This is a genomic window from Nonomuraea sp. NPDC003727 (assembly GCF_053586935.1).
This window is the reverse complement of record NZ_JBSFNE010000023.1, coordinates 57231-107364: the sequence shown is the minus strand read 5'-3', so window position 1 is coordinate 107364 and position 50134 is coordinate 57231. Positions and strand designations below refer to the sequence as shown.

At 70.3% G+C, this 50134-nt stretch carries 49 protein-coding genes (1 of these 49 running past the window's edge); 37 read left to right on the top strand and 12 right to left on the bottom strand.

From position 1 onward, the window contains the following. The 4 genes from ACWDLG_RS38660 to ACWDLG_RS38645 all read left to right on the top strand — a co-directional run. Positions 1 to 359 (top strand): GTP-binding protein (locus tag ACWDLG_RS38660; protein ID WP_449929580.1); only part of this gene is annotated, 359 nt, incomplete at its 5' end. A 68-nt stretch (positions 360 to 427) separates the two neighbouring features. Continuing rightward, positions 428 to 1780, top strand: coding sequence for an aldehyde dehydrogenase family protein (locus ACWDLG_RS38655; protein ID WP_449929578.1), 1353 nt, complete (start codon positions 428 to 430; stop codon positions 1778 to 1780). 2 nt (positions 1781 to 1782) lie between these two features. After that, entirely contained in the window at positions 1783 to 2226 is a 444-nt protein-coding gene (locus ACWDLG_RS38650) for a DUF3598 family protein (protein WP_449929576.1), read from the top strand. After that, a complete protein-coding gene (locus ACWDLG_RS38645; RefSeq protein ID WP_449929574.1) occupies positions 2223 to 3236 on the top strand; it encodes a nitrilase-related carbon-nitrogen hydrolase in 1014 nt (337 codons plus the stop codon). The genes ACWDLG_RS38650 and ACWDLG_RS38645 overlap by 4 nt, the downstream gene beginning before the upstream one ends. Here the strand turns inward: ACWDLG_RS38645 and ACWDLG_RS38640 are convergent. From ACWDLG_RS38640 to ACWDLG_RS38605, 8 genes are all read right to left on the bottom strand, one after another. Continuing rightward, positions 3205 to 3972 carry an ABC transporter permease gene (locus ACWDLG_RS38640; RefSeq protein ID WP_449929572.1) on the bottom strand — a complete coding sequence of 256 codons (768 nt, stop codon included), beginning with the start codon at positions 3970 to 3972 and terminating at the stop codon, positions 3205 to 3207. The two genes, ACWDLG_RS38645 and ACWDLG_RS38640, sit on opposite strands and share 32 nt — an antisense overlap. After that, entirely contained in the window at positions 3969 to 4727 is a 759-nt protein-coding gene (locus tag ACWDLG_RS38635) for an ABC transporter permease (protein WP_449929570.1), read from the bottom strand. The genes ACWDLG_RS38640 and ACWDLG_RS38635 overlap by 4 nt, the downstream gene beginning before the upstream one ends. After that, entirely contained in the window at positions 4724 to 5680 is a 957-nt protein-coding gene (locus tag ACWDLG_RS38630) for an ABC transporter substrate-binding protein (protein ID WP_449929568.1), read from the bottom strand. The genes ACWDLG_RS38635 and ACWDLG_RS38630 overlap by 4 nt, the downstream gene beginning before the upstream one ends. After that, positions 5677 to 6450, bottom strand: a complete 774-nt coding sequence (locus ACWDLG_RS38625) for an ABC transporter ATP-binding protein (RefSeq protein WP_449929566.1) — start codon at positions 6448 to 6450, stop codon at positions 5677 to 5679. Before ACWDLG_RS38625 ends, ACWDLG_RS38630 begins: the two co-directional genes overlap by 4 nt. Positions 6451 to 6573: 123 nt before the next feature. Next, positions 6574 to 7578 carry a methyltransferase gene (locus ACWDLG_RS38620; RefSeq protein ID WP_354923124.1) on the bottom strand — a complete coding sequence of 335 codons (1005 nt, stop codon included), beginning with the start codon at positions 7576 to 7578 and terminating at the stop codon, positions 6574 to 6576. A 20-nt stretch (positions 7579 to 7598) separates the two neighbouring features. Next, the gene (locus tag ACWDLG_RS38615; protein ID WP_449929565.1) at positions 7599 to 8378 is read right to left on the bottom strand and encodes an ABC transporter permease; all 780 of its coding nucleotides are present in this window, start codon (positions 8376 to 8378) and stop codon (positions 7599 to 7601) included. Then, positions 8375 to 9148 carry an ABC transporter permease gene (locus ACWDLG_RS38610; protein ID WP_449929563.1) on the bottom strand — a complete coding sequence of 258 codons (774 nt, stop codon included), beginning with the start codon at positions 9146 to 9148 and terminating at the stop codon, positions 8375 to 8377. Before ACWDLG_RS38610 ends, ACWDLG_RS38615 begins: the two co-directional genes overlap by 4 nt. Next, positions 9145 to 10125 (bottom strand): ABC transporter substrate-binding protein, encoded by a 981-nt coding sequence (locus tag ACWDLG_RS38605; RefSeq protein WP_354923133.1) that lies wholly within the window; start codon positions 10123 to 10125, stop codon positions 9145 to 9147. The genes ACWDLG_RS38610 and ACWDLG_RS38605 overlap by 4 nt, the downstream gene beginning before the upstream one ends. A 456-nt stretch (positions 10126 to 10581) precedes the next feature. Here ACWDLG_RS38605 and ACWDLG_RS38600 point away from each other — a divergent pair, with 456 nt between their 5' ends. The 18 genes from ACWDLG_RS38600 (at position 10582) to ACWDLG_RS38515 (ending at position 29019) form a co-directional block, all read left to right on the top strand. After that, entirely contained in the window at positions 10582 to 13434 is a 2853-nt protein-coding gene (locus ACWDLG_RS38600) for a nitrate- and nitrite sensing domain-containing protein (RefSeq protein ID WP_449929561.1), read from the top strand. Next, positions 13431 to 13853, top strand: a complete 423-nt coding sequence (locus tag ACWDLG_RS38595) for a roadblock/LC7 domain-containing protein (RefSeq protein ID WP_354923139.1) — start codon at positions 13431 to 13433, stop codon at positions 13851 to 13853. The genes ACWDLG_RS38600 and ACWDLG_RS38595 overlap by 4 nt, the downstream gene beginning before the upstream one ends. A gap of 4 nt (positions 13854 to 13857) precedes the next feature. Next, entirely contained in the window at positions 13858 to 14253 is a 396-nt protein-coding gene (locus tag ACWDLG_RS38590) for a DUF742 domain-containing protein (RefSeq protein ID WP_449929559.1), read from the top strand. 54 nt (positions 14254 to 14307) lie between these two features. Beyond that, positions 14308 to 14892 (top strand): GTP-binding protein, encoded by a 585-nt coding sequence (locus ACWDLG_RS38585; RefSeq protein WP_449929558.1) that lies wholly within the window; start codon positions 14308 to 14310, stop codon positions 14890 to 14892. Positions 14893 to 14947: 55 nt separating this feature from the next. After that, a complete protein-coding gene (gene ffh / locus ACWDLG_RS38580) occupies positions 14948 to 16501 on the top strand; it encodes a signal recognition particle protein (protein WP_354920075.1) in 1554 nt (517 codons plus the stop codon). 276 nt (positions 16502 to 16777) lie between these two features. Further along, positions 16778 to 17227: a 30S ribosomal protein S16 gene (gene rpsP / locus ACWDLG_RS38575; RefSeq protein WP_354920078.1), complete on the top strand. Its 450-nt coding sequence runs from the start codon at positions 16778 to 16780 to the stop codon at positions 17225 to 17227. A 1-nt stretch (position 17228) separates the two neighbouring features. Beyond that, a complete protein-coding gene (locus tag ACWDLG_RS38570; protein ID WP_354920081.1) occupies positions 17229 to 17474 on the top strand; it encodes an RNA-binding protein in 246 nt (81 codons plus the stop codon). A gap of 65 nt (positions 17475 to 17539) precedes the next feature. Then, positions 17540 to 18043 (top strand): ribosome maturation factor RimM, encoded by a 504-nt coding sequence (rimM, locus tag ACWDLG_RS38565; RefSeq protein ID WP_449929555.1) that lies wholly within the window; start codon positions 17540 to 17542, stop codon positions 18041 to 18043. Next, positions 18040 to 18813 (top strand): tRNA (guanosine(37)-N1)-methyltransferase TrmD, encoded by a 774-nt coding sequence (trmD, locus tag ACWDLG_RS38560; protein ID WP_449929553.1) that lies wholly within the window; start codon positions 18040 to 18042, stop codon positions 18811 to 18813. The genes rimM and trmD overlap by 4 nt, the downstream gene beginning before the upstream one ends. A gap of 126 nt (positions 18814 to 18939) precedes the next feature. After that, complete coding sequence (gene rplS, locus ACWDLG_RS38555; protein ID WP_354920090.1) at positions 18940 to 19305, top strand: 50S ribosomal protein L19; 366 nt, start codon at positions 18940 to 18942, stop codon at positions 19303 to 19305. Positions 19306 to 19439: 134 nt separating this feature from the next. Then, the gene (lepB, locus tag ACWDLG_RS38550; protein ID WP_449929551.1) at positions 19440 to 20228 is read left to right on the top strand and encodes a signal peptidase I; all 789 of its coding nucleotides are present in this window, start codon (positions 19440 to 19442) and stop codon (positions 20226 to 20228) included. Between the two features lie 10 nt (positions 20229 to 20238). Further along, the gene (gene lepB / locus ACWDLG_RS38545; protein ID WP_449929549.1) at positions 20239 to 20808 is read left to right on the top strand and encodes a signal peptidase I; all 570 of its coding nucleotides are present in this window, start codon (positions 20239 to 20241) and stop codon (positions 20806 to 20808) included. A 30-nt stretch (positions 20809 to 20838) separates the two neighbouring features. Beyond that, complete coding sequence (locus tag ACWDLG_RS38540; protein WP_449929547.1) at positions 20839 to 21501, top strand: ribonuclease HII; 663 nt, start codon at positions 20839 to 20841, stop codon at positions 21499 to 21501. An 18-nt stretch (positions 21502 to 21519) separates the two neighbouring features. Next, the gene (locus ACWDLG_RS38535) at positions 21520 to 21843 is read left to right on the top strand and encodes a DUF2469 domain-containing protein (RefSeq protein WP_068895098.1); all 324 of its coding nucleotides are present in this window, start codon (positions 21520 to 21522) and stop codon (positions 21841 to 21843) included. A 1186-nt stretch (positions 21844 to 23029) separates the two neighbouring features. Beyond that, positions 23030 to 23383 carry a YraN family protein gene (locus ACWDLG_RS38530; protein WP_449929544.1) on the top strand — a complete coding sequence of 118 codons (354 nt, stop codon included), beginning with the start codon at positions 23030 to 23032 and terminating at the stop codon, positions 23381 to 23383. After that, entirely contained in the window at positions 23384 to 25099 is a 1716-nt protein-coding gene (locus ACWDLG_RS38525; RefSeq protein WP_449929542.1) for a YifB family Mg chelatase-like AAA ATPase, read from the top strand. A gap of 1549 nt (positions 25100 to 26648) precedes the next feature. Next, on the top strand, positions 26649 to 27779 hold the full coding sequence (dprA, locus tag ACWDLG_RS38520) for a DNA-processing protein DprA (protein ID WP_449929540.1): 1131 nt from the start codon (positions 26649 to 26651) through the stop codon (positions 27777 to 27779). 352 nt (positions 27780 to 28131) lie between these two features. After that, positions 28132 to 29019, top strand: a complete 888-nt coding sequence (locus ACWDLG_RS38515) for a tyrosine recombinase XerC (RefSeq protein WP_449929538.1) — start codon at positions 28132 to 28134, stop codon at positions 29017 to 29019. A 285-nt stretch (positions 29020 to 29304) separates the two neighbouring features. On the opposite strand, the gene ACWDLG_RS38510 is transcribed toward ACWDLG_RS38515, so the two are convergent. Beyond that, the gene (locus ACWDLG_RS38510; RefSeq protein ID WP_449929536.1) at positions 29305 to 30633 is read right to left on the bottom strand and encodes a peptidoglycan DD-metalloendopeptidase family protein; all 1329 of its coding nucleotides are present in this window, start codon (positions 30631 to 30633) and stop codon (positions 29305 to 29307) included. Between the two features lie 492 nt (positions 30634 to 31125). Between ACWDLG_RS38510 and ACWDLG_RS38505 the strand changes: the two genes are divergently transcribed. The 3 genes from ACWDLG_RS38505 to ACWDLG_RS38495 all read left to right on the top strand — a co-directional run bounded on the left by ACWDLG_RS38505 (position 31126) and on the right by ACWDLG_RS38495 (position 34077). Continuing rightward, positions 31126 to 31770 carry a DNA alkylation repair protein gene (locus tag ACWDLG_RS38505; protein ID WP_449929586.1) on the top strand — a complete coding sequence of 215 codons (645 nt, stop codon included), beginning with the start codon at positions 31126 to 31128 and terminating at the stop codon, positions 31768 to 31770. Positions 31771 to 32287: 517 nt separating this feature from the next. Beyond that, entirely contained in the window at positions 32288 to 32761 is a 474-nt protein-coding gene (locus ACWDLG_RS38500; RefSeq protein ID WP_449929584.1) for a GNAT family N-acetyltransferase, read from the top strand. After that, a complete protein-coding gene (locus ACWDLG_RS38495) occupies positions 32758 to 34077 on the top strand; it encodes a CoA transferase (protein ID WP_449929534.1) in 1320 nt (439 codons plus the stop codon). The genes ACWDLG_RS38500 and ACWDLG_RS38495 overlap by 4 nt, the downstream gene beginning before the upstream one ends. On the opposite strand, the gene ACWDLG_RS38490 is transcribed toward ACWDLG_RS38495, so the two are convergent. Continuing rightward, a complete protein-coding gene (locus ACWDLG_RS38490) occupies positions 34061 to 35389 on the bottom strand; it encodes an MFS transporter (RefSeq protein WP_449929532.1) in 1329 nt (442 codons plus the stop codon). The genes ACWDLG_RS38495 and ACWDLG_RS38490 overlap by 17 nt on opposite strands. Before the next feature lie 57 nt (positions 35390 to 35446). Here ACWDLG_RS38490 and ACWDLG_RS38485 point away from each other — a divergent pair, with 57 nt between their 5' ends. The 6 genes from ACWDLG_RS38485 to ACWDLG_RS38460 all read left to right on the top strand — a co-directional run bounded on the left by ACWDLG_RS38485 (position 35447) and on the right by ACWDLG_RS38460 (position 40636). Then, a complete protein-coding gene (locus ACWDLG_RS38485) occupies positions 35447 to 36055 on the top strand; it encodes an ArsR/SmtB family transcription factor (protein WP_449929530.1) in 609 nt (202 codons plus the stop codon). 297 nt (positions 36056 to 36352) lie between these two features. Next, a complete protein-coding gene (gene rpsB / locus ACWDLG_RS38480; protein WP_449929528.1) occupies positions 36353 to 37267 on the top strand; it encodes a 30S ribosomal protein S2 in 915 nt (304 codons plus the stop codon). A 122-nt stretch (positions 37268 to 37389) separates the two neighbouring features. Next, positions 37390 to 38223: a translation elongation factor Ts gene (tsf, locus tag ACWDLG_RS38475; RefSeq protein WP_449929526.1), complete on the top strand. Its 834-nt coding sequence runs from the start codon at positions 37390 to 37392 to the stop codon at positions 38221 to 38223. Positions 38224 to 38347: 124 nt separating this feature from the next. Continuing rightward, complete coding sequence (pyrH, locus tag ACWDLG_RS38470) at positions 38348 to 39046, top strand: UMP kinase (RefSeq protein WP_449929524.1); 699 nt, start codon at positions 38348 to 38350, stop codon at positions 39044 to 39046. A 100-nt stretch (positions 39047 to 39146) separates the two neighbouring features. Further along, a complete protein-coding gene (gene frr, locus ACWDLG_RS38465) occupies positions 39147 to 39704 on the top strand; it encodes a ribosome recycling factor (RefSeq protein WP_354920145.1) in 558 nt (185 codons plus the stop codon). 107 nt (positions 39705 to 39811) lie between these two features. Next, entirely contained in the window at positions 39812 to 40636 is an 825-nt protein-coding gene (locus ACWDLG_RS38460) for a phosphatidate cytidylyltransferase (protein WP_354920148.1), read from the top strand. A gap of 155 nt (positions 40637 to 40791) precedes the next feature. On the opposite strand, the gene ACWDLG_RS38455 is transcribed toward ACWDLG_RS38460, so the two are convergent. After that, a complete protein-coding gene (locus ACWDLG_RS38455) occupies positions 40792 to 41712 on the bottom strand; it encodes a suppressor of fused domain protein (RefSeq protein ID WP_449929521.1) in 921 nt (306 codons plus the stop codon). Positions 41713 to 41824: 112 nt separating this feature from the next. On the opposite strand from ACWDLG_RS38455, the gene rlmN reads away from it, so the two are divergent. Then, positions 41825 to 42934 carry a 23S rRNA (adenine(2503)-C(2))-methyltransferase RlmN gene (gene rlmN, locus ACWDLG_RS38450; protein WP_449929519.1) on the top strand — a complete coding sequence of 370 codons (1110 nt, stop codon included), beginning with the start codon at positions 41825 to 41827 and terminating at the stop codon, positions 42932 to 42934. A 561-nt stretch (positions 42935 to 43495) separates the two neighbouring features. Here rlmN and ACWDLG_RS38445 read toward each other — a convergent pair. Next, on the bottom strand, positions 43496 to 44944 hold the full coding sequence (locus ACWDLG_RS38445; protein ID WP_449929517.1) for a PucR family transcriptional regulator: 1449 nt from the start codon (positions 44942 to 44944) through the stop codon (positions 43496 to 43498). Positions 44945 to 45079: 135 nt separating this feature from the next. On the opposite strand from ACWDLG_RS38445, the gene speB reads away from it, so the two are divergent. From speB to ACWDLG_RS38420, 5 genes are all read left to right on the top strand, one after another. Beyond that, positions 45080 to 46012, top strand: a complete 933-nt coding sequence (gene speB / locus ACWDLG_RS38440; RefSeq protein WP_449929515.1) for an agmatinase — start codon at positions 45080 to 45082, stop codon at positions 46010 to 46012. After that, positions 46009 to 47550, top strand: coding sequence for a purine-cytosine permease family protein (locus ACWDLG_RS38435; RefSeq protein WP_449929513.1), 1542 nt, complete (start codon positions 46009 to 46011; stop codon positions 47548 to 47550). Before speB ends, ACWDLG_RS38435 begins: the two co-directional genes overlap by 4 nt. Before the next feature lie 10 nt (positions 47551 to 47560). Further along, positions 47561 to 48037 (top strand): GNAT family N-acetyltransferase, encoded by a 477-nt coding sequence (locus ACWDLG_RS38430; protein ID WP_449929511.1) that lies wholly within the window; start codon positions 47561 to 47563, stop codon positions 48035 to 48037. A 381-nt stretch (positions 48038 to 48418) separates the two neighbouring features. Continuing rightward, positions 48419 to 49795: an extracellular solute-binding protein gene (locus ACWDLG_RS38425; protein ID WP_449929509.1), complete on the top strand. Its 1377-nt coding sequence runs from the start codon at positions 48419 to 48421 to the stop codon at positions 49793 to 49795. Further along, positions 49770 to 50134: the 5' end (the start) of a carbohydrate ABC transporter permease gene (locus tag ACWDLG_RS38420; RefSeq protein WP_449929507.1), read on the top strand. The gene runs 544 nt beyond the window's last position; the window shows 365 of its 909 coding nt (coding positions 1-365); its start codon is at positions 49770 to 49772; the stop codon falls past the right edge of the window. Before ACWDLG_RS38425 ends, ACWDLG_RS38420 begins: the two co-directional genes overlap by 26 nt.

The following is a 50134-nucleotide window of genomic DNA, read 5'->3' as shown; positions in this document are numbered from 1 at the left end:
TGGACAGGGACCTGATCCTGTACCTGTTCGGCACGCCCGGTCAGCACCGGTTCTGGTTCATGTGGGACGACCTGGTGCGCGGCGCCATCGGCGCGGTCGTGCTGGTCGACACCCGCAGGCTCGCCGACAGCTTCCCCGCGATCGACTACTTCGAAGAGGCGAAGCTCCCCTTCGTGGTCGGGATCAACGGGTGGGACGGCCAGTACCTCCACGCGGAGGAGGAGGTGCGGGAGGCGCTCACGCTCTCCCCGCACATCCCGCTGGTCCGTCTCGACGCCAGGTCGCGCGACTCGGTGAAGAGCACCCTCATCACCCTCGTGGAGCACGCGCTCACCAGCCACGTGGGCCCCCGCGGCTGACAACCGCGGGGCCCCGTGGCCCGGAGCTGGAGTTCGGCCGGGGTTTACGGCTATTGTCGGCTCTGATCATGGTGGTGAACCCCCTCACCGGCGAGCCCGAGCGGCCGCTGTCGCCGGTCTCGCCCGAGGAGCTGGCCGCGACGGCGGACGCCCTGCGCGCGCGGTCGGCGGCCTGGCGCGTGGCCGACAGGGCGGCGGCGCTGTCCGCCTTCGGCGCGGCGCTCGCCCGCGACGACGATCTGCTGGCCGCGCTGGTCGCCGACACCGGCCGCCGCGCCGAGTCGGAGATCGAGCGGCGCGCGGTGGCCGCGATCGTCGACCGGTGGGTACGGCAGGCGCCCGCCCTCCTGGCCGACCGGCCCGACGAGCCCGCCGCGATCCCCGGCGTCGTCGTGGGCGGCGAGGCGGTGCCGTACGAGCTGGTCGGCGTAATCAGCCCGTGGAACTTCCCTCTCCTGCTCGGCCTGATCGACGCGGTGCCCGCCCTCGCCGCCGGGTGCGCGGTGCTGGTCAAGCCCAGCGAGCTGGCACCCCGATTCATCGAACCGCTCATGCGGCTGGTGCCGTCCGAGCTGCCGCTGCGCGTCGTCGAAGGCGACGCGGAGACGGGGCGGGCGCTGGTGGGGCTGGTGGACGCGCTGGTGTTCACCGGGAGCGTCGCCACCGGCAGGAAGGTCGCCGAGGCCGCCGCCCGCGCCTTCATCCCCGCCTTCCTCGAACTGGGCGGCAAGGACCCCGCCGTCGTGCTGGCCGGCGCCGACCTCGACCGGGCGGCCACCGCCGTCCTGCGCGGCGGCACCGCCAACGCCGGGCAGGCCTGCCAGTCGATCGAGCGCGTCTACGTCGCCCGCGAGGTCTTCGCCGACTTCCTCGCCCGCCTGGTGGCCAAGGCCGAGCGGACGGCGCTGACCTGCGAGGGGGGCACCGTGGGGCCCCTGGTGAGGACCGGCGTCATCCCCGCGCACATCGACGACGCGGTCGCGCGGGGCGCCGTCGTGCACACCGGCGGATCGATCGAACGGCACGGCGGCGGCCACTGGATGCGGCCCACCGTGCTGTCGAACGTCGACCACTCCATGCGGGTCATGACCGAGGAGACCTTCGGCCCCGTCCTGCCCGTGATGCCCTTCGACGGCGTCGACGAGGCGGTCACGCTGGCCAACGACTCCGCCTACGGCCTGTCGGCCGCCGTGTTCGCGGCCACCGAGGAGGGGGCCAGGCGGGTGGCGGCCCGCCTGCGGGTGGGCGCGGTGAGCGTCAACGACGCGGCGCTGACCGCCTTCGTCCACGAGGGCGAGAAGCACTCCTTCAACCTGTCCGGGCTCGGCGGCTCCCGCATGGGCCCGGCCGCCGTCACCCGTTTCGTCAGGCGCAGGGCCCACCTGGTGAACCGGTCGTCCCGATCCGTCTGGAGCGTGTAGCCATGGGACTTCGCGCGGAGATGCCGCTGCTGGCCAGGCACGAGGGCGAGTGGGAGGGAACCTACCGCCACCTCGACAGCCTGGGCCAGGTCGTGGACCTGCACCGCTCCCGCCTGACCTGCTCGATCGTCGACGACCGCGCCTACCACCAGGTCAACGAGTACGTCTGGGACGACGGCAGGACCGAGCGCCACGAGTTCCCCGGCACCTACCTGGGCGGCGGGCGCTGCGCCTTCGACACCGAGCGGATCAGGGGCGAGTTCTGGGAAGTCGACGCCACCACCATCTATCTGACCTGGGTCTTCAAGGCGGAGGACGCGGACCTGCGGCTGTTCGAGCTGATCGTCCTGAGCGATGACGGCACGACGCGCAGCAGGGTGTGGCAGTGGATCGAGGCAGGGGTGTGCGTGCGCCGCACGCTGATCGACGAGAAGCGCGTCGGGTGAGCGCCTACCGGGCACTCGCCCTGCAGGTCAGGACCACCGCGGTGAACGGCTCGGCGGACCCGCGCGCGCTCGTCGCCTCCGCGATCGGCCGGATCGCCGCCCAGGCCGCGGCGGCCAAGGCGTGGATCGGCCCCGACCTGCGGCTCGTGGTGCTTCCCGAGTACGTGCTCACCGGTTTCCCCTTCGGCGAGAGCGCCGCCGAGTGGCGGGACAGGGCGGCCCTGGCCCCCGACGGCCCCGAGTACCGGGAGCTGGGCGAGATCGCCCGTGGCAACGACCTGTTCCTGTGCGTCAACGCCTACGAGAGCGACCCGCACTTCCCCGAGCTGTTCTTCCAGGCCACCGTCATCCTCGACCCGGCGGGCGAGGCCGTCCTGCGCTACCGGCGGCTGCACTCGATGTTCTCGCCGACGCCGTACGACGTGTGGGAACGCTACCTCGACGTCTACGGCCTGGACGCCGTCCTGCCCGTCGCCCGTACCGAGCTCGGCAACCTGGCCGTGCTGGCCTCCGAGGAGATCCTCGTCCCTGAACTGGCCAGGGCGCTGGCGTTGCGCGGCGCCGAGGTCTTCTGCAACCCCACCTCCGAGGCCTCCTCGCCCGCGCTCACCCCCAAGGCGATCGCCCGGCGGGCCAGGGCCGTCGAGAACCTCGCCTACGTCGTCTCCGCCAACAGCGGGGGACTGGAGGGGCTGCCGATCCCCGGCGACTCCACCAGCGGCGGCTCCGAGATCCTCGACTTCGAGGGCCGCCCGCTGGCCCAGGCGGCACAGGGGGAGTCGCTGGTGGCCGCCGCCGAGCTCGACCTGGCCGCGCTGCGCCGCTTCCGCCGCCGCCCCGGCATGGGCAACCTGCTGGCCAGGGTGAAGCCCGCGCTGTGGGCCGAGGAGTACGGCTGGCACGACGTCGAGCGCCCCGACGGCCTCGCCGCGGGGCCGCCCACCAGGCGGTGGTTCGTCGAGCGCCAGCAGGCGGCGATCAGGCGGCTGTACGGCCCCGATGCCACCTGAGCGCCCGCCGCTCCACCGCGAGGAAGACCCCGTTGAGCACCACGCCGAGCACGCCGAGCAGCACGATGCCCGCCCACATCGCGGGGATGTCGAAGCTGCCCTCGGCCTCGCGCATGCGGTGCCCGATGCCCTCGCTGCTCGCGTAGAGTTCCGAGATCACCATCATGATCAGGGCGAGTGCCACGCTCAGCCGCAGCCCGGCGAAGATCTTGGGCCCGGCCGCCGCCAGCACGATCGGCCAGCGGCGCAGGCGGAACACCTGGGCGGTGTCGAGGTACTGCCGGTCGGCGTAGCGGGCGCCGTCCATCGAGTTGATGAGCACCGGCCACAGCACGCCGTAGACGATCGCGGCCAGCTGGATCGGCGTGCCGACCCTGAAGAACACCAGGAACACCGGCAGCAGCGCGGCGGGCGGCACCGACCTGCCGAAGTGGATCAGCGGCTCCACCAGTGCCGCCAGCCACCGGGAGCGGCCCAGGACCAGGCCCAGCGCGACACCCGCCGCCGCGGCCACCGCCCATCCGGCGGCGAGCCTGGCCAGGCTCGGCAGCAGGTCGCCGCCGGCCTCCTCGGTGAGGAACAGGCGCGCGGGCGGTCCCGCGAACCACATCTCGCGCATCCTGGCCAGGATCGTGGAAGGGGGCGGGAAGTAGACCGCGCCGATCGCCCTGGTGGCCGTCTCCCAGGCGACGGCCGCGACGGGCAGCAGCCAGTACCACGCCAGCCGCCTGATCACGCCGCCTCCCCCGCTCTGGCCCGGTGCCAGCCGAACAGCCGCCGCTCGGCGGCGGTGAACAGCGCGTTGGCGCCCAGCCCCAGCGCACCTGCCCAGATGGTGGCCGCCAGCATCCTGTCGATCCGGTTGGCGCTGCCGGCCTGCACCAGGAAGGTGCCGATGCCGCCGGCGCCACCGGCGATCAGCTCGACGCTGACCGCGACGATCAGCGTGACCGAGACCGCGATGCGCACGCCGGTGGCGATGAACGGGGCGGTGCTCGGCAGGGAGACGCGCCACAGGACGGCGAGCGGGCCGAAGCCGAAGCCGCGCAGGGTGTCCTTGGCGAGGGGGTCGACGTCGGCCAGGCCGTACATGGTGTTGATCAGCAGGGGCCAGGAGCAGGTGTAGACGACCAGCGCGGTCTTGGCGTCCTGGCTGTCGGTCCAGACGAACATCGCCAGCGGGATCAGCGACAGCGACGGGATCGGGCGCAGGAACTCCACCAGCGGCCGGACCGACCGTTCGACCGCGGGCACCGAGCCGAGCAGCAGCCCCGCGGGCACCGCCGTGACCACCGCGATCAGCAGCCCGGTCACGCACGCGGCGAGGGTGACGCCGACGTCGGCGAGGAACGCGCCGTCGGCCGCCAGCCCGGCCGCGGTCACGAGCACGACGGACACGGGCGGCAGGACCGCGATCAGCCCGGTGCGTCCCGCGGCCTCCAGCAGGAGCAGGAAGCCGAGGACGCCCACGACGCCCAGCGCCTTGGTCATCCGATCCCGGCGGGGATCAGCGTGGTGACGTCGGGCTTGGCCTTGAGGTAGCCGTAGCCGTGCAGCAGGTCGGCCAGCTTCTGGAAGCCGGCCTTGTCGACCTCGGTGGAGAACTGGCCGAGCTTCATCGCCGACGCCACCTCGGCCGGGATCTGCGTGTAGGTCGGGACGACGGCGTCGACGGCCGCGCGGTCGGTCGCGGCGATCTGCTGCGCCTTGGCCAGCGCGCGGTGGAAGGCGGCGGCCGTCTTCGGGTTCTTGGCCAGCCAGTCCTCCGACACGCCCCACGCGTCGAGCGGCAGGCCCGCCGTCGGCCCGGAGGTGGTGTCGATGATCTCCACCGCGCCGTTCTTCCTGGCCGCGCTCAGGAACGGCTCGACCAGCCAGGCGGCGTCGATCTTCTTCGTGGACAGCGCCGTGAGCTGGTCGGCGAACGGCACGGCGACGAACTTGACCTCCTCCGGCTTGACGCCCGCCTGCTGCAGATGCGCGTTGGTGAGGGTCTGGCCGAGCGCCTTGAGCACGTTGACGCCGACCGTCCTGCCCTTGAGGTCGGCCGCGGACTTGATGGGGGAGTCCTTGGGAACCACGACGCCGGCGATGCCGGGGGCGGTCGTCTGCACGTGCTGGAACAGCTTCAGCTTGGCCGCGCCGGAGTCGTTGATGGCCAGCAGCGAGACGTAGCTGGTCAGGAAGGCGTCCATGCTGCCGTTGAGGATCTTCGGCATGACCGCCTGTGGCGCCTGGATGATCTCGGTCTTGACCGTCAGGCCCTCGGCCTTGAACAGGCCGTTCTTCTCGGCGATGAACAGCGCCGCCGACGACGGCACCGGCACCACGCCGACGGTCAGCGTCGTCTTCTCCTGGCCCGCCTCACCGCCAGTGCCGCCGCCCCCGCCGCCGCATGCGGCCAGGGCCGTCACCAGAACGATCGTCAGTGCGGCTCGCTTCACGCGTTGGTCCTCTCGACGCCGCGCACGAGGCGTCCGACCTCGGCGCGCAGGTGGACGAAGTCGGGGTGCTCGCGAGTGGAGATCTGGTCGCGCGGAGAGGGCAGCTCCACCTTCAGGTCGCCCACGACGTGGGCCGGTGCCTTGGACAGCACCACGACCCTGTCGCCGACGTAGACGCTCTCGTCGATGTCGTGGGTGATGAGGACGATGGTCATCTGGTGGTGCCCGCGCACCTGCAGGACGAGGTCCTCCAGGTCCTCCCTGGTCTGCGCGTCGACCGAGCCGAACGGCTCGTCCATCAGCATCAGCTTGGGCCGGTAGGCCAGCGCCCTGGCGATGGCGACCCGCTGCTGCATGCCGCCCGACAGCTGGAAGGGGTACTTCTTGCCGGCTCCCTCGAGGCCGACCGACTCCAGCGCCTCCTGGGCGGCCGCCCTGCGCTGCTGCTTGTCCATGCCCTTGCGGCGCAGCGGCAGCGCCACGTTGTCGGCGACGCTCATCCAGGGGAACAGCGAGCGGCTGTAGTCCTGGAAGACGACGGCCAGGTTGTCGGGCGTCTGCTTGACCAGCTCGCCGGCGATGCGGACCTCTCCTCCCGTCGGCTGGATGAGCCCGGCGATGGAGCGCAGGAGCGTCGACTTGCCCGCCCCCGACGGCCCGACGATGCACAGCAGCTCGCCCTCGGAGACGCTGAGGTTCAGCCCTTCGATGGCGTGGTGGGCACTGGGGCCGCTGCCGTAGACGTGGGAGAGGTCCGATATCTCAAGCACGCTGAATCCTCAGGGCCGCTGGGGGGTGGAATTGTGATCCGGACTCTAGCGGAGCAGGTGATCCGACAGCCATTGTCATGTCCGGTTTGCGAGTATTCGCGATGAAAGTGAGCTGGGATTTCGTCAGACCGGCACGGCCTCGACGAGGCTCGCCCCCGCCGACAGGTCGAACACCTCGCGCAGCTGGAAACCCGCCTTCTCGAGGAGTACGGCGTACTCCTGGCGGGTCCGCTCCGTGCCGCCGTCGAACAGGGCCAGCATCCGCATGTCCATGTCCTTGCCGACGTGCGGCACGTCCTCGTCGGGAAGCACCATCTCCAGGATGAGCAGCCGCCCGTCCTGCCTGATCGCCTCCCGTACCCTGCGCAGGATGCGCTCGGCGTCGTGGTCGTCCCAGTTGTGCAGGATGCTGGCCAGCAGGTAGGCGTCGGCGCCCTCGGGGACCTTCACGAAGAAGTCGCCGGCCAGCACCTCGCACCGATCCGTCAGCCCCTGAGCGTCGAGCGCCTGCGCCGCGCCGGGGACGACGTGCTCCAGGTCGACCAGGACACCCCGCAGGCCCGGGTAGGCGCGCAGCACCGAGGCGAGGATGTGGCCCTTGCCGCCCGCCACGTCGACGAGCGTCTCCACCTGGGAGAAGTCGTAGCGCTCTGCCACCTGGCGGGCGAACGGCACGGCCCTGGAGGTCATGTAGTCGTCGAAGACGGCGCCCACCTCGGGGAGCCGGCCCAGGCGCTCGTAGAGCGGGCCGTACCGCTCGACGAACGCCGAGCGGCCCTGCCGCACGGTCGCGGGCAGGTTGCCGAGGGCGTACCAGAACCCCTCCTCGGCGATCATCCGTACGGCGGGCAGCGTCGAGTCCGGCGCGTCGGAGCGCAGGGAGGAACCCTCCTCGGTCAGCTCGTAGCGGCCCTGCTCGACCGAGCGCACGATCCCCATGCCGGCCAGCTCACGCAGCACCCGCCGCAGGGACGGCGCGTGCGCGCCGCAGCGCAGGGCCAGCTCCTCCGCGCTCAGCGGACCTTCGGCCAGCTGGTCGGCGCATCCCAGCTCGGCCATCGTGGCCAGAGCGGCGAACCGGGAGATGCCGGAGATGGATTCCCAGATAGGGCCGGCCGGGTGTGACACGTTTCCTCCAACACGGGGATCTAGAGCGTGCGCCTGGCGTGGTGATGCCAGACCAACAGTCGTCGTTCGGCCACCGTGAACAGCCCGTTCACCAGGTAGCCGAGCAGGCCGAGAAGCGCGATGGCACCCCACACGCCCGGGGTGTCGAAGCCGCGCTGCGCCTGCAGGAGCTGGTAGCCGATGCCGTCGGAGCTGCCGAACAGCTCGGAGATGACCATCAGGATGAGGGCGAGCGACAGGCTCAGCCGCAGCCCGGCGAAGATCTTCGGCGCCGCCGCGGGGATGACGACGTTGCGCAGCTGCTGCGCCCTGGTCAGGCCGAAGACGATGGCGGTCTCGGTGTGGGTCCTGTCCACGGCCCTGGCGCCGTCGATGGAGTTGAGCAGCACCGGCCAGACGACGCCGAGGACGATGGCGGCGATCTGCATCGCCAGGCCGGCGTGCAGGAGCACCATGAGCAGCGGCAGCAGCAGCGGCGGCGGGATGACCCTGCCGAACTGGATGAGCGGCTCCACGTAGTCGGACGCGGTGCGCGACCGGCCGATGATCACGCCGAGGATCACGCCGAGCACGGCGGCGAGGATCCAGCCGGTGAGCATGCGGCCCAGGCTCGGCAGGACGTTCCCGATCGCGTCATCGGTCAGGAACAGCCGGGTCGCGGGCCCGGAGAACCACAGCTCGTGCATCCTGGCCACGATGGTGGTGGGCGGGGGGAAGTCGGTGTCCGCCATGATCCGCGTGGCCACCTCCCACACCACCAGCACCAGGGGGACCAGCCATACGCGCTTGAGAGCGGTCACGTCGTCGCTCCGGTTCTGGCCTGGTGCCAGTGGAAGAGCCGACGCTCGGCGGCGACCAGCAGCAGGTTGGCCACCAGGCCGATGATCCCCGCCCAGAACGTGGCGGCCAGGATGAGGTCGGTACGGTTGCCGCTGCCCGCCTGGATGACGAAGACGCCGATGCCGCCCGTGCCGCCGGCCAGCAGCTCGGAGCTGATCGCGAGGATCAGCGCGATGCCGGCGGCGATGCGCACCCCCGTGAGCATGAACGGCGCCGCGCTCGGCAGGCTCACCCGGCGCAGCACGTCGAGGGGGCCGAAGCCGAAGCTGCGCAGCGACTCCTTGGCCAGCGGGTCGACGTCGTGCATGCCGTACAGGGTGTTGATCAGCACCGGCCAGAGCGAGGCGTAGACGATGACGGACACCTTCATCAGCGAGTCCGACGGGATCAGCAGGATCGCCAGCGGGATGATCGCCACCGAGGGGATGGGCCGCAGGAACTCCAGGAGCGGCCGGGTGGCTCGTTCCACCGGCGGCAGGCTGCCGAGCAGCACGCCGAGCGGCACGGCCACCACGACCGACAGGAGCAGGCCCAGCGCCCAGTTGGTGAGGGTGATCCCGGCTCCGGACAGGAAGTCGGGGTCGGCGAGCAGTCCCGCCGCCTCCCGCAGGACCACCGAGGGAGGCGGGAAGACCACGCCGTCGGTGAGCGCGAACCGGATGGTCAGCTCACCGACGAGGAGGAAGCCCGCGACGCCTGCGGCGCCGCGGAGGATACGGGCACCGCTCATCCGCTGGCGCCGACCAGAATGTTCTTCACGTCCAGCCGGCTGGAGATGTACTTGTACTCCAGCATGAGGTCGGCCACCCGCTGCAGACGCGTCTCGTTGAGCGAGGTCGGGAACGTGCCGAGGGTGATCACCGAGGCGGTCTTGGCGTCGATCTTGGTGTAGGTGGGCAGCACGGCCTCGACCTCCTTGCGGTCGCTGGCCACCAGCTGCTGGGCCTTCGCGATCGCGCGCTGGAAGGCGGCCAGCGTCTTCGGGTTCTTCTTCACCCACTCGTCGGTCGCCATCCAGGCGGCGATCGGCAGGTCCGCGGTCTGGCCGGAGATGGTGTCGGCCAGCTTGCGGAAGCCGGAGGCGCTCTGCGTGGCGGTGATGAACGGCTCGGTCATCCACGCCGCGTCGCCCTGGCCGGTGCTGAGCGCGTTGGCCATGTCGGGGAACGGCTTCTCGACGAACTTGATGTCGTCCTTCGTGAGACCCGCGACCTTCAGCGTGGCCTCGACGGTGAGGGTGCCGATGTTCTTGAGGGTGTTGACCAGCACGGTCTTGCCCTTCAGGTCGGCCACCGAGTTCAGCGGGGAGTCCTTGGGGACCATCAGGTTGAAGGTGTTGGGTCCCGCCTGGTAGACGTCGCCGACGACCTTGATCTTCTCGCCATTGCTGGCGGCCAGGAAGGTCGAGACGTAGTTGGTGTGCGAGATGTCCAGCGCGCCGCTCTTGATCTGCGGGAGCGCGGCGGCGCCGCCCTGGATGAGAACCGGCTCGACGGTGAGGCCCTCGGCCTTGAAGAAGCCCTTCGCGTTGGCGATGTAGAGCGCGGCCGGGTCGGGGATGGGGAGGGCGCCGACCTTGATCGTGGTCTTCTCCAGGCCCTTGCCGTCGGCGGGGGCGCTGGAGGTGTCCGATCCGCCGCAGGCGGCCAGGGCGAGCGCCGTCGCGATTCCGAGGACGAGCGCGCGAGCACGGACTGTGCGAGTCATCGAGGAGCTCCTGCGAGGGGGGAAGCGTGGATGTCCGTTTATGACGGGCGTGAAGCGTACAGGAGTGCGATCTTTCCTGAAAGGCGGCCGCCTTGTATATGAGCACATGCACGAAAAGGAGGAATTATGATATGTCGCTAATATGGCGTTTGGTGCCTCTCTGTAACTAGATGTCTGATTTATTAAGGGATGAGGTTGCCGTCCGGTGGGCGGGGTGACGGGAAAAGCGTCGACTGCTGGAACGTTCCAAAAGTTGCATTGCGTTGGCGGGAGATAGAAGGTTGTGCTCCAATTGCCCCGATACTTGCCTGCAACCACTCGTCTCACCGGCGAATCGGTTCTCTCCGCACAAGCGCAGGCATCCGCGAGAGGTTACGACTTGTGAGGACAGCAACGACCGGCTCCGGTCGTGGCATCGCGCAGGAACCCCCGGGCCCCCCAGCGGCTCGCGAGCCGATGCCCGAGCCGGCGGACACCGGTAGCAAGATCGCCCTGCGCAACTGGCGAGTACGCACCCGGCTCGTGGCGCTCATCGCGATCCCGACCGTCGTGGCCGTCGTGCTCGGCGCCTTCCGCGTGACCACGTCGATCGGCACCGCCGAGGAGTACGGACGCGTCGCCGACGGCGCCGAGCTGGTGGTCGCCCTGGGCGGGCTCGGCCACGAGCTCGCCCTCGAGCGCGACCTGTCCGCCAAGTACGCCGCCTCGAACAGGAGCGACAGCGAGCTGGAGGGCCTCAAGTCCCAGCACCGGGCGGTCGACGCCGCGGTCACCAAGGTGCGCTCGGCCGCGCGGGCGGCCGAGGAGTCGCTGTCGGACCTGGGCCGCCGCGAGCTCGCGCAGGTGCGGATCAGGCTCGACCAGCTGCCGGCCCTGCGCGAGACCGTCACCGCCAGCCAGCTGCCGCCACTGCCCGTCATGGAGAAGTACTCCGAGACCCTGTCGGAGATGCTGCAGCTGTACGACGAGACGGTGCAGGGTGTCTCGGACGACGAGCTCATCGTCACCAGCGCGGCCCTGAGCGCCATCGCCAGGACCAAGAACGAGGTCTCCAAGGAGCGGGCGCTGCTGGCCATCGCGCTGCTGCGGGGCAGGTTCGACGGCACCGAGTTCGACGCCTTCCTCGCCGCCCGCTCCGGCCGTGACAGCGAGCGCAACGCCTTCCGCGCCGCGGCCACCCCAGCCCAGCGGCAGTTCCTCGACGACACCGTGACCGGCCAGGAGGTCGGCCGCGCCGAGTTCTACGTGGCCAGGGCCGTCTACCTGCACAACCAGCGCACGTCGCTGCGGGCGCTCGACACCTCCACCACCCAGGACGCCGAGCGCTGGTTCGACGCGATCACCAAGACCGCCGACCGGCTCTACACCGTCGAGAAGGCGCTGTCCGACTCGATCAGGATCAAGAGCACCGAGCTGAAGTCCGGCGAGCAGCAGGTCGCCATCATCAACGTGGCCCTCGTGCTGATCCTGCTCATCATCGTCCTCGTCATCACCGCGATCATGGCGCGCTCGCTGGTCCGCCCGCTGCGCCGGCTGCGCGGCGGCGCGCTGGAGGTCGCCGGCCGTACGCTGCCGGGCATCGTGCAGCGGCTGCGCGAGGAGGGACACACCGCCGAGAACGTGGAGGTCCCGCCGATCGGCGTCTCCTCCCAGGACGAGATCGGTGAAGTGGCCAGGGCCTTCGACGAGGTCCACCGCGAGGCCGTACGGCTGGCCGGCGAGGAGTCCAAGCTCCGCGCCAACGTCAACGCCATGTTCGTCAACCTCTCCCGCCGCAGCCAGACGCTCGTCGAGCGGCAGATCACCCTCATCGACGGCCTGGAGCAGGGCGAGCAGGACGAGCAGCGGCTCGCGAACCTGTTCAAGCTCGACCACCTGGCCACCCGCATGCGCCGCAACTCGGAGAACCTGCTGGTCCTCGCCGGACAGGACCCGCCGCGCCGCTGGAGCCAGCCGGTGCAGTTGGTCGACGTGGCCCGCGCCTCGCTGTCGGAGGTCGAGAACTACGACAGGGTGAACCTCCAGGTGCCGGGCGGCGCGGCCGTCGCCGGCCAGGCCGTCAACGACGTCATCCACCTGCTGGCCGAGCTGGTCGAGAACGCGCTGGCGTTCTCCCCCCGCGAGACCCACGTCGTGGTGTCGGGCAACAGGATCGACGGCGGCGGCATGATGGTGTCGATCACCGACTCCGGCATCGGCATGACGGCCGAGGAACTGGTCCACGCCAACGAGCGACTGAGCGACGCGCCGACCGTGGACGTGTCGGTGTCGCGGCGCATGGGCCTGTTCGTGGTCGCCAGGCTGGCCCACCGGCACGGCATCAGGGTGCAGCTGCGCCCGCACGGCGGGGGCGGCCTGACCGCGATGGTCCTGCTGCCCGAGGCGCTGCTCGGCGGTCCGACGCCCGCGATGGCGGGCTCCGGCGCGATGGCCGGAAGCGGCGGCAGGGGCATGGAGACGCCCGCGGCCTGGGCGGCCGACGCCCCCCGGCCCGCCTTCACCGCCGACACCGGCCCCGCGTGGGCCTCCGAGCCCGGCATGGGCGGCCCCGGCGGCTGGGCCTCCGACCCCGGGCCCACGCCCGGCTGGGGCGGCGCCGACACCGGCGGCGCGGGATCATGGCCCTCCTCGGCCCAGTGGCCGTCCGAAGGCGGCCAGCAGTGGCCGACCGAGGGCGGCGCGGCGCAGTGGCCCTCCGAGAGCAACGCGTGGGCCTCCGGTCCCCGCGTCGCGGGCGGCACCTTCGACAGCGGCGAGGCCGACGTGTGGGCGCCCTCCTCGGGCGCCTGGCCCGACGCGCCTCCGCCCGACCTGCCCGCCACCTGGTCCTTCGAGGACCGGGCGCCGGGCGCCACCCCTGCGCCCGGCACCGGCACCGGCAGGTACGACTTCCCCGAGGTCGAGTCCAACCCGACAGGGCCCATCCCTCAGGTGAAGGGCACCACAGGTGACGAGTTCCTGCCGATCTTCGCCTCCGTCGAGTCGGCGTGGTTCGACAAGGGCGAAGAATGGGACACGTCCAAGGCCGACGCGGGCTGGTCGGCGGCGGAAGCCGTACGCGAGCCCGTCAAGGACGGCTCCACCGCCGCGGGTCTGCCCAAGCGGGTACCGAGGGCCAACCTGGTCCCCGGCTCCGCCGACACCGCGGCGCCCAAGGGCGTCGCGCCCATGCCGGCGATCTCGCCGGAGCGGGTGCGCAACAGGTTCTCAAGCTTCCAGCAGGGCTTCAGAGCCGCACGTGACGACATCAGCGAGGGCCGCTACCCGGGCGGTCCGCGAACCGTTGATAGCAGGGAGGAGGACGAGTGAACGACCTGAGCCACGCGGCACGCGGAGTCGACTGGTTGATCACCGACTTCGTCAGCAACGTTCCCGGAGTCGCCCACGCGGTGGTGGTCTCTTCGGACGGCCTGCCGCTGGCGGCCTCCGCCGGATTCCCGACTGACCGCGCCGACCAGCTGGCCGCCATCGCCTCAGGCCTGATCAGCCTGACGCAGGGGGCGGCACGGGTCTTCGAAGGAGGACCCGTCGCCCAGACGATCGTCGAGATGCAGCGCGGGCTGATGCTGATCATGTCGATCAGCGACGGCTCCTGCCTCGCGGTGCTGGCCGCGCCCGACTGCGACATGGGCCTGGTGGCCTACCAGATGACGCTGATGGTGGAGCGTGCGGGACAGGTGCTCACGCCTGCCGTACGCGCCGAGCTCCGTGCGACCCAGACCAGGTGATGTAGTGACGGACCCCAGATGGAACCCCGGCGGCGGCTGGCAGCCACCGCAGCCCGCCCATGTCGAGCCCGCTTCGCCGGTCCGTCCATACGCCGTGACAGGCGGACGTACGGCGCCGCGGGTGAAGTTCGCGATGGAGGCCCTGGTCTCCTCCGCCACGGTGGAGCCGCGCGACCTGTCGCACATGCCGGAGTACGCGGCCATCAGCCAGCTCTGCCGCAGCGTCAGGTCGGTGGCGGAGATCTCGGCGCTGCTGCGGATCCCGCTCGGCGTGGTCAGGGTACTGATCGCGGACATGGCGACGGAGGGACTGGTACGGGTGCACCAGCCACAGCTCGACGCTGGAAAGCCCGACGTCAACCTGCTCGAAAGGGTGCTCAGTGGACTTCGCAGGCTCTAGCCAACAGATCGCCCCTGCCTGTGTCGGCGGTCACGAACCTCACATGGCGGTCTGATGAGCATGTTTCCGGTTGAACGCGGGCTGACCTCGACGAAGATCGTGGTGGCCGGCGGGTTCGGTGTGGGCAAGACCACGTTCGTGGGCGCGGTGTCGGAGATCCTGCCGCTCACCACGGAGGCGGTCATGACCGACGCGTCGGCGCACATCGACGACGTGTCGCTCACTCCGAACAAGACCACCACCACGGTGGCCATGGACTTCGGCAGGGTGTCGCTGGACAGGGACCTGATCCTTTATCTGTTCGGCACGCCCGGTCAGCACCGGTTCTGGTTCATGTGGGACGACCTGGTGCGCGGCGCCATCGGCGCGGTCGTGCTGGTCGACACCCGCAGGCTCGCCGACAGCTTCCCCGCGATCGACTACTTCGAGGAGGCGAAGCTGCCGTTCGTCGTCGGCCTGAACGGCTGGGACGGCCAGCAGGTCCACGCCGAGGAGGAGGTGCGCGACGCCCTCACGCTGTCGCAGCACATCCCGATCGTCAGGCTGGACGCACGCGCCCGCGACTCGGTCAAGAGCACGCTGATCACCCTGGTGGAGCACGCGTTGACCATCCGCATGGCCGTCCCCGGTCTCCAATAGCGGTTAGGCTGAGTCGCAAGACCACGCATATTCGCTTCGAGGACTGGCCAACCACGTGTTCGAGACGCTTTCCGACCGGCTGACATCGGTCTTCTCCTCCCTCCGATCCAAGGGTCGGCTGTCCGACGCCGACATCGACGCCACGGCGCGCGAGATCCGCATCGCGCTGCTGGAGGCCGACGTCGCGCTGCCGGTGGTCAAGGCTTTCGTCGCCCATGTCAAGGAGCGGGCCCGCGGCGCCGAGGTCTCCCAGGCGCTCAACCCCGCCCAGCAGGTCGTCAAGATCGTCAATGACGAGCTGATCGCGATCCTGGGCGGGGAGACCCGCAGGCTCCGCTACGCCAAGACGCCGCCGACCGTCGTCATGCTGGCCGGCCTGCAGGGCGCCGGTAAGACGACGCTGGCCGGCAAGCTGGCCAAGTGGCTGCGCGACCAGGGGCACGCGCCCATGCTGGTCGCCGCCGACCTGCAGCGGCCCAACGCGGTCACCCAGCTGCAGGTCGTGGGCGAGCGGGCGCAGGTCGCCGTCTACGCGCCGCAGCCCGGCAACGGCGTGGGCGACCCCGTCGCCGTGGCCAGGGAGTCCATCGACTTCGCCAGGCAGCGCCAGCACGACATCGTCATCATCGACACCGCCGGCCGCCTGGGCATCGACCAGGAGCTGATGAAGCAGGCCGCCGACATCCGCGACGCGGTCTCGCCCGACGAGGTCCTGTTCGTCGTCGACGCCATGATCGGTCAGGACGCGGTCACCACCGCGCAGGCCTTCATGGAGGGCGTCGGCTTCGACGGCGTCGTGCTCACCAAGCTCGACGGCGACGCCAGAGGCGGCGCGGCCCTGTCGGTGCGCCACATCACCGGCAGACCCATCATGTTCGCCTCGACGGGTGAGAAGCTCGAGGACTTCGACGCCTTCCACCCCGACCGGATGGCCTCCCGCATCCTCGACATGGGTGACATCCTCACCCTGATCGAGCAGGCGCAGAAGACCTTCGACGAGGAGCAGGCCGCCAAGATGGCGGGCAAGCTCACCTCGGGCGAGAACTTCACCCTCGAGGACTTCCTCGAGCAGATGCAGATGGTCCAGAAGATGGGGCCCATCAAGAACCTGCTCGGCATGATGCCCGGCATGGGGCAGATGCGCGACCAGATCAACTCCATCGACGACCGCGACCTCGACCGCATCGCCGCCATCATCCGCTCGATGACGCCCGCCGAGCGGCAGGACCCGAAGATCATCAACGGGTCGCGCAGGGCGCGCATCGCGAACGGCTCCGGCGTGTCCGTGACCGCGGTCAACAACCTGGTCACCCGCTTCTTCGAGGCGCAGAAGATGATGAAGCGCATGGCGGGGGGCATGGGCATCCCCGGCATGCCGGGCGGCAGGGGCAAGGCGGCCAAGGCCGCGCAGAAGAAGGCCAAGAAGGGGCGGCGCATCAGCGGCGACCCGCGCAAGGCGGCGCTGGGCAAGGCCAACTCCGCCGAGGAGAAGCCCGCCGTGGGCGGCGCGCTCGGCAACCTCGGCGCGCTGGGGGGGCAGCTCCCCAAGGGCATGGAGCTGCCGCCGGGCTTCGACCCCTCCAAGCTGAAGCTGCCGGGCCAGCAGTGATCTTCGGCAAGCGGGCACGAGTGGTCGTCGCGGTCCTCGTGCTCGCCATCTCGGCCCTCACCGTGCTGCAGCAGCTGGGCGTCAGTTTCCGCTGAAGTCCGTGTCGGGTTCGGCCACTGCCGTGGATCTGGCAGAATGACATGTTGGAACACCGTGACCAGGTGGGTGCCCTCTCATCTCCCGCCGGTCACGCCTGTCCCTCGGGCCGACACTCCGCCGTGCCCCACTCGGCGAGGCGAGGCTCACCCACGCTCTAATGCAGGAGAGACCACACCAGTGGCAGTCAAGATCAAGCTCAAGCGGCTCGGCATGATCCGCAACCCGCAGTACCGCATCGTCGTCGCCGACAGCCGCACCAAGCGTGACGGCCGGGCGATCGAGGAGATCGGTCTGTACCACCCGAAGGAGAACCCTTCGCTCATCACGATCGACGCCGAGCGCGCCGCTTACTGGCTGGGTGTCGGCGCGCAGCCGACCGAGCCGGTTCTCAAGCTGCTCAAGCTCACGGGCGACTGGCAGAAGTTCAAGGGCGAGCCCGCCCCTGAGCCGCTGAAGGTCGCCGAGCCGAAGGCCGACCGTCACGCCGTCTACGAGGCCGCGGCCAAGGAGGCGCTGTCCGGTGGCGACACCGGCACCTCCGCCACCACGCCGAAGAAGGCCAAGAAGAAGGAAGAGGCCGCGGAGCCCGCTGCTGAGGCGTCCGCTGAGACTCCGGCCGAGGCCTGACATGCTTGAGGAGGCCCTGGAGCACCTCGTGAAGGGCATCGTCGAGAATCCCGACGACGTCCGGGTCCGTGCCCGCCGCATTCGCAGCGGGCGCGTTCTCGAGGTCCGGGTCCACCCCGAGGACCTCGGCAAGGTCATCGGTCGCGGCGGCCGCACGGCCAAGGCGTTGCGCACCGTGATCAACGCCCTGGCTGACGGCAAGTACGTGCGGGTCGATCTGCTCGACCTGCACGAGACCGTCCGCTGACCGAGGAGTGTCGTGCCCCCACTGGCCTGGCCGGTGGGGGCCGTTTTTCGTGGAAGGTAGAACACGTGCAGCTAGTCGTCGGCAGGATCGGCCGCCCCCACGGGGTGCGCGGCGAGGTGACCGTCGAGGTCCGCACCGACGATCCTGACCTGCGCTTCGCCCCGGGATCGTCCCTGGCCACCGAGCCCGCCGCGCGCGGGCCGCTGTCGATCACCGGTCACCGCTGGCACAAGGGCATTTTGCTGGTGCGTTTCGAGGGCGTCTCCTCCCGCGAGGCCGCCGAAGACCTGCGCGACACCATGCTGGTCATCGATTCGGCAGACGTGCCGCCCTCCGACGACCCCGACGAGTTCCACGACCACCAGCTGATCGGGCTGTCCGTCGTCACCGTCGCCGGCGAGCCGGTCGGCGAGGTCACCGACGTCCTCCACCACGGCCAGGACCTCCTCGTCGTCCGGCGGGCGGGCGCCGACGAGGTCCTCGTCCCGTTCGTCAAGGCGCTCGTGCCCGAGGTCGACCCGGCCGGGGGCAGGATCGTCATCGATCCGCCGGAGGGCCTGCTGTCATGAGGCTCGACATCGTCTCGATCTTCCCCGAGTACTTCTCCCCGCTCGACGTCTCCCTCATCGGCAAGGCGCGCGAGCGCGGCACCCTCGACGTGCGGCTGCACCAGCTGCGCGACTGGACCCACGACGTCCACAAGACCGTCGACGACACCCCCTACGGCGGTGGCCCCGGCATGGTCATGAAGCCGGAGGTCTGGGGCGAGGCGATCGACTCGATCATCGGCGACGGCGCGCCCCGCATGGTGGTGCCCACCCCGAGCGGCCGCCCCTTCACCCAGGAACTGGCCCAGGAACTGGCCCACGAGCCGTGGCTGCTGTTCTGCTGCGGCCGCTACGAGGGCATCGACTCCCGCGTCATGGCCGAGTACGGCACGCGCCTGCGCGTCGACGAGGTCAGCATCGGCGACTACGTCCTGGCGGGCGGCGAGGTGGCCGTCCTGGTCATGGTCGAGGCGATCGGCAGGCTGCTGCCCGGCGTGCTCGGCAACGCCCACTCCGCGGTCGACGACTCCTTCGCCCCCGGCGCGATGCGCAACCTGCTGGAGGGGCCCGTCTACACCAAGCCGCCGGTCTGGCGCGGGCGCCAGGTGCCCGACGTGCTGCTGTCCGGACACCACGGCAAGGTGGCCAGATGGCGCAGGGACGAGGCGCTGCGCCGTACGATGAGGAACCGGCCCGACCTGGTCGAGGCGCTCGACGCCGCCGACCTCGACAAGCGCGACCGTGAGCTGCTGCTCTCGTTTCGCGCCGAGCCGGAAGATGTGGCAGACTGAATCGCTGGTGTGCCCGCCGTCGGCCACCTGATTCATCCAACCAGCAGGCGTGTCCCCCTCGTCGCAGCGCCATGGCGCTGCCGGGTGGACCTCCGCATGCTCGCGAAACGTTGAGGAAACGCTCTCATGCACACGAAGATCCAGGAGCTCGAGAAGGCCACCCTGCGCAGCGACGTCCCGGCCTTCCGCCCCGGTGACACGCTCGAGGTGCACGTCCGAGTGGTTGAAGGCAACCGCTCCCGCGTCCAGGTCTTCAAGGGCTTCGTGCTCCGCCGCCAGGGCAGTGGCGCCCGCGAGACTTTCACGGTCCGCAAGATCAGCTACAGCGTCGGCGTCGAGCGCACCTTCCCGGTCCACAGCCCGGTCATCGAGAAGATCACCCTCGTCACCCGCGGTGACGTCCGTCGCGCCAAGCTCTACTACATGCGCGACCTGCGCGGCAAGGCCGCCCGCATCCGCGAGAAGCGTGACAGCGTGCCCGCCGGCAAGTGAGTCCTCGCCCCACGGCCCCGTGACCAGCAGGTCACGGGGCCGTGGCGCTTTGCGCGGGCATTTCCTTCAGGTGAGGCGACCCAGGGGCGCGTGTGCACTCCGTGGGGTATGGCCTTCATCTAGGCTCATCAGCGATGAAAAGCGAGAGCCGGAACACGGCGGCCGCGTCCGCCAGGAAAAAAGGGTCGTTCTGGAAAGAACTCCCGGTGCTCGTGGTCATGGCGCTGGCGCTGGCTCTGATCGTCAAGACCTTCGTGCTCCAGGCGTTCTACATCCCGTCGGAGTCGATGGAGAACACCCTGCTGACCAACGACAGGGTCCTGGTCAACAAGGTCGTGTACCACACACGCGACGTCGAGCGCGGCGACGTCGTCGTCTTCTCCGGCACCGGCTCGTGGGATCCGGCCGCCCCCGCCAGGCCGCCCGCCCATCCCCTCGCCGCCGCCCTCCAGTGGCTGGGCACCGCCATCGGCGTCGTGCCGGGCACCAAGGACTACATCAAGAGAGTCATCGGGGTGGGCGGCGACACCGTCGCGTGCTGCGACGTCAAGGGGCGTGTCACGGTCAACGGCGTCGCGCTGGACGAATCCACTTACCTCTATCCTGGCAACGTGCCCTCCCAGAACTTCTTCACGGCCAAGGTGCCCGAAGGACGGCTCTGGGTGATGGGCGACCACCGGCAGGTCTCGCTCGACTCCCGCGAGCACACCTCCGGCCCCGGTGGCGGCTCGATCCCTGTCGACCAGGTCATCGGCCGGGCCTTCGTCATCATCTGGCCCCTGTCCAGGGCCACGACCCTGTCCATCCCCGAAACGTTCGCGCAGCCCGTCGGCGCTCTGGAGGGGGCCGCACCGGCCCTGGCCGGACTCGCGGGCTCCCTGCCGCTGTTCTGGCTGCGCCGACGCTGGCTTGCGAGGCGGTAGCCGTACCCCCATGGCAGTTGAAGAGAGCAACAAGCGCAAAGGCGGGCTCAGGGAGACGCTCTTCCTGATCGCGCTGGGCGTCGGCGTGGCGCTGCTGCTGCAGGCGTTCGTCGTGCGGTCGTTCTACATCCCCTCCGAATCGATGGAGAACACGCTCAGGATCGGTGACCGGGTGAGCGTCAACAAGCTCCACGGCGCCAGCGAGCGCGGCGACATCGTGGTCTTCGAGGGCTGGAACGGCGAAGACACCATCAAGCGGGTCATCGCGGTCGGCGGCGACAAGGTCGCGTGCTGTGACGCCAAGAAGCGCATCACGGTCAACGGGATTCCGCTCGACGAGAACTACCTGTTCCCCGACGACTTCCCCTCGGGGGAGAAGTTCTCCTACACCGTGCCCCAGGGCAAGCTCTGGCTCATGGGCGACCACCGCTCCGCCTCCGTCGACTCCAGGACCCACGTGCGCGAAGCCGGCGAATGGATCTCCGAGGACCAGGTGATCGGCCGGGCATGGGCCATCTACTGGCCGCTCTCGCACGCCACGATCCTCAGCCGGCCCGAGATCTTCGACAAGGTGCGGTGAGTCGCGGATGAGGCGTACGCTGCGTGTGTCATGTTTCGACCACGTCCTAGCGTTGTCCGGCGCGATTCCGGGCTCTACGCCTACGAGCGGGCGCTGGCGCGCAGGGGGTTGACCCCGATCGCCGGAGTCGACGAGGCGGGCAGGGGAGCCTGTGCGGGACCCCTGGTGGTGGCGGCCGTCATCCTCCGGCGGGAGATCCCCGGGCTGGCCGACTCCAAGCTGCTGGCGCCTGAGACGCGGTCGGCACTCTACGACAAGGTCATGGCCTCGGCCGAGGTCGCCGTCATCGTGATCCCCCCGGCCGAGATCGACGCGCGCGGACTGCACAAGTGCAACGTCACGGGAATGCGGCGGGCGGTGGCGCGGTTGCCGATGGTTCCCGGATACATCCTCACCGACGGCTTCCCGGTGCCCGGGCTGCCCGCGCCGTCGCTGGCCGTGTGGAAGGGGGACCAGGTAGCGGCCTGCGTCGCCGCCGCGTCCATCGTGGCGAAGGTGACGCGGGACAGGATCATGACGGAGCTGTCCTCGGACTTTCCCGAGTACGGCTTCGCGGAGCACAAGGGGTATGTGACTCCGGCCCATCGGCGGGCGTTGCGCGCGCACGGGCCGTGCTCCCACCACCGCTTCTCCTTCGTGACGGTGTCACGAACTTTCGTGGGGGAGAATGGAGTGGGGGCAGGAGTTGCCTGATCAGGCTGGAGGACCGGGATGAGCGCAGAGGATCTCGAGAAATACGAAACCGAGATGGAGCTGCAGCTTTACCGCGAATACCGTGATGTGGTCGGGCTGTTCACGTATGTCGTCGAGACCGAGCGGCGGTTCTATCTGACGAATTCGGTGGATCTCGACGTGCGGACGGCGGAGAACGGGGACGTGTTCTTCGACGTGAAGATGCAGGATGCTTGGGTTTGGGATATGTACCGGCCTGCACGGTTTGTTAAGAATGTACGGGTGGTGACGTTCAAGGATGTGAACGTCGAGGAACTCGCCAAGTCGGACCTGGAGATGCCCAAGGAGGGCTTCTCGGGCTAGGCGGCCGACTCCTCCTCGCTGCCGCTGGATCTCCCTGCGGCACATCGGGGAGGTTCGAGAGGCGCTGTCGCCTTCCCCTGGCGGCCGAGATGGGGTCGCTTTCCGCGGGCGGGGTCTCTGAGGTGTCGTTCCTGGTGGGTGGCGGGTATCTCTGAGCGATGGCGCGGGTCTTCAGGGGGGGCCAGGTCTGAGAGGCGGTGTCGTCTTTCCCGGGCGGGCGAGATGGGGTCGCTTTCCGTGGGCGGCGGGTTTCTGAGGTGTCGCTCTTGGTGGGTGGCACGTGTCTGAGCGATGGCGCGGGTCCTCGGGGGCGGCCAGGGTCTGGGAGGCGGTGTCGTCTTTCCCGGGCGGTCGAGATGGGGTCGCTTTCCGTGGGCGGCGGGTTTCTGAGGTGTCGCTGTTGGTGGGTGGCGGGTGTCTGAGAGATGGCGCCCGATCCTCGCGGGCGGCCAGGGTCTGGGAGACCGCGGCCCTCGGGTAAACAGCTGTGGCGCTCTATTGGGTGGTTGCGGGTGGCCTCTTCCCGACGTTCGCGGCCCTCGAGACCCCCGTGAATACCGGAACTTCTCCTGCCACCTGTCGATCGATCCAGCGGCCTCTCGCCTGCGAAGCGGCAGGACCGGCCCGTGCTCCAGCATGCCGGAAGCGCTGTACCCCCTCTCCGGCTGCCGGATCACACGCGCCGGGCGGGCACCTCACCCGGCACCGGCCACCGCTCGCTCGCCACGATGGAGCCCTTGCCCACCCGCCCGCACCGCGGACTCGGACCGGCCGGTCACCTGCCGACGCCCGAGGAACGGGCCGCTCACAGGCCCCGACCGACCGGTCGCCTGCTGGTTTCGACCCCTAAGCCCCTGGCCCGGGGACCTCCCGGCCACCCGCTGGTCCCGCCGGCCAACGTGCCCGTCATCTACCCGCGCTTCGGGACTTCCAGCAGTCCGCCCGCCCCCATTGGACTGTCCGCCCGCGCCGCTCTGCCAGTCCCCACCCTGCGCAGGGGCCGCTCGACCAGACCATCTCCGCCCTCATCCCTTCGCTCCGCCCCGGCTCCAGAACTCCCGGACACCCCCGACAAGCCTCCGTTATCCACACCCCGGTCACCGCCCCGCCGCCCCATCCACAGAACCCCGTTCGCCTCCTTCCACCCCACCCACCCTCCGGAAGAGTCACCACCGGAGGTGATCCCATGTCATCCAAAGACGAGCTGGGCAAACAAGGCGAGCAGATCGCCGTCGACTACCTGCGCGCCAAGGGCATGCAGATCCTCGACCGAAACTGGCGCTGCCGCCACGGCGAGATCGACGTCATCGCGGTAGACGGCACGAACCTCGTGGTCATCGAAGTCAAAACCAGGTCGGGCCGCACCCACGGCACCGCGCTGGAGGCCGTACGCCCCGCCAAACTGGCCCGCCTGCGCATGCTCGCCGCCACGTGGCTGGCCGCCCAGTCCCGCGGCTTCGACTGCGTCCGCGTCGACGTCATCGCCCTGGAACGGATCGGCGGCGACTTCGCGCTGCGCCATGTACAGGGGGCGATCTAGATGGCGGTCGCGCGCACCCGCAGCGTCACCCTCATCGGCGTCGCCGGCCGCAGCGTCGAGGTCGAGGCCGACGTCGGCAGCGGCCTGGCCGGCATCCACCTCATCGGCCTGCCCGACACCGCGCTGAGCGAGGCCCGCGACCGGGTGCGCTCAGCGATGGTCAACAGCCACTACCCCTGGCCCGACGCCCGCATCACCGTCAGCCTCTTCCCCGCCAGCCTCCCCAAGCGTGGAAGCCAGTTCGACCTGGCCATCGCCATCGCGATCCTGGGCGCGGCGGGCGCCGTACCGGCCGACCGGATCGCGGAGCCGTTCTTCCTCGGCGAACTGGGGCTCGACGGACGGCTCCGCGCCATTCGAGGCGTGCTGCCCTCGGTGCTCGGCGCGGTGCGCAGCGGCGGCGCCACCGTGGTCGTCCCCGCCGCGAACGCCGCCGAAGCCGCCCTCGTCCCCGACGTCACTGTGGTGCCCATCACCGACCTGCGCCAGCTCGTGGAATGGTTGCGCCGAGGCGACGCGCCACCGCGCTACATCCCGACCCCCGACCCCTCAGCTGCAACAGACGCGTCTCCCGTACGGCATGCACACGAGCAGCACCGCCTCCGCCCCACATCGTCAGGCGTGTCCCGTCCATCCGGCGGCTCCGCACGAACGCTCGCCGATCACTCGCCGGACGCCACCTCAGACGACGGCACGCCGTCCTCGTCCGGATACGTCGTGGGCACCGCCTCAAGCGGTCCGCTCACCGGCCCGGACCCCGGTGTCGACCTGTCCGACGTGGTCGGGCAGCCGTTGGGCCGCCGCGCCCTCGAAGTGGCCGCCGCCGGAGGCCACAACCTCTGGATGCTCGGCCCGCCCGGCACGGGCAAGACGCTCCTGGCCGAACGCCTGCCCACGCTCCTGCCCGACCTCGAGATCGACCATGCCCTGGAGGTCACCGCCATCCACTCGATCGCCGGAGTCCTGCCGCCCGACAGCCCGATGATCAGCCGTCCGCCGTTCGTGAACCCTCACCACACGGCGAGCATCGCCTCGGTCGTCGGCGGCGGCAGCAGCGTGGTCCGCCCTGGCGCCGTCTCCCTCGCCCACCGCGGCACCCTCTTCCTCGACGAGGCGCCGGAATTCCCGAGACACGTCCTGGATTCGTTGCGCCAGCCGTTGGAAGCAGGGAAGGTGACCGTGTCACGATCGGTGGGCACCGTCACCTTCCCGGCGAAGTTCACGCTGGTCCTGGCGGCCAACCCGTGCCCGTGCGCGCAACCAGCCGGCTCGGGCGAGTCCTGCCGCTGCTCGCCCGCCGTACGGCGCCGCTACCTGGCCAGGCTGTCCGGACCGCTCCTCGACCGCATCGACATGAAGATCACAGTGGCCCGCTCCAGCCGGCGTGAGCTCATGGCCGACCGCCAGTTCGTCGAGACCAGCAAGGTCGTCGCCGAACGCGTCAGGCTCGCCCGCGAACGTGCCGCCGAACGCCTGGCCGACACCCCCTGGCGAACGAACGCCGAGATCCCCTCAGCGGCTCTCCACTCCGACTTCCGTCCGTCCGACCATGCCATGCGCCCGATGACGGCCTGTCTCGACTCGGGCTCGCTCAGCGCCCGCGGGCTCGACCGTGTCGTACGGGTGGCTTGGACGATCACGGACCTCGCCGGCAAAGACCGTCCTGGAACCGACGAGACGGCTGCCGCCCTGGCCATGTGGCTCGGCGTCGGCTGACACCTTCCGCCGCCGTCCTGAAGTCGCCCCGAGCCAGCTGCGGTTAGCGGGCACCGCCGCCACTGCAGCAACACCGCCACCTCGTCACACGGGCTCACTGAGCCCACCACACGCCATTCGGAGCGTCATTCTGCCGGTAGCAGCGACGCTCTCCGGCACTTCCACCCACACCACCAGGGAGCACGCCGATATGAGCAGCCCCACCCCCTCGACCCCGGACGGCGAGGACCCCTCGCGGACCCATCGCGACGAAGAGGCGCCAGGCAGGCCACTTTCGACCGATCCGGTGTGGCGTGAGCCGCCCAAGCCCTCACCACCACCGAACCCCACCCCGACCGCATCAGCGCCACATGCCCACACGCCCACAGTCCCCGCGCCATCCACATCACCGTCATGTGCCCACACACCGACAGCCCCCGCGCCATCTGAGGAACCATGGCCAGATCTCACGCGGCCATCCGGGGCAAGGTGGCCGGACCTTACGCGGCCATCTGAGGGAACGTGTCCGGACCTTGCGCAGCCATCTGAGGGAACGTGGCCAGATCTCACGCTGTCATCCGAGGGAACGCAGCCCGACCATACGCAGCCATTCGTGGGGACGTGGTCAGATTCCACGCGGCCATCCGGAGGACCGCGGCCGAATCTCACGCGGCCATCCGGCGGAACATCACCAGAGCTCACGCCCCTCGGCCTGCCTGCTCGCACCCCTGGAGGTTCGACGCTCCCACCCTCGACCGAGCGCACACTGACCGAGCGCACGCTGTCAGACCCCGCGCTGCCGAACGATTCGTCGTGTCTCACACCGGCATCCCATCCCGCGGGGACGGACCCGCTTCCCGCGACTCCGCCGTCGCCTGGCGGCCTGGACGCCACGCCCCCATCCCCACCCACCGCCGGCCAGCACGCCGTCCCGGTAACACCCGAATCCGAGTCCACCAGGACTCCCGCTACGGATGAGGCGTCTCCGCAACCGATGGCCGCTTCCGTCACCGCGAGTCACGCCGAACTCGTGGCACGCCCACGGGAAACACCACGCTCCCAGGGACTGCCCTGTTGCGGGGAAGCACCGTGCTCGGGAGAAGCCCCGAGCTCGGGGGAAACGTCGAGCTCCCGGGGAGCGTCGAGCCTCGACGGAATGCCACGCTCTGGGGAACGGCCGCAGTCCGGGGAAGCGCTGCCTTGTGGGGAAGGGCCGTGCTCCAAGGATGGGCCACGCGCAGGTGAGGTGTCGTGCCACGGGGATGGGCCATGCGTGGGTGAAGTGTTGCGCTCTGAGGAATGGCCACGCGAAGGCGAAGTGTCGTACTCCGAGGAAGGGCCACGCTGGAAAGAAGTGCCGTGCCACGAGGAAGCGCCTGGCCTCAAGGAAGCGGACGCGACGCCTGCCGTACTCGTGACACCCCTGCTAGGCGACCACGCACCGGACGGCATGTCAGAAGGCAGCCCACTGCCGGCCGCCGCCGGCCCATCCTCACCCCATACATGCGCGCATCCGCAGCCCCCGATCGCGCACGCTGACCGCCAAGAGACCCTGGCCAGGGCGGCGCTCATGCGCGCGGCGGACATCGGCGATCCCATCATGGGCCGTCTCGTCCGCTCGCAGGGGGCCGGCGCAGCCGTTGAGGCCATCCTCAAAGGTGCCCTGCCCGAGGACTTCGTCGCCGGCGAAAGGCTCCACGACCACGCGCCGACCCGTGTCGCCGAACTGCACCGGCGCTTCCAGGCTTGGCGTGCTCGCCTGGAGATCGCCGATCCAGCCGTGGACCTCGAAACAGGGCATCGTGCCGGAGCGCGACTCGTCATCCCAGGCTCGACCGAGTGGCCCACCCAGCTCGACGCGCTCGGGCACAGCCGCCCACTCGGCCTGTGGGTGCACGGCTCGGCCGACCTGCGCTTCTCCTGCCTGCGTTCGGTGGCCATGGTCGGGGCGCGGGCCGCCACCGCGTACGGCGTACACGTCGCGGCCGAGTTCGGTGTCGCGCTCAGCGAGGCGGGATGGACCGTCGTCTCAGGCGGCGCGTACGGCATCGACGGGGCCGCGCACCGCGGAGCCCTGGTCGGCGACGCTCCGACCATCGCTGTTCTCGCCTGCGGCACCGACATCTGCTACCCGAGCGGCCACCACGAGCTGTTCGCGGCAATACGCGAAAAGGGCGCCGTGGTGAGCGAGTGCCCTCCCGGCGTGCATCCCACAAGAGCGCGCTTCCTCATCCGCAACCGGTTGATCGCCGCTTTGTCCCGTGGAACGCTCGTCGTCGAGGCCGCCATCCGCAGCGGCGCGCTCAACACGGCGGGACACGCGGTCTCTCTCGGTAGATATCTGGCCGCGGTGCCAGGCCCGATCACCTCCGAGATGTCGATCGGCTGCCACAAGCTGATCCGCGACCGCAACGCCGTCTGCGTCACCACGCCCGAAGAGCTGATCGAGCTGGTCGGTCTGATCGGCGACGACATCGCGGTGCCGGCCCGCGGGCCCGTGCTGCCCCGCGACGCGCTGAACGAGCCCACCCGGCGCGTCCTCGACGCCGTCCCGAGCCGTGGGGGCGCGGGGCCCGCCTCGATCGCCGTCTCGGCTGGTGTCGATCTGACCACGGCGTTGAGCTGCCTGGGCGGCCTCGCCGCAGCCGGCTACGTGGAACGTGTCCCCAAGGGCTGGAGACTGCGCAGAGGCCAACCGTGATGACGGCTGCGGCGGTGACGGACGCGGAGCTTGGAGCTGCAGGCCGCCGGTGACGGTCGTTGGGATTGCCTTCGCTGGTGTGACGGAGTTCGGTGGCGGCCGTGCCGACGGAGAGGTGCGCTCAGGGCGCGCGGACACCGTCGCCAGTGATGAACGGCCCTCGCAAGGCAAGTCACCGGTGATGAACGGCCCTCGTAAGGCAAGCGGAGGGCCAGCCGGGTATGTCCGCGGTGAAGGGGGATCATGGATGGCAGGCGAGGGCATAAGAAACACGGGCTGAGGCATGCAGGCCAGCCCGGTCAAGAAACACGGGTTGAGGCATTCCAGGCCAGCCCGGTGAGGGAGCGGCGGTATGACAGACGGCGACGAGGTACTGGCCGAGTTCGAGAAGCATCTGCGCTTCGAACGGGATCTTTCGCCGCACACCGTTCGTGCCTATCTGTCTGACATAGCCTCCTTGCTCGCGCACCTGGACCTTGGGATGGCCGGGCTCGATACGGCAGCGCTGCGCGAGTGGCTGGCCGAGCAGCACGCCGCAGGTCTGTCGCGGGCGACTCTGGCGCGGCGTACGGCATGCGTGCGCACGTTCACGGCCTTCGCGCATAGGCGCGGATGGTTGCCTGACGATCCCGGCCTGCTCCTGGGCAGTGCGAAGGCGGCGAGGTCGCTGCCCGCCGTACTCGATCAAGAGCAGGCGCAGGCCGTCCTGGACGTGCCGCCGCAGTCGAGCGAGCCCAAAGACCTACGGGACCAGGCCGTCTTGGAGCTCCTTTACGCGACTGGTGTCAGGGTGAGCGAGCTGTGCGCGCTGGACGTTGACGACGTCGACAGGGACCGGAACGTGATCCGGGTTCTCGGCAAGGGACGAAAGGAACGGACCGTGCCGTTCGGGCTGCCCGCGCTGCGGGCGGTGGACCGGTGGTGCGTGCACGGGCGTCCGCTCTGGATCAGGGAGGGAACCGGCCCGGCGCTGTTCCTCGGAGTGCGCGGTGGACGGCTGGACGCGGGCACCGTACGGCGGATCGTCCACGCCCGGCTGGGAAGCGTCGACGGGGTGCCGGACATGGGACCGCACGGCTTGCGGCACACGGCAGCCACACACCTGCTGGAGGGTGGGGCAGATCTGCGGAGCGTGCAGGAGTTGCTGGGTCACGCCTCGTTGAACACGACGCAGATCTACACGCACGTGTCGATCGAGCGGCTGCGGGCGGCTTACCGGCAGGCTCATCCGCGCGCGTGAAACCGGTGTTTGGTCAGGTGGATCAGGCCAGTCCGTTGGTGAGCTCGTCTGTGCGTGGCTGACGGTAGGTAGCCGGGGATGGGTGGTTGGCGGGGGCTCGGCTGTGCGAGGACTGGTGGCCTGCGACGGTGGACTGGTGGCTGGCGACGGTTGGTCAGTGAGGCGTCCCCGGCTGGTGAACGGGCGCTAGGTCATGTGATTTCGGGTCGTTACTTGCTGGGCTCCGGTGGACTCGTCTGTGGGTGGTCGGCGGTGGGTGGCGGGCGGTGGAGGTGTGGCGGCGGCTCAGGAGGTTGAGGAACTCGCGGGCGGGGTCGGCCAGTGGGGGAGCAGGCGGATGGGGCCCAAGCCGAGCAGTAGCAGGGGGTCGAGATAGCGGAACTCGCGGCGGAGTCCCCAGTGGAGGCAGGTTGTGATGCAGTGCCACGAGGTGGGTTCGATGACGCCGAGTTCGTCGCCCGTGGACACGGTCTGGCCGCGGCGCACTGACGCTCGCACGGGGAGATAGGTCGTCCGCAGACCGCCTGGGTGCTGGATGCTGACGACGCCGCGGCCGGCGAGGGGACCGGCGTAGGTGACCGTACCCGGGCCTGCCGCACGGACCCGTGCCCCAGGCGAGGCTGCGAGGTCTACGCCGCGATGTCCGGCGTGCCAGGGCTCGGGCGGTGGGCTGAAGCGACGGATGACCACAGGGCGACCGTCGAGGGGCCAGCGCCAGAGTGGTTGGTCGGCGGTGGGTGTGGGCGGCAGGAACGGATTCGCTGTTGCGGGTGGAAGTCGCGGGAGCGAGTTGGCAGCCGTGATGGGGGGTTGTGCGGCCGGGGCGGCTGTCGCGGGTGGGGGGTAGTGAGACGGATCCGCCGCTGTGAGTGGCGGCGACCCGAGCGGATCAGTGGCCGTGAGTGAGTCGTTCGACGGGCGGCGGGCGGCTGCGAGTGGATTGTCCGGGGGGCGATAGGCGGCCGGTGAAGACGGGTGGGTGGCGGAAGGTGAGTCAGCTGGGGAGCGGTGGGTGGCGGAAGGTGAGTCAGCTGGGGGGCGGTGGGTGGCGAAGGGTGAGTCATCTGAGCGGTGGTGAGTGGCGGAAAGTGAATGCTCTGAGAGGCCGTGTGGGGCGGTGACCGAGATCGGTGACTGCGGGTGGGTGGCGGTCAGCGAGTCGGGCGAGGGCAAGTGGATTGGCGTGAGTGACGGGTGGGGAGGCGGGTCGGTGATGGTGGGTTGTTGCCGTGCCGTCTGGGCGCTTGTGGTGGGTGAGGGATATTCGACCTTGTCCGGAATCGGAGGCCAGGCGATCAGTCCAGCGATCTTGTGACCAGGGGTTGCGCGCAGAGCTGGGGTGTTAGTTCCGGGTTGTGGGGCGGGTCGAGGCGGCCAGTTCGGTAGTGAGGAAGGCGGAGACGGGGCGGCCGGAAGGGTGTGTGTCAGGACCAGGACGGCAGTCGCGCGAGAGGGGGTGAGGGCGAGGGCGGCCAGCGTGAGGGCGGTGGCGACGATGACCGCGAGGATGGCCTTCAAGGCCCGCGCTGACGGGCGGATGCCACGCCGTGACGTGAGATCCGGGGCTTGACGGTGGGCAGCTCTGAGGAGCTTGCGCGGGGTGACGGGCAGCATGCGGCTCAGCGTCGTCGGTGGTGCCGGGGTCGGTTGGGGGCGAGTGAGATTCTGTGGAAAAGCGGCGGGGCTACTCGGCTGCCTGTGGATCGTGCCTCGGGCGGAGCCTGGAGCTGGCTACTCTCATCCGGCCGGCAGCCAACCACCTTCCTCACTGGATGAGCCAGGAGTTGGATGGCTGCCGGGCAGCCATTCACGCTCCTCACTGGGTGAGTCAGCAGTCGGATGGCTGCCGGGCAGCCAATCACGCTCCTCACCGGGTGAGCCAGGAGTCGGATGGCTGCTCGGAGTGAGGCCGAGGGTCAGTGCCCAGGCTCAGTGCTGAGAACTGCTGCATATTTGTGAAGGCGCGCGATTTCGTGTCGATGGCTGCCGCCGAACCGGCGTGTACGGCAGGAGGCCGACTCCCCTCGTAGGCTGAATCTCGCACGCGACGGACAGGAGGCCGAGGTGGCAGAGACGACGCTGACCGAGCCGATGGTGGCCGAGGTGATGGCCGAGCTGGCCGAGCTCGAGGACCCGAGGGCACGCGAGGTGAACGAGAAACACGGTGACGATCACGGTGTTAACCTCGGCAAGCTGCGCGCGCTCGCGAAGCGGTTGAAGACGCAGCAGGAGCTCGCGCGCCAGCTCTGGGAGACGGGTGACACCGCGGCGAGACTGCTGGCGCTCCTGATCTGCCGCCCGAAGGCGTTCGAGCGTGACGAGTTGGACGCCATGGTGCGCGAGGCGCGCACACCCAAGGTGCACGACTGGCTCGTGAACTACGTGGTGAAGAAGAACCCGCACTCCGAAGAGCTGCGTCTTGCCTGGTCCGCCGATCCGGATGCAGTGGTCGCGAGTGCCGGCTGGGCGCTGACCACCGAACGCGTGACGAAGAAGCCCGAGGGCCTCGACCTCGCAGGGCTGCTCGACGTCATCGAGGCGGAGATGAAAGACGCCCCGGATCGCCTGCAGTGGGCGATGAACCACTGCCTGGCGCAGATCGGGATCGAGCACGCCGAACATCGCGCCCGTGCGATGGACATCGGTGAGCGCCTGGAGGTGCTCAAGGACTACCCGACTTCCCCGGGCTGCACGTCTCCGTTCGCGCCCATCTGGATCACCGAGATGGTGCGCCGACAGCACGACAAGTAGGACGGTTCGCGCGCTCACGCTCGTGCCACTACTCCCTCGGAACGCGGCACCCGATGCGAACCGGCCGTGAGGGGCCTCACGTCGCCTACCGCGTGGAGACCACGCCGGGCCTACCTGAGTCGCGGGCGTACCCGAGCACGTCGGGCGTACCCGAGCACGTCGGGCGTACCCGAGCACGTCGGGCGTACCCGAGCACGTCGGGCGTACCCGAGCACGCCGGGCGTACCCGAGCACGCCGGGCCTACCAGAGCACGCCGGGCCTACCAGAGTCGAATGAAGTGACCTGGCTGCTCGTCGCGGTGCAGACGTGTGACCAAGCTTCGAGACGGTTGGTCCGTCAGTCGAGAATTCTTGAGGAGGGTCACTCAGGAGACCTCTGACTGATGTGAAGGCCGGCCCGGAGACCGCTCGATGAGGCGCAGCGCACAGAGCGGCGGTTCCAGGAACCACCGTGGGGACCCGGGCGGGCGCGGCCGGTGTCATGCTGGCGGTCGATCGAGTGAAGGGACGGCGCCGGATGAAGCTCGAAGGACCTCGACTGACGTTGCGCGAGGCCGTCCCGGCTGACGAGCCGAGGCTGCGGGCGATCGTCGCCGCCCCGGAGGTGGCCAGGTGGTGGGGGGAGGTGGACGACTTCGACGGCATGCTGGCCATCACCCTGGACGGCGAGGTGATCGGCGCCGTCCAGTACGACGAGGAGGACGACCCGCAGTACCGTCACGCGGGCATCGACATCTTCCTGGCCCCCGAGCACCACGGTCGCGGCTACGGGAGCGAGGCCGTCCGGACGCTGGCCAGGTGGTTGATAGGGGAGCGGGGTCATCACCGGCTCACGATCGATCCCGCCGCGCACAACGCCGCCGCGATCAGGGCGTACGAGAAGGTGGGGTTCAGGCGGGTGGGCGTGATGCGGGCCTACGAGCGCGATCCGGCCACGGGCGTCTTCCATGACGGTCTGCTGATGGATCTGCTGGCCGGGGAGCTGACGTGACGGCGGCGGCGCTGATCGCCGATCTGGGCGCGCGGCTGGGTGTCGGCCTGCCGGGCGTTCGTGTCACCGATGACGGTTCGCGGCTGCCGTCCCGCTATCCGGTGGAGGTGGCGGCCGCCGTGTCGGTGGGGGCGGCCACCGCCGCTGCCGCCGCCATGCGCGGGGTGGGGGCCGAGGTCGATGTGCGGGAGTCGCTGGCCGCGTTCCTGGACGAGCGGCTGTTCACGATCGACGGCGCGACGAAGGATCTGTGGTCACCGCTGTCGGGCGACTACCGGACGGCCGACGGCTGGGTCAGGCTGCACTGCAATTTCGACCATCACCGCGATGCCGTCTTCCGGGCGCTGGGCACGCAGGACGTCCGGCGGGCGTGCGCGGGCCGTACCTCGCGGGAGGTCGAACGGGCAGTGACCGGGGCGGGCGGGTGCGCGGCGGCGCTGAGGACGCCGGAGGAGTGGCGGCGGGACCCGAGGGCGCGCGCCGTGGCGGAGCTGCCGCTGGTCCGGCTCACCAGGGTGGGGGACGGCCCGGCCCGTGGCGGGGACGCGCCCAGGGTGCTCGACCTCACCAGGGTCATCGCGGGACCGGTGGCGACCAGGACACTCGCCGCCCACGGCGCGGACGTCCTCAAGGTGAGCACGCCCCGGCTGCCCGAGGTCGACGGGCTGGTGATCAGTACGGCGTTCGGCAAGCGCTGGTGCCACCTCGATCCGGCCACGGAGGCGTTCGCACGGTTGGCGGGCGCGGCCGACGTGGTGGTGAGGTCGGTACGGCCCGGCGCGCTCGGCGTGGTCGACGAGCTGGCGCGACGCACGCCCGGCCTGATCACCGTGGACATCACCGCCTACGGGCGCACGGGCGGTCGGGGGTTCGACAGCCTGGTGCAGATGGCCACCGGGATCGCGTGGGGGGATCCGCCGCGTCCGCTGCCCGCGCAGGTGCTCGATCACGCGACCGGGTATCTGGCCGCGTTCGGGGCGATGGCGGCGCTGCTGAGAAGGCGGGTGGAGGGCGGCTCGTGGCGGGTGGAGCTGAGCCTGGCCAGGACCGCCCAGTGGCTGGACGAGCTGCGCCGCATGGCGGCGGCCGGGTCGTTCCCCGGATGGTGGGAAGCGGCGCCCGGCCGCGCGGGAGACCGGCCGACCGGCACCGGCGAGATCGAGGTCGGCGACCTCATGGCGGAGATGGACAGCTCCTTCGGCAGGCTCGGGTACGTGCTCCCGCCGGGCCGTGTCGGCGGTCGCCGGCCCGGTTGGGCGACGCCGCCGCCGCGGCCGGGTGAGCACGGCGCCGAGTGGCTCATCCGCCCGTCCTGATCTTGGTGATCGCGCTCTCTCGCAGGGCGGCGCTCAGCACCGGGTCGGGTTCGGGCGCCGGCAGGGCGCCAGGACGCGGACGGTGGGGGCGCAGCGGGGACCGCCAGATCCACAGCCCCGCCAGGGCGGTGCCGCCGGCGCAGATCAGGATGACCACCCGCAGGCCGACCACCTCGGCCAGCAGGCCGCCCGTGATGCCGCCGAACGCGAGCACGCCGTGGATGGCGAAGGTCATGGTCGCGTTGACGCGCCCCATCATGTCGGCGGGCGCCTCGCGCATGGTGATGACGTTCGTGCAGGTGCCGAGGGAGACGACGATGGCCCCGATGAGCAGTCCCGTCGTGGCCATGACGGGGATCGTGACCTGCGGCGGGCCGCCGACCAGCCCGACCGTCAGCATGTCGAAGGGGAAGAGCAGGACCGCGTAGAGCATCACCCTGTTCTCGCCGAAGCGCCGGGCGAGCCTGGCGGTCGCCCAGGCGCCGATCAGGCCGCCGATGCCGGAGACCGCGGTGAGGGCGCCGATCATGCCTTGGGGGATCCGCAGGACCTGGAGCATGTAGAGGATCACGACGGCGATGTAGGCCATGGCGAAGAAGTTCAGCGTGACGCCGGTGGCCAGGATCGCGCGCAGCACGGGATGGCCGACGCTGAGGCGCAGGCCCTCGACCGCGTCGCGCCACATGCCGCGCGACGCGCTCGGCTCGTGGTCCTCGGGGGTGCGGATCGAGCGCAGCATCAGCGCGGAGGCCAGGAACGACACCCCCTCGGCCAGGACGGCGAGCGGCGCCGTGAGCACCTGGACCAGCAGTCCGGCGAGCCCGGGTCCGGCGATGGAGGCGACGGAGTAGGAGGCGTGGAAGCCGGCCATCGCCTCGGTCCGCTGCGAGGCGGGGACGACGACGGCCAGGTGGGGGAAGTTCGCCGCCCTGAACACGACGCTTGCCGTACCGATGACGAGAGAGACGGCGATCAGCAGCGGGACGCTGAGCGTGCCGGTGACCCACGCGAGGGGGACCAGGAGCGCCGCCGCGGCGGCGACCAGCTCGCAGGCGATCATCAGTGGCCGGTGCCGCCTGAGCCGGTCGGCCAGCGCGCCCGCGTGCAGGCCGAACAGCAGCGTGGGCACGGAGGCCGTCGCGGCCAGGAGCCCCATCTGGGCGGGTGAGGCGGCTAGCAGGGTGACCGCGGTGAGCGGGACGGCGAGCTTGGAGACCTCCGATCCGGTGACGGAGGCGGTCCTGGCCGACCAGAGCAGGCGGTAGTCGCGCTGCCGGTGGAGCGGCGGTAAATCCTGAAGGGTTTGCTTCACAACTGTGAAAGTAACCCTTCATAAGTGTGAAGGCAAGCCTTCAGGTATCGTCGTGACGTGACCAAGGAAGCGCGCCCGCTGCTGAGCGACCCCAAGGCGATGCGCGCGCTCGCGCACCCGGCTCGCCTGACCATGCTCACCGAGCTGATGTGGCGCAGGACGGCCACCGCGACCACCCTCGCCGAGGTCGTCGGCGTCTCCCCGAGCGCCGCCAGCTACCACCTGCGCATGCTGGAGAAGTACGGCTTCGTGCGCGACGCGCCCGCCAGCGAGGACGGCAGGGAGCGCCTGTGGGCCGTCGAGCCGGGCGGCTTCTCCTTCGGGTACGAGGACGACGACCAGCACGGCGTCCGTGAGGCCAAGCGGCTGCTCGCCGACGCGATCGCGGCCGACAAGGAGCGCGAGGCCAGGCGGGCGATGGACGCGGCGCCCACCGAGCCGGAGGAGTGGCGCGACGCGACGTTGTTCCAGCGCTCGCACCTGCTGATCACCGCGGCCGAGATGAAGGAGCTGGGCGAGCGGATCGAGGAGCTCGTGCGCCCCTACACCACCGCTCGGACCGGCGCGCCGGAGGAGGCTCGCCACGGCGAGATGCACCTGTCGCTCTTCCCCCGGGCCTCCAGGTCCGTCCCAGGCCTGCCGACCGAGGACCACGACGCGGACTGACACGCCGGTCGGGCCGGGGATCATGGTGGGGGCTGACACGCTCCGTCATGCCTGTCGCCGGTCGGCCGGCCGTGGACGACGACGTGAAGTGACGTGCGCCGACGGCCGGAGCGGTCAGGCCGGGGCTCCCCGCAAGGTATGCTTTTCGGTGGCCTGTCAGCGACAGGCCGACTTCGCATGCCCCGTCGCGAACCGTTCCTTCGGTCCGGACGAGAGTCCGGCAGGAGCGAGAGCGGGGCATCAGGGCGGCAGGCCACACGGCTGCCGCGCACAACCGAGAAACTGGAGGACCAGCAGATGGCCCCCGTCGTCACCATGCGACAGCTCCTCGAGAGCGGCGTTCACTTCGGCCACCAGACCCGCCGGTGGAACCCGAAGATGAAGCGCTTCATCTTCACCGAGCGCAACGGCATCTACATCATCGACCTGCAGAAGTCGCTGTCGTTCATCGACCGCGCCTACGACTTCGTCAAGGAGACCGTCGCCCACGGCGGCACGATCCTGTTCATCGGCACGAAGAAGCAGGCCCAGGAGGCCATCGCCGAGCAGGCCGGCCGCGTTGGCATGCCGTACGTCAACCAGCGCTGGCTGGGTGGCATGCTCACCAACTTCTCCACCGTGCACAAGAGGCTCCAGCGTCTGAAGGAGCTCGAGGAGCTCGACTTCGACAACGTGGCCGGCTCGGGGCTCACCAAGAAGGAGCTCCTCATGCGCCGCCGCGAGAAGGAGAAGCTCGAGCGCACGCTCGGCGGTATCCGTGACATGGGCCGCGTGCCCAGCGCGGTGTGGGTCGTCGACACCAAGAAGGAGCACATCGCGATCTCCGAGGCCAAGAAGCTCGGCATCCCGGTCGTCGCGATCCTCGACACCAACTGCGACCCTGACGAGGTCGACTACCCGATCCCCGGCAACGACGACGCCATCCGCGCCGTCGGCCTGCTGACCAGGGTCGTCGCCGACGGTGTCGCCGCCGGTCTCATGGCTCGCTCCGGCGCCGCCCGCGGTGACGAGAAGCCCGCCGCCGCCGAGCCGCTGGCCGAGTGGGAGCGCGAGCTCATCGAGCAGGGCTCGGGCGAGCAGAAGGTCGACGAGGTCGCCGCCCCTGCCGACGAGGTTGCCGCTCCCGCTGACGAGGCTGCCGCCCCCGTCGAGGAGGCCGCCGCCCCCGCCGAGGCTCAGGCCGCCGCCGAGGGCGAGACCGAGCAGGCCTAAGGGCTTGCGAGGGTACGGCTCGCGCCGGCCGCGCGAGCCGTACCCCCCGCCGGTGGTCGCACCGGCACCGAGGCTTTCCGGGTCCAACCCGATCCACGACGACATCCCACGAGGAAAAGCACATGGCTTCCGTGAACATGGCCGACGTCAAGCGGCTTCGCGAGCTGACCGCCGCCGGCATGATGGACTGCAAGAAGGCGCTGGAGGAGTCCGAGGGCGACTTCGACCGCGCCGTCGAGCTCCTGCGCCTCAAGGGCGCCAAGGACGTCGGCAAGCGCGAGGCGCGCACCGCCTCCAACGGCCTGGTCGCGCTCAAGCAGGAGGGTGACTCCGCCGCCGCGCTGCTCGAGCTCAACTGCGAGACTGACTTCGTCGCCAAGGGCGAGCGCTTCCAGGAGCTGGCGGCCCAGGTCGTCGCGCACATCCTGGCCACCAAGCCCGCCGACGTCGACACCCTGCTCGCCTCCACCCTCGACGGCAAGTCCGTCAAGGAGCTGCTCGACGAGGCCAACGCCGCGCTGGGCGAGAAGATCGAGATCCGCCGCTTCGCCGTGCTCGAGGGTGGCTACATCGGCGCCTACATGCACAAGACCGACCCGCAGCTCCCGCCGGCCGTCGGTGTGCTCGTGCAGCTCGACAAGCCCAACGCCGACGTCGTCAAGGACGTCGCGCAGCACGCCGCCGCCATGGCGCCGAAGTACCTCGACGCCGAGGCCGTTCCCGCCGAGGTCATCGAGAAGGAGCGCGCGCTCTTCGAGGAGATGACCCGCGAGGAGGGCAAGCCCGAGGCCGCCATCGCCAAGATCGTCGAGGGTCGCGTCAACGGCTGGTACAAGGACTTCACGCTGCTGCAGCAGGCCTTCGTCAAGGACAACAAGAAGACGATCGCCAAGTACGCCGAGGAGAACGGCGTCGAGGTGCTCGCCTTCGTCCGCTTCAAGGTCGGCCAGGCTTAGTCTCGAGGTGGGAGGCGCGTACCGTCTCCCAACCGCTCTACCAGAACCACCACCCGAGGAGGCCGCCGCCGTGCAGGAGAACCAGGAGCCCGTCGCGCCGGCGGCTTCGTCGTACAAGAGGGTCATGCTGAAGTTGTCCGGCGAGGCGTTCGCCGGCGGCGAGCCCATGGGCATCGATCCGGAGGTGGTCGGTCACGTGGCCGACTCGATCGCCGAGGCGGTGCGCGAGGGCGTCCAGGTCGCCGTCGTGGTCGGCGGCGGCAACATGTTCCGCGGCGCCGCCCTGTCCGCGGGCGGTCTCGACCGCGCCAGGGGCGACTACATGGGCATGCTGGGCACGGTCATCAACTGCCTGGCGCTCCAGGACTTCCTTGAGAAGCGCGGCATCGAGACCCGCGTCCAGACCGCCATCTCCATGCAGCAGGTGGCCGAGCCGTTCCTGCCCCGCCGCGCCATCCGGCACCTGGAGAAGGGCCGCGTGGTCATCTTCGGCGCGGGGCTCGGGATCCCCTACTTCTCCACCGACACCTGCGCCGCGCAGCGAGCGCTGGAGGTCGGCGCCGAGGCGCTGCTCAAGGGCACGCAGGTGGACGGGGTCTACGACTCCGACCCGCGGAAGAACCCCGACGCGGTCCGGTTCGACCACCTCGACTACGCGGAGGTCCTCGTACGCGACCTCGCCGTCATGGACCAGACCGCGATCAGTCTGTGCAAGGAGAACGACCTGCCCATCGTCGTCTTCGACCTGATGGGCGAGGGCAACATCCTGCGCGCGGTGCGCGGTGAGAAGATCGGCACGCTGGTGAGTCCGGCAGGGAAATAGGGAGCGAGCCTGACGACGCGAGCGACGCGGTGCCTGGCGCAGAGGGATGGGGCCGTGGCGCGAGCCAGGAAGGTGAGCGACCAATAGACAGGGAGCCGCTGTGATCGACGAAACTCTCCTCGAAGCCGAGGAAAAGATGGACAAGGCCGTTTCGGTCGCGAAGGAGGACTTCGCGGGCATCAGGACCGGCCGTGTCACCCCGTCGATGTTCAACAAGATCAACGCCGAGTACTACGGTTCGCCGACCCCGATCCAGCAGCTGGCCTCGTTCCATGTCCCCGAGGCCCGCATGGTCATCATCCAGCCCTACGACAAGGGCTCGATGGGCGCGATCGAGAAGGCGATCCGTGACTCCGACCTCGGGGTCAACCCCAGCAACGACGGCCAGGTGATCAGGGTGGCCTTCCCCGAGCTGTCGGAGGAGCGCCGCAAGGAGTACGTCAAGGTCGCGCGCAACAAGGGCGAGCACGCCAAGGTCTCGATCCGCAACATCCGGCGCTCCGCCAAGGAGACGCTCGACAAGATGATCAAGGATGGCGAGGCCGGCGAGGACGAGGTCCGCCGCGCCGAGAAGGAGCTCGACGACCTGACCCACAAGCACGTCGCCAAGATCGACGAGCTGCTCAAGCAGAAGGAAGCGGAACTGCTCGAGGTCTGAGCGGTCGCATCCGCACGGCCCTCGCGTGGACGCGGGGGCCGTGGCTTTGTCACGAAGTGTGCGCATCAGACGGCTCGGTGCGGTCTGACCGCCGAGTTGGAGAGTCTGTGGAAGAACGCACACCGGGCAGCCGTACCGGCAGGAACCTGCCGGCCGCCATCGCGGTCGGCGTCGTGCTGGGCGCGCTGGTCCTGGCCTCCCTGCTGACGATCAAGGAGCTCTTCCTCCTGCTGGTCGTGGCGGCCGTGGGCGTGGGCGCGGCAGAGGTGGTTCACGCGCTCGGCACGCGCGACATCAAGGTGCCGCTGATCCCGGTGCTCGTGGCGACGGCCGCGATGCAGGCGGGCGCCTACTGGGGCGGGGCCTCGTGGCTGCTCGGCACCTACGTCGTGGCGGTGTTCGCGCTGCTGCTCTGGCGGATGTTCGACGGCCCGCAGGACGGCTACGTCCGCGACGCGACGGCATCGGTGTTCGCCCTGGCCTACCCGCCGCTGCTGGCCGGTTTCGTCGCGCTGATGCTCGCCACGCCGGAGAACGGCCACTACCGGGTGCTGATCTTCATCGCGGTCACGGTGAGCAGCGACATCGGCGGCTACTTCGCCGGCGTGCTGTTCGGCAGGCACAAGATGTCGATCATCAGCCCGAAGAAGACCTGGGAGGGTTTCGCCGGATCGGTGCTGGCCTGCATGGTGGTCGGCGCCTGGCTGGTGACCTGGCTGATGGGCGGCCAGCTGTGGCAGGGCGCGCTGATCGGCCTGCTGGGGGCCGTCATGGCGACCCTCGGCGATCTGGTCGAGTCGATGATCAAGCGGGATCTCGGCATCAAGGACATGGGGTCGGTGCTGCCGGGACACGGCGGCCTGATGGACCGGCTCGACTCCCTGGTGGCGACGCTGATCCCGGTGTGGCTGCTGCTGTCGCTGTTCTTCTGAGGAACGGCGCTCCTCAGACGCCTGCGGGCCGTGCGTTTCACGGGTCTTCGCCCCGTGCGTTTCACGGGTCTTCGCCCCGTGCGCTTGATGCCGCCCGCGGGCCGTGGTTCACGGGTCTTCGCCCTGTACGCTTCATGCCGCCCGCGGGTCGGGGTTCACGAGTCCCCGGCCCACGCCTCCAGCCAGAGCCAGCGGACGGCCTCGCCGCCGAACCCGAACCCCGACAGGTCCGGCATGTCGGGGGCGTCGGCGAGCATGATCACCCCGTCGTACCGCGCGCCGAGAGGGAACGTCGACGGCTCGTGGTACCACGTGGCCGTGTGCCCGTGGCCCAGCCACGTCACTGAATGCCACGGGTACTGCGCCAGCCACACCAGAAGCAGCGCCGCCTCACGCGGGTCGCCGTGGGTGGCGACGGCCAGCTCGATCCTGGCGTAGGCGCGCGGCCGGTCGATCCACTGCTCGACCGTGGGCATGCGCTGGCAGCTCATACCGACCGTCGACAGCACGGTGAAGTCCCTGCCCCGGTACGGCGGGCGCTCGCTGATCCCCACCGTCGGCAGCCGCTCGCCGCTGGCGTCCCAGTAGCGCCCCGACGGTCCGACGGTCCGGTCGAGATGCCCCATGACGAACTGCTGGAAGGAGGCCCACGAGCCCTCGCTGTGGCGCCACTGCCAGTAGGAACCGGCGTGGTCGAGCCGCGGCTGGAGCCCGTCGAGCGCCTCGGACAGCGCCCAGGCGAACGGCGTCTCGCCGACGGCCTCGCGCGCGTAGCCCGGCATGCTCCTGCTCATGTCCGCCCAGCCCGGAATGACCGCGAGAAGCTCGTCGTTCTCATACAGGGCGACCCCGTCGCCCTCCTCGAACCATAAGGTGGTCAGCTGGCCGAGCGCGTGCCGTCCCGCGGGATGGCGGGTGTTCGGCCGTGGCATGAGGGGCGGCGCACCCGCGTTCAGCCTGGCCAGATCGACGACCTCGGGGGCGGGCACGTGGTTGGCCAGCCAGACGGCTCCGTGCACCTCGCCGCCCGGGGAGCACAGGTAAGCTACCGACGCGGCGTCGTCGCGTTCGACCACCAGAGTGCGGCTCCCGTAAGGGTTGCCATCGGTGAGGACGACCTCGGTTTGCCCCTCGCCAGACGATCGGTATATCGCCATACATCTGGACTCTAGATTAAAGAGAGGGCTCATGACCGCCGAGAAGACCGAGCGCCCGTTGCTGCAGTTCACGGCGCCGCGCCGGGCCAAGCCCGCGAGACATCTGGCGGATCTGACGATGGCCGAGCGCCGCACGGCGGTCGCCGAGCTCGGCGAGAAGCCCTTCCGCGCCGACCAGCTCTCGCGCCACTACTTCACGCACCTCACCACCGACGTCGCGGCGATGACCGACCTGCCAGCCGCCGCCCGCGAGAAGCTGTCGGTGCTGCTGCCCCCGCTGCTGACCTCCGTGCGCGAGCTGGCCACCGACGCGGGCACCACCCGCAAGACGCTCTGGCGGCTGTTCGACGGCGCGCTGGTCGAGTCGGTGCTGATGCGCTACCCGGACCGGGTCACCATGTGCGTGTCCTCGCAGGCGGGCTGCGGCATGAACTGCCCGTTCTGCGCCACCGGCCAGGCGGGGCTGACCCGCAACATGTCCACGGCCGAGATCGTCGAGCAGGTGGTCTCGGGAGCCAGGGCGCTGGCCGCGGGCGAGGTCCCCGGCGGCCCCGGCCGGGTCAGCAACGTGGTGTTCATGGGCATGGGTGAGCCGCTGGCCAACTACAAGGCGGTGATCGGCGCGGTCCGCCGCATGGTCGAGCCCGCGCCCGACGGGCTCGGCATGTCCGCGCGCGGCATCACGGTCTCCACCGTGGGCCTCGTGCCGGCGATCGCCAAGCTCGCCGACGAGGGGCTGCCCGTCACGCTGGCGCTGTCGCTGCACGCCCCCGACGACGAGCTGCGCGACACCCTCGTGCCGATCAACACCCGGTGGAAGGTGCACGAGGTGCTCGACGCCGCGTGGGCCTACGCCGCCAAGACCAAGCGTCGGGTGTCCATCGAGTACGCGCTGATCAAGGACATCAACGACCAGGAGTGGCGCGCCGACCTGCTCGGCAAGCTGGTGAAGAACAAGCTGGTGCACGTCAACCTGATCCCGCTCAACCCCACTCCCGGTTCGAAGTGGACGGCCTCCCGCCCGGAGGACGAGCGGGCGTTCGTACGCCGCCTGGAGTTCCACGGGGTGCCGGTGACCGTCCGCGACACCCGCGGACGCGAGATCGACGGCGCCTGCGGCCAGCTCGCGGCCGCAGAGTGATCCCCCGTACGGCAAGCCGGGCCGGCGCCCGTTCGTGATCCCCCTGTACGGCAAGCCGGGCCGGCGCCCGTTCATGATCCCCCCGTACGGCAAGCCGGGTCGGCGCTCCCGCGGTCACGACTGACCGGCCGTCCATCACGCCACTCCAGCGGGACTTCGGCGCGCCGCCGTTACGTCGCCCTGCCAACCCGAAGACCCGTAACCCCGACAACTCCCAAGGCGACTGGGCGACTGGGCGACTGGGCCGGGAGCGCCGCGACCTCGGCGACCCGGCTGGAGGCGGGAGCCCAGGGGAAGTCCGAGCTACGGAGAAGCCAGGGAAAGCCCGAGGGCGGCCGAGGGGAAAGCCTGAGGGAGCCCGAGGGCGGCCGAGGGGAAAGCCTGAGGGAGCCCGAGGGAGCCCGAGGGCGGCCGGCAGGAAAGCAAACCTAAGGGGAAAGCCTGAGGGGGCCGAGAGGAAAGCCCGAGGGGGGCCGAGGGGAAAGCTTGAGCGGAAAGCCCGAGGGGGGTCCGAGGCGCGGAGAAGCTCAGGAAGGGCCCGCGGTAGGGAGACGCTCGGGGTCAGTCCTGGAGGCCGAGTTGTCTGGCTGCTCGGATGGCCAGCCAGACCTCCGCGAAGGCCGCGCTGGACGACAGGTCGCGGCCGGTCAGCTCCGCGAAGCGGCGCAGCCGGTAGGCGAGCGTGTTGGGGTGGACGTGCAGCGCCGCCGCCGCGTCCTCGGTGCGCCGGTCACGCTCCATCCACGTGCGCGCGGAGGTCAGCAGCTGCGAGCCGTGCGCGGAGTCGTAGGCGATCACCTTTCCCAGCACGTGGTCGACCAGGGCGGTCAGCACCCACGGGTCGTCCTGCAGCCACCTTCCGGTCGTGTCGTCGCCGTAGTGGACCAGCGCCCTGCCCGACTCGGCGGCTCTGGCCGCCGCCCACACCGCTTCCCGCTGCGCCACCCGCATCGGCTCGCCCGGCGTGAACGGCCTGGAGACGCCCGCCGCCACCCCGGGGATCTCCGCGACGGGCGTGCCGAGAGCGGGGGAGCCGAGCACGTAACGGTCGTCGCCGCGGCGCAGCATGAGATGCGGCGCGTCGTCGAGGGCGCGGCGCAGCGCCTCGTCGGTCACCTGGCGGACCGCGAGCAGGGCGATGGGCGCCTCGAGTCCCATCCTGGCCAGCCGGCGCCGCGCCGTGGCCGGGTCGAGCACGTCCTGCAGCAGTTCCGACAGCGTCTCGGCGCCCTCGCGCCGCAGCGTCTCCCGTTCGTGCCTGACCATGGCCACCTGGAGCGCGGCCACGGTGGCGATGTGCTGGACGACGGCCAGCCCGGCGGGCCGTGCGCCTTCCCGCTCGAAGGCGACCAGGAATCCGGCCGGCCCGCCGGGGGAGGGCACCGGCAGCACGAAGCCGCCCGGGATGGTGGGCGGCGCGTCGGGCGTCGAGGGCAGCACGTCGAGTGCGGGAACCGGCACCCCGGGCAGCAGCGGGCGCCCCTGCGGGGTGCACAGGAAGACCTCGTAGCCGCTGAGCCGTTCGAGCCGCCGGAACAGCGTGGCGTGGTCGAGGTCCTCGGCGGCCAGCCAGCGCAGCGCGCCGAACACCTGGAGTTGCGCGCCGAGCCGCTGGCGCGCGTCCTCCTGGACGGCCGCCGCCACCTCCTGCGCGATCGCGATGAACGGCACGGCCAGCGGCACCTCGAGGACGGGCATGCCGCGTTGCTCCGCCGCCTCGAAGAAGGCTTCGTGCAGCGGCGGCATGTGCAGCTGCGCCGACAGGGCCAGTGCCGACACCCCGGCGTCGTCGAGCCGTTCGAGGTAGGCCCGCTGCTTGGCGGCGGTGCGGGGCACGCCCAGGCCCGTGGTCATGATCACCTCAGCGCCGAGCAGCCACGGCGTCGGATCGTCGAGTTCGCTGACGTGCGCCCACGAGACCGACCGCGACAGGCCGGCCGCCCCGGCCAGCAGGCGCAGCTGCAGCGCGGGGGAGCGGAGAAGATCCTCGACGGAGACCTTTGTGGTCACCCACGAAGCGTATGCGCACTTTCGTGACCTGCACAATTGTCCCCTCCTGGGGGCGTTGCGCACACTCGTGCAAACAGCCACGAGGGCTGCGAACAGTCACCACGAGATCATTCGCCACGAGAAAGGGGACAGGCCATGCCCAGGGGGCCCGTCGACTCCTCCAGGATCCCGCGCTTCGCCGGGTTCGCCACCTTCGCCCGCCTCCCCCGCCTCGACGAGGTCGAGCACGCGGACGTCGCGGTCGTGGGCGTGCCGTTCGACAGCGGCGTCTCCTACCGGCCGGGCGCCCGCTTCGGTCCCGCCGCCGTCAGGGAGGCCTCGCGGCTGCTGCGGCCGTACCACCCTGGCCTCGACGTCTCGCCCTTCGAGCGGGTGCAGGTCGCCGACGCGGGCGACATCGCCTGCAACCCCTTCAACATCGGCGAGGCGGTCGAGGCGATCCAGGAGGCCGCCTCGGCCTTCGACAGCCGGCTGGTCACGATCGGCGGCGACCACACGATCGCGCTGCCGCTGCTGCGCGCCGCCGCCGCCAAGCACGGCCCGGTGGCGCTGCTGCACTTCGACGCGCACCTGGACACCTGGGACACCTACTTCGGCGCGGAGTACACCCACGGCACCCCGTTCCGCAGGGCGGTCGAGGAGGGGATCCTCGACACCGAGGCGCTCAGCCACGTCGGCATCCGCGGCCCCCTGTACGGCAAGCGCGACCTCGAGGAGGACCGCAGGCTCGGCTTCGGCATCGTCACCGCCGCCGACGTGCTGCGCCGCGGCCTCGACGAGGTCATCGACGCCCTCCGCCAGCGCATCGGCGACCGTCCGCTCTACGTCTCCGTCGACATCGACGTGCTCGACCCCGCGCACGCGCCCGGCACCGGCACCCCGGAGGCGGGCGGCCTGACCAGCCGCGAGCTGCTGGAGATCCTGCGCGGCCTGGCCGGCACGAACCTCATCGGGGCCGACGTGGTCGAGGTCGCCCCCGCCTACGACCACGCCGAGATCACCTCCGTCGCCGCCTCCCACGTGGCCTACGACCTGATCAGCCTGCTGGCCATGAAGGAGAAGCCATGAGCCGCCGGGAAAGCATCACCGAGATCGAGACCCACGGCGTCGACCGCATCCCCGACGCCGACCGCACCGCCCGTCCCGTCGACCTGTTCAGGCTGGCCTTCGGCGGCGCCAACACCTTCGCCACCTGCGTGCTGGGCGCCTTCCCCATCCTGTTCGGCCTGTCGTTCTGGCAGGGGCTGGCGGCCACCGGGCTCGGCCTGGTGGTGGGCGCGCTGATCCTGGCCCCGCTGTCGCTGTTCGGCCCGATCAACGGCACCAACAACGCGGTCTCCTCCTCGGCGCACCTGGGCGTCCACGGCCGGGTCGTCGGCTCGTTCCTGTCGCTGCTGACGGCGATCGCCTTCTTCTCCATCTCGGTGTGGTCCTCGGGCGACGCGCTGGTCGGCGGCGCGCACCGGCTGGTGGGCCTGCCGGAGAGCGGACCGGCCTACGCCGTCGCCTACGCGCTGTTCGCGAGCCTGGTGCTGATCGTCTGCGTGTACGGCTTCCGCTTCATGCTCTTCGTCAACAAGATCGCCGTGGTGGCCGCGTCGCTGCTGTTCGTGCTGGGCGCCTTCGCCTTCGCCGGCGACTTCGACCCCTCCTACGCGGGCACGATCGCCCCTGGCGACCCGCTGTTCTGGCCCTCGTTCATCGGCGCGGCGCTGATCGTGCTGTCCAACCCCGTCTCGTTCGGCGCCTTCCTCGGCGACTGGTCGCGCTACATCCCCGCCGGGACGCCCCGCTCGCGGGTGATGGCCGCCGCCTTCCTGTCGCAGATCGCCACCATCCTGCCGTTCTTCTTCGGCCTCGCCACCGCCTCGGTCATCGCGGTCAAGGCCGCGCAGTACGTCGACCCGGCCGCGCCCAACTACGTCGGCGGCCTGCTGGCCATCTCGCCCGCGTGGTACTTCGTGCCGGTCTGCCTCATCGCGCTGATCGGCGGCATGTCCACGGGCACCACCGCCCTGTACGGCACCGGCCTCGACTTCTCCAGCGTCTTCCCGCGCTTCTCCCGCGTGCAGGCCACGGTCTTCATCGGCACGCTGTCGATCGGCTTCATCTTCGTCGGCCGTTTCGCCGCCAACCTCACCCAGAGCATCTCGACCTTCGCCACGCTGATCATCACCTGCACGGCGCCGTGGATGGTCATCATGATGCTCGGCTACGTCACCCGCCGCGGCTGGTACGACGCCGAGGCGCTGCAGGTCTTCAACCGTCGCCAGCGCGGCGGCCGCTACTGGTTCACCCACGGCTGGAACTGGCGCGGCATGACCGCGTGGCTCGTCTCCGCGGCGCTGGCCATCCTGTTCGTCAACCTGCCGGGACAGTTCGTCGGCCCGCTCGGCGACCTGGCCGGGGGCGTGGACGTCTCGCTGCCGCTCGGCCTGGCGGCGGCCGCCGTGCTGTACCTGGCCCTGCTGTTCGCCTTCCCCGAGCCGCGCGAGGTGTACGGCCCCGCGGGGCCGCGCCTGGTCGGCTCCAGCGGCACGCCCGTCCCGCCGATCGTCGCCGCCGACGCCCGCGTGCTCGAGCCGGAGGCGCCGCTGATCGGCTAGCGTGTCGGGCATGCCGTTCGAGATCCGGCCGATCGGTCCGGCCGACCGCGAGGTCGTCCTGCGGGTTCTCACCGACAGCTGGGGCGGCCCGATCGTGGTCGGCCACGGCGAGGCCATGGACGCCGGCTCACTGCCCGGCCTGCTGGCCCACCTCGACGGCGCCCTGGCGGGGCTGGTCACCTACGCGGTGCGCGGCCGGGAGTGGGAGGTCGTCACGCTCGACGCCGTCATTCCCGGCAGGGGCGCGGCGACCGCCCTCCTCGACGCCCTCAGGCAGGCGGCGCGCGCGGCCGGTGCGACCAGGTTGTGGCTGGTCACCACCAACGACAACACCCACGCGCTGCGCTTCTACCAGCGTCGCGGCTTCGACCTGGTCGCCCTGCACCGGAACGCGGTCGAGCGGGCCCGCGCGCTGAAGCCGTCCATCCCTGCCGTGTCGGACGGCATCCCGATCGCGCACGAACTGGAGCTGGCGCTCACACCCTGACGAGCACCGATCGGCACCCCGGGCGCGAGACGCCCCCGCCGGTGATCGGGCCCCGCGCGAGTGCCCCATCGACGCCTCCCTGTGCTTCTCGGCCGTGCTCCGGGCCCCTGTCGCCACGCGAGCCCCACGCCCGCCCATGATCACCGGGCGCCTCCCCATGAGCACCCCCGCCGCCGGGGGAGACAGCGCCGGACCGGGAGCGCCCCGCCGGAACGGGATCGGCGTGCGTCTCTCCTGTTCCGGAACGACCCAACGGCACCGCCTGCCCACCCCAAGGGCCTGTCCAAAACCGAGAGGTTGCCGGAATGTTGCCAGGTCTTTACGTCGTGATGTTGTCATGACATATTGGCCCAGGCTTTTCGGACACTCTCGGAGGGTTGCGTGAAAAGATCCATTGGCGCTGTCGCGGTGCTCACCGTGACCGGGATGGCGCTCACCGCGTGCGGCCAGTCGTCCTCCGGCTCTGACGCCATCGAGCTGACGATCACCCAGAACTCCATCGCGGGCGGCAAGAACGCCGTGACCGCCGAACACATCGCCAACTGGGTCATCCCCAAGTTCGAGGCGGCGCAGAAGGCGAAGGGCAAGAACGTCAAGGTCACGTTCGTGCCCAGCGGTGTCGACGACGAGCAGTACAAGACCAAGCTGGCCCTCGACCTGAAGTCCAGGAAGGGCGCCGATGTCATCGACATCGACGGCATCTGGGCGGGGGAGTTCGCCGAGGCCGGGTACATCAAGCCGCTGTCGGAGGTCGTCGGCCCCGAGGCCGACGCCTGGGACGGCTGGTCGCAGATCCCCGAGGCGGTGCAGGGCCTGACGACCTACAACGCCAAGAAGTACGCGCTGCCGATCGGCACCGACGGCCGCGTCCTCTACTTCAACAAGACGCTCTTCCAGAAGGCGGGCCTGCCGGCGGACTGGCAGCCCAAGAGCTGGCAGGAGGTGCTCGACGCGGGCGCCAAGCTGAAGTCGGCGGGCGTCCCCACCCCCCTCCAGATCAACGCGGGCACCGCCATGGGCGAGGCGACCTCCATGCAGGGCGTCTTACCACTGCTGGCGGGAGCGGGCGGCGAGATCTACAAGGACGGCAAGTGGTCGGGCGCCTCCCAGCCGCTCAAGGACGCCCTCGGCCTCTACCAGAAGATCTACGGCGGTAGCGGACTGGGCGATCCCAAGCTGCAGCAGGAGGCCAAGGGCAGGGACAAGTCGTTCGCCGAGTTCGCCGCCGGCAAGATCGGCATCCTGATGGAGGGCGACTACTTCTGGCGCGGCGTGGTCAACCCCAAGGACGGCGTCGCCAAGATGGCCGACCGCGACCAGGTGGTCGGCTACGCGATGATCCCGGCGCTGGAGCCGGGCAAGGGCATCCGCGGCCAGGACTTCGTCAGCATGTCGGGCGGCGCGCTGCGGACCGTCAACCCCAACAGCGCCCATCCGAAGGAGGCTTTCGAGCTGGCCGCCTTCACCCTGTCGCCCGAGGCGCTGAAGGAGGAGACCAAGGCGAACGTGCGCATCACGCCGCGTTCGGACGTCAACAAGGAGATCCTCACCAGCGACCCCCTGCTGATGTTCATCTCGGAGAAGGTGCTCCCGCTGACGGCCTACCGGCCGCCCATGGCCGTCTACCCGCAGGTGTCGGCGGCGCTGCAGGAGGCCACCGCGCAGGTGGTCGGCGGCAAGGCGCCCGACCAGGCCGCCGCGGACTACCAGTCGAAGCTCGAAGGACTCGTCGGTGGCGCGGGCAACGTCTCTTCCTGAGAAGGCCCGGTACAGCGCGGACGCGGCGGGTCTGGGCACGCCCAGGGCCGTCGCGTTCGTCGCCCCCGCGATGGCGCTCATCGCGGTGTTCCTGGTGTTTCCCGCGCTGTGGGTCATCTACCTGGGGCTGACGAACTACCGCCTGACCGGCCTGGCGGCCGCGGAGCCGCGGTTCGTCGGCCTCGACAACTTCGTCAAGGCCGTCTCCGACGGCGGGTTCTGGAACTCCACCTGGCTGACGGTGCAGTTCGTGCTCGGTTCGGCGGTCATCGGCCAGGTCGTGCTCGGCTTCACCATCGCCTGGCTGCTGCGCGACCGGCGCGGCCCGCTCAAGCGCGT

Coding starts and splice junctions, on each gene's coding strand:
- ACWDLG_RS38500 (WP_449929584.1), top strand. CDS start 32,288: ATGAAGCTCGAAGGACCTCGACTGACGTTGCGCGAGGCCGTCCCGGCT.
- pyrH (WP_449929524.1), top strand. CDS start 38,348: ATGCTGAAGTTGTCCGGCGAGGCGTTCGCCGGCGGCGAGCCCATGGGC.
- ACWDLG_RS38600 (WP_449929561.1), top strand. CDS start 10,582: ATGCCCGAGCCGGCGGACACCGGTAGCAAGATCGCCCTGCGCAACTGG.
- ACWDLG_RS38570 (WP_354920081.1), top strand. CDS start 17,229: ATGCTTGAGGAGGCCCTGGAGCACCTCGTGAAGGGCATCGTCGAGAAT.
- ACWDLG_RS38655 (WP_449929578.1), top strand. CDS start 428: ATGGTGGTGAACCCCCTCACCGGCGAGCCCGAGCGGCCGCTGTCGCCG.
- ACWDLG_RS38585 (WP_449929558.1), top strand. CDS start 14,308: ATGAGCATGTTTCCGGTTGAACGCGGGCTGACCTCGACGAAGATCGTG.
- ACWDLG_RS38435 (WP_449929513.1), top strand. CDS start 46,009: ATGAGCCGCCGGGAAAGCATCACCGAGATCGAGACCCACGGCGTCGAC.
- rplS (WP_354920090.1), top strand. CDS start 18,940: ATGCACACGAAGATCCAGGAGCTCGAGAAGGCCACCCTGCGCAGCGAC.
- ACWDLG_RS38610 (WP_449929563.1), bottom strand. CDS start 9,148: ATGAGCGGTGCCCGTATCCTCCGCGGCGCCGCAGGCGTCGCGGGCTTC.
- ACWDLG_RS38650 (WP_449929576.1), top strand. CDS start 1,783: ATGGGACTTCGCGCGGAGATGCCGCTGCTGGCCAGGCACGAGGGCGAG.
- tsf (WP_449929526.1), top strand. CDS start 37,390: ATGGCTTCCGTGAACATGGCCGACGTCAAGCGGCTTCGCGAGCTGACC.
- ACWDLG_RS38605 (WP_354923133.1), bottom strand. CDS start 10,125: ATGACTCGCACAGTCCGTGCTCGCGCGCTCGTCCTCGGAATCGCGACG.
- ACWDLG_RS38510 (WP_449929536.1), bottom strand. CDS start 30,633: ATGCTGCCCGTCACCCCGCGCAAGCTCCTCAGAGCTGCCCACCGTCAA.
- ACWDLG_RS38530 (WP_449929544.1), top strand. CDS start 23,030: ATGTCATCCAAAGACGAGCTGGGCAAACAAGGCGAGCAGATCGCCGTC.
- ACWDLG_RS38540 (WP_449929547.1), top strand. CDS start 20,839: ATGTTTCGACCACGTCCTAGCGTTGTCCGGCGCGATTCCGGGCTCTAC.
- dprA (WP_449929540.1), top strand. CDS start 26,649: ATGCGCGCGGCGGACATCGGCGATCCCATCATGGGCCGTCTCGTCCGC.
- rlmN (WP_449929519.1), top strand. CDS start 41,825: ATGACCGCCGAGAAGACCGAGCGCCCGTTGCTGCAGTTCACGGCGCCG.
- lepB (WP_449929551.1), top strand. CDS start 19,440: ATGAAAAGCGAGAGCCGGAACACGGCGGCCGCGTCCGCCAGGAAAAAA.
- speB (WP_449929515.1), top strand. CDS start 45,080: ATGCCCAGGGGGCCCGTCGACTCCTCCAGGATCCCGCGCTTCGCCGGG.
- rpsB (WP_449929528.1), top strand. CDS start 36,353: ATGGCCCCCGTCGTCACCATGCGACAGCTCCTCGAGAGCGGCGTTCAC.
- trmD (WP_449929553.1), top strand. CDS start 18,040: ATGAGGCTCGACATCGTCTCGATCTTCCCCGAGTACTTCTCCCCGCTC.
- ACWDLG_RS38535 (WP_068895098.1), top strand. CDS start 21,520: ATGAGCGCAGAGGATCTCGAGAAATACGAAACCGAGATGGAGCTGCAG.
- ACWDLG_RS38515 (WP_449929538.1), top strand. CDS start 28,132: ATGACAGACGGCGACGAGGTACTGGCCGAGTTCGAGAAGCATCTGCGC.
- lepB (WP_449929549.1), top strand. CDS start 20,239: ATGGCAGTTGAAGAGAGCAACAAGCGCAAAGGCGGGCTCAGGGAGACG.
- ACWDLG_RS38505 (WP_449929586.1), top strand. CDS start 31,126: ATGGCCGAGCTGGCCGAGCTCGAGGACCCGAGGGCACGCGAGGTGAAC.
- ACWDLG_RS38635 (WP_449929570.1), bottom strand. CDS start 4,727: ATGACCAAGGCGCTGGGCGTCGTGGGCGTCCTCGGCTTCCTGCTCCTG.
- ACWDLG_RS38430 (WP_449929511.1), top strand. CDS start 47,561: ATGCCGTTCGAGATCCGGCCGATCGGTCCGGCCGACCGCGAGGTCGTC.
- ACWDLG_RS38525 (WP_449929542.1), top strand. CDS start 23,384: ATGGCGGTCGCGCGCACCCGCAGCGTCACCCTCATCGGCGTCGCCGGC.